Raw genomic sequence first — 53,473 nt, 5'->3', positions numbered from 1 at the left:
CGGGCAACTCGTCCGCGAGCACGCTGTCTTCCGAGAGGCCTTCGGACTTATCTGATTCAGATGAGGGGATGCTTCAGCACCATGGCCCCCTCTTCTCTCGACTGGCAGTGGAAGCGATTCAGCGAGCTCACGCTCGAGGAGCTGTACCGGATGCTCGCGCTGCGCTCCGAAGTCTTCGTGGTGGAGCAGAAGAGCCTCTATCTCGATGCGGACGGCCTGGACGCCGAGTGCTTCCACCTGCTCGCGGGCGTCCCGGGCACGGGGCAGTTGGGCGCCTACCTGCGCGCTCTGCCGCCCGGCCTCAAGTTCCCCGAGGCGAGCCTCGGCCGCGTCGTCACCGCGCCGGCGCTGCGCGGGCAGCGGCAGGGCCACGACCTGGTCGAGCGCGGCCTGCACTTCCTCGCCGAGCGCTTTCCGGGCGCGCCCGTGCGCATCGGGGCGCAGGCCTACCTGCAGCGCTTCTACGAGGGCTTCGGCTTCGTGGCCGTGAGCGACATCTACGACGAGGACGGCATCCCGCACCTCGACATGCGCAGGGGCTGACGAGGGAGCATCGGATGAACAGCGGAGTGCCGCACTGAACCGCGAGCCCCGGACACGACACCGGGCCTCGCGGGTGTTCAAGACCGCTCAGCTCTCGGCGGCCGGGGCCTGCTCCACTTCCGGATGGGCGGCGTCGCAGACTGGCGCGGTGTCCTCGGACCACTGGGCCTGCTCCGAGGAGACGGATGCAGTCTCCTGCGAAGGCTGCGCGGGCGAGGAGCAATACCCGCCCCACGCCTCACAGGTGGTGGGGATTGTCCTCACGAAACAAGATCCGGTGCAGTCGAACATGTAGCAGATGTCATAGCACTGCGGCGGATAGGCAAACGCGGCGGCGGGGACCATCGCGAAGATGACGGCGACAGCGTTCAGGGACTTCCTCAGCGCGTTCATCTGCACTCCTGGGGTGCGTGGGACGTGTCTGCGCGAAGCCAGGCACGCCCGGCAGCAGACGCCACCCCCTGGCCCAATGACAGACGTCCCAAGCCATCAGCGCCATCGACTGAACACTCACACCCGCCCCAGGTCCCTGGCCACAAGAGTCAATAGCGGACCGCCTCTCTCCAGCGCGACGCATGGGGCGAATAGAAGGCCTGACAGCGGCGAAAGGGACTCCCTCCCGGCCCGGTATTTGCGTACAGTGGCGGCGCACCTTTCCAGGATGCCTGCGCGCGGGCGTGGGGATGACTCCGGAAAAGGCCAACGCCGTCATCCGTTTGGGGAACGTCCATGCAGCGAGTGGGGAGCAGCAGGCTCTGGGTCCTGGCCGTCAGCCTTGTCATGGCGCTGACCGGGTGCGGCTCGGAGGAAGCCACGGGAAGCGCGCGGGCCGTGGTGTCACTGCCGCAGGCGTTGGGTGCAGGCGACGTCGCGCGGGTGGAGTTGACGGTCAGCGGGCCCGGGATGGCCTTGCGCACCCAGGCGCTGGTGAAGACAGGCCCGCAATGGGGCGGAGAGGTCCAGAACCTGGTCGCGGGCACCGGCCGCACCTTCGCGGCCCAGGGCTTCGATGCGTCCAATGTCTTGCGTTACGCGGGCCAGGTGACCGGCATCACCATCACCGCGGGGCAGGTGACGGCGGTGACGCTGGTGTTGCAACAGGTGGATGCCCCCGTTCCCTTTGACAACGCGGCTCCCGTCATCACGTCGTTGGTGGCGAGTCCCAGCATGGTCTTTCCGGGCGAGGTCGTGACGCTGCAGGCCGCCGCGGAGGACCCCAACGTCGGGGACACGCTCACGGTCGCCTGGACGGCCGCGTCTGGCAGCTTCAGCGCGGCGTCGAGCCTCTCCACGACCTGGACGGCCCCCGCGACGCTGGGACCGGCGGTGCTCACCTTGAAGGTGACGGATTCGAAGGGGGCCAGCGCGACCCTGGACGCCACGGTGACCGTGAGAAGCGCAACGGGCGGCGCCGTGGTCAACGGCTCCTTCAACACCTGGCCGCAGGTGAGCGGAATCATGGCGACGCGCACTTCGGTCGCGGTGGGCGAGTCCACCACCGTCACGGCCAGTGCCAGCGACGCGGATGGGGACAGCCTCCGCTATCAGTGGACTTCCTCGTGCCTGGGGACGTGGGCCAATGCGAACACGGCGAGCGCCAGCTTCACCCCCACCGCCCAGCCTCCCGCGGGCATCCCGTGCGCGAGCTGCGCGCTGAGCGTGGCGGTGACGGACGACCGGGGTGGGCAGACGACGGGAACGCTGAGCCTCTGCGTGGGGACGCCGACGTCGGTGCGCTTTCCTCCCGACGTGGTGGAGACCTTCCAGTCCCACACCGCCGTGCCCGCGGCGGGCAGCCCCGTCGCCTTCCGGGTGAAGGCCCAGGACGCGCAGGGCAGTGCGCTCACCTTCGCCTGGACCGCGAACGTGGGCACGCTGGGGACCGCCAGCACAGGCGCGGCGACGAGCGAAGTCCTCTGGACGGCGTCGGCCTGCGTGCCGGCCGGGATGACGCCGGGCGTGCAGGTGACGGTCACCAACGCGTTGGGTCTGTCCACCGTCAGGACCTTCAACCTGCAAGGCGGGGCCAGCTGCGCCGTGCCCTTCGCGGCGACGCTGGCTTCTGGCTACGGCTTCACCCTTTCCCTGAAGCAGGACGGCACCGTCTCCGCCTGGGGTAACAACCAGTACGGCCAGCTCGGGGATGGGACGACGACCAACCGGACCACCCCCGTGAAGGTGCAGGACCTGTCGGGGGTCGTGGCCATCGCCGCGGGCCGTGTCCATGGCCTTGCGCTGAAGGCGGACGGCAGCTTGTGGGTCTGGGGCACCAATAACTCGGGCCAGCTGGGTGACGGCACCTATACGAGCCGCCTCACTCCGGTACGGCTCCAGGGGGTCGGCAACGTCGCCGCCTTTGACTCCACCTATGAGCATACCCTGGTGTTGAAGCAGGACGGCACCGTGTGGGCCTGGGGCTACAACAAGAGCGGACAACTGGGTGACGGGACCACCGTCACCGACCGCAACGCTCCCGTGCAGGTCCAAGGGCTGACGGGCATCACGGCCATCGCCGCAGGTTACCACCACTCCCTGGCCTTGAAGCAGGACGGCACCGTGTGGGCCTGGGGCAATAACGCGGACGGCCAACTGGGTGACGGGACGAATACAAACCGCCTCGTCCCCGTGCAGGTCACCGGCCTGTCGGACATCCAGGCGGTCTCCACCAGTCTCTTTCACAGCCTGGCCCTCAAGAGGGACGGCACCGTCTGGGCCTGGGGAGAGAACTTCTATGGCCAGCTCGGGGATGGAACGAAACAACCGAGGACTCTGCCCGTGAAGGTGCTGTCGCTGACGGGGGTGACCTCGGTCTCCGCGGGGGAGCTGCACAGTCTTGCATTGAAGGCAGACGGCACCCTGTGGAGCTGGGGCTGGAATGCCTACAGTCAACACGGGGACGGGACAAGCCTCCCCACCATCCGCGACTCCCCCGGAAAGGTGCCAGGCCTGACAGGTGCCAAGGCCATTCTTGCCAGGCGCCACTCCAGCTTCGCGCTTCTGCCGGGGAATGAGGTCTGGGGGTGGGGGTACAACGAGAATGACCAGTTGGGCGTGGGGACGGCCTTTCCGATCAGGGTTCCGACGCGGATGACCTACTGAGCCGCGGGGGCGTCTTTCCCGGGACGGCGGTGGGCTTGAGGCCCGGAGCTAAAAGCCCTGCACCTTCACCGGCGTAGAGCGGTTCCTCGTCGTCACGTCGCCCGGCGGGCCGTAGTCGTTCCAGCCCCAGGCCCAGACGCTACCGTCCGACTGCAGCGCCACGGTGTGTTCGTCATCCGTGGCGATTTCAATGCCTCCACGCCGCGGCTGCCGGTGGTGGACGCAATGCTGCCTTTCCTGTGCGCTGTGTGGCCTGGCGCAGGACCTGGCGGACCGCCTCCGCGGCTGAGACGCGCTTCGCGCTGTTCGTGTGTGTGGTATCGAGCCTGCCGTGCACGAGCGAATCCCCACTCCGGCGCGTTACTGGGCGTCGCGGGTGCTGCTGCTGGCGTGCGCCAGCGTGGTGGCTACGTCGCGGGTCCGGTCCAGCGACGAGCTGTCTCCCGTCCTCTCTGGCACTCCTGTCCGGCTGACGATGAACAGTGCCAGGGTCATGCGCACACGGGTCGTCCGTGCGGAGGCGAAGGAGGGTTCGTCGGTTCCGGCGGTGGGAGAGCTGCGGCTGATGGCCAACGCGAAGTGGACGCCGAGCGACCCCACCCAGACGGCGCAGCCCCGGCTGTCGATCAACTCCTACGACGGCCAGACCGACCGGGGTCGAGCCATCGGCCGGGCTCCAAACCCAGGAGCCCGGCTTCCTGCTTCACGCTCAACCCGGGAACGTGCAGCGGCCCGCCACACGGACACCCGGCGCGTCACTGCACGGTGAAGCCCACCGTGTTGCTGGTGACCGTCTCCGTGCCCGCCGTGGCGGTGGCGGTGACGGCGTGCGCACCGGGCACGCGCGCCACGTAGCTCCATCCTGCCTTGCCCTTGGCATCCGTGGACACGGTGAGCGCGTCCATGAGGCCATCCGGACGGAGCAGACTGAATCGCACGCTTGCCTGCGCGGAGCCTGTTCCTCGCGTCACGAGGGTCGTGACGAGCACCAGACCGTTGCGCCTGTAGCTGAGCGCCGGCACCGACAGCGTGGCCTTCAGCGGCAGCGGGGTGACGTCCACCGTGAAGCTGCCCAGCGCCGCGCTCGCGCCCGGGTGCGAAGCCGTCCCGCTCACCGTGAAGCGACCGGACACCGTCTGCGGAGGAGTCACGGTGAGCGTCACCTGTCCGCTCGCGCCACGAGCCAGCGAGAGCGCCATCTGCGACAGGCTCGACGTCCAGCCCGACGGTGCCGAGGCGCCCAGCGAGAAGCTGCTCGCGGCGCACGCCGTACTGTCGTTGTTCGTCACCGCCATCGTCACGGTTAGCGGCTTGCCCGCCTCCACGGTGGCCGAGGCCGGCGTGAAGTCCACCGACGGCACACGGGGCACGCACACCACGCGCGCCTCCAACTGCGCGCCACCAACGGATACCCCGTCACGCAGCACGCCCAGCTCGAAGGAACGGCTGCCCGCGCCCGCGTTCGAAGGCGCGGTGACCGTCAGCGTCGCGGTGGCCGTGGCCCCGGGCGCCACCGTGAGCGACGGCGTGGAGAACACCGAGCCCCACGGGTCCGAATCCAGCGCCAGCGTGAACGTGGAAGCTCCACACGTCGCCGCATCGTGGTTGGTGACTGACAGCGTGTAGCTTCCCGTCCCTCCCGGCACCACGTCCACCGTCGACGGCAGCGCGCTGAGCGTCGGCGCCGAGCGCACGCAGGGATTCACCGTGACGGAGGCCGTGGCGGTGGTCTCCACCACATAGCCGTCCCGCAGAATCTGGAGGTCCACGGCGTAGGTTCCCTGCGCGTCCGTGGGCACCGTCTTGTACATCGTGAACTCGAACGAACCGCCGGGCTCGATGTCGAAGCCATACTGGTCATAGTCCGTGGCCCAGCCCGCGGGCAGCGTGGACGCGGGCTCGAAGTACCACCACCCGCACGCGCGCGAGTCGTGGTTGACGAGGGTGACGCCAAAGGCAGCCGTGTCCCCGGCGCTCACCGTCTGCGAGGCCCGGTCGAAGCGCACCTCGAGGGGCGCCTGCTGGCACGGCGCAATCACATCCAGTATGTCCTCCGCGGTGATGCTCGCGCCGTCACGCGCGACGGTGACATCCACCGTGTACGTGGCGTACTGCGTGCCCTGCGGCACCTCCTTGGTGAAGTAGAGGGAGCGCTGATTGCCGGGCTCCAGGGTGATGCTGGCGGGGAGGTTCGTGGTCGGCCAGCCCGCTGGCATCGACGTGGAGAGCGCGAAGGTGGAGGTAGGGCAGCCCACCGTGTCGTTGTTGGTGATGGAGAGGCCGCTGTCCACCTGCCAGCCCGGCGCGGCGTACTCGTACCAGGTGTCGAACGTCACCGTCGGCGGCGCGCGCACGCACGGCACGGGCTCATAGTGGACGCTCACCGTGATGCCCGCGGGCGTGGCGGCGTCCACCGACAGGCGCAGGTTGGTGTACGGGTCCGCCCACGTGCCGGGCAGGAAGGCCGGATCCCACCACGCGGACGTCTCCGGCGTGAAGTCCAGCAGGTGCGTGTAGCTGCCCGTGTACGTGTCCTCGTAGTGCACCAACGCGCCGTCGTACACCTGTGAGGGGAAGAAGCTGACGTCGTAGTCGCCCACCTGCCGGCGGGCCTCCAGCCACAGCCAGCCGTCGCCGTAGAAGCCACGGCGCACCTTCAGCGCCTGCAGGCCACTGCCCATGGGCGCGGACAGCGGGGACAGCGTGAAGGTGCCGTCCGTGCCGTCCACCGTGGCCACCGAGCTCGGCTCCAACCAACCGGCGCGCACCTTGTGCGGCGCCGCGTAGTGGCCCAGGTTCCAGTCGCCCATGGAGGTGAACTTGTCGCCGTACTCGGTGAGCGTGCCCCGCGAGCCCACGGGGCCCAGGGCCTCCGCCCCGAAGTCGCGCGCGCTGCCGTGGTGCAGGGTGAGACTGTGGCCACCCTCGTGCGTCACCAACTCCACGCCCAGGTCATTGGGGCTCATGTACTCGGCGCGCAGCCACGCGGTGGAGGCGGTGATGGAGCCGTCCTGCGTCTGCTGCGTGTAGCACGCCAGCGTGCCCAGGCCGCCGTAGGAGCAGTTGGTGTCCGTCGCCTCCGGGTGGACGATGAAGATGCGGTCATACTGCCGGAAGTCCACGTCCGCGTCGGCCGCGGCGATGGCGGCCACGCGCATGGCGTCCGACTCGGCGCACGAGTAACCCCGGTTCAGCGTGTACCAGCCCACCACGTCGCCGCTGGCGCTGGTGCGGCCCTGGGACACCTCCTGCCAGTAGCGCGTCAGCGAGCGCTGCGTGGTGGAGAAGAACACCTCGCGCACCTGCTCCGCGGTGAGCGTCTGCGGCTGCCCCGGGAAGGTGGCGAGGATGACCAGCGAGCGCTGGTCCCCCGTGGTGCGGCACGCGGACGTGGCGGAGAGCGCCTGACGCACCGGCACCACCTGCGTGTCCTCCGCAGCCAGCCGCGCGGCCAGCTTCAGGCCCCGCACGCGCACGCGCAGGCCGCTGCGCAAATCCCCGGATGGAGTATTCGAGAAGCGCACCTGGAGCCGCTCGCCCTTCACGCGCAGGAAGTGCTCCGTGCGCGCCTCCGTCCGCGCCGGGTTGTCCGCGACGAGCACCTCCAACTCCCCCTCGAAGTCCCCGCGCGCCTCCAGCAGCGGCGCCGCGTCCGGCTGCTTCCGGGCGAGGTTCGCGCGCACGGACTCGGGAAGCGCCAGCGCCAGCGCGGCGCCCGCATCCACGTCCATCAGTGAGCCCAGCGCCTCGGCGCGCTCACGCAACAGTGGCGTCAGTCCCGCCTTCTCGCCCCGGCGCAGCCGGGCGTTGAGCTGCGACACCTTCTCCTTCAACGGCGCGGACTCGGCCCCTGCGAGGGCCGGGGGCGCGGTGGGAGCCGGCGTGGGCTCCTCCTGCGTGGCGCAGCCCAGGGTCAGCGCCAGCGTGACGGTCAACAACGTGCGAAACATACCCTCTCCCGGTGAGCGGCGGCCCTGGCACGGGAAGCGCGCTTTTCGGGCCGCCGCGCGCGCCTTCTGCCCCGGGCTGCTGGATGTTTTCAACATCACTCCAGAACTCCGTGCGCGATGACGCCTCCGTCACGCCGAGTTGTCCCCGATGTCACTCCGCCATGTTGCCGTGCCATCCGCGGCGAAGGCGCTCAGCGGTACCGGGAGGCCTGTAGCTCGTACATCGTCGCGTAGCGCCCCCCGACGGCGACCAACTGCTCGTGGGGGCCCTCCTCGACGACCTTCCCGTTCTCCAGGACGAGGATGCGGTCCGCCATCTTGACCGTCGAGAACCGGTGCGAGATGAGCAGCGCCATCTTCCCGCTCGACAGCTCACCGAACCGGTTGAAGACGTCCAGCTCCGCACGGGCATCGAGCGCCGCGGTCGGTTCGTCCAGGACGAGGATCTGCGCGTCGCGCAGGTACGCCCGGGCGAGCGCGATCCGCTGCCACTCGCCTCCGGACAGGTCGAGTCCGCCGTCGAAGCGGCGTCCCAGCATCTGCGCGTACCGGCCCGGCAACCGGTCGATCACCGCGTCGGCCTGGCTCTTGCGCGCGGCCTCCAGGATGCGCGCCGGATCCTCGTGCTGCTCGATACGGCCCACCGCGATGTTGTGATGGGCCGTCATCTCGTAGCGCGCGAAGTCCTGGAAGATGACACCGACCTCGTGCCACAGGTCCTCCAGCCGGTAGTCCCGCAGGTCGACGCCATCGAGCAGGATCTGCCCCGAGCTCGGCTCGTAGAGCCGCATCATCAGCTTCACGATGGTCGTCTTCCCCTGCCCGTTCTCCCCGATGAGCGCGATGCGCTCCCCCGGAGCCATGTGGAAGCTCACACCCCGGAGGACAGGCTCGGGTCTGCCGGGATACGTGAAGGTCACATCGCGGAACTCCAATCCCTTGCGGATGGGTTTGGGGACCGGGACCGCGTTCGTCGACGAGCGGATGGACGGCTGGAGCGCGAAGAACGCCAGCATGTCGCGGATGTAGAGCGCCTGGTCCGCGATGCCCGCACCCGTCACGGAGAACTCCTGGAGCGTCCGGTTTGCTCCCGCGATGGCCCCCGCGAGGAACGTGAGCTCCCCCACGCTCAGGGACCCGCGCGCGGCCTGGTAGACGACGAAGGCATAGGCGCCGTAGTAGCCGAGTGAGCTGACCACCGAGAGCAGGGACAGGCCCGCGAGCGCGCGTCGCGACAGCTTCACGACCTCGTCCCGGAGCTCTCCCGACACGCTCTCGTAGCGGCTCATCAGGAAGGAGCTCAAGCCGAAGATCTTGAGCTCCTTCGCGCTCTCCCTGCTCGCGCCAAGCTGTCTCAAGTAGTCGAGCTCACGCCGCTTGGGCGTGTGCCGGAAGTTCAGCGCATACACTCGCGCCCCGAAGTACGCCTCGCCCAGTGCCGCGGGCACGAGGCAGACCACGATGTTCAGCAGGATCCACGGGGAGAAGACCACGATGCCCACGCACAGGCTCACGGTCGTCAGCCCCAGCTGCAGGAAGCGGGAGATCGCGGCGACCATCACCAGCCGGTCCGTGGCCTGGGCCCGGGCCCGCTCCAGGCGGTCATGGAACGCCGGGTCCTCGTAGGTCGCGAGGTCCAGCCGCGAAGCCTGCGCCATCAACCGCAAGCTCACCTGCCGCACGTAGTTCTCACGCAGCACCACGCCTACGTAGTCGATCCCCCTGGAGAGGACGGCGCCCAGGACCGCCAGCCCGAACTCCAGCGCGACAAATCCCCAGAGCCGGCTCGTCATCCCGAGCCCCGCGCTGGCGTTGGCCACGACGCCATCGACGATCCACCGGGCGACGACGAGGACCGCCAGGGGGATCAACGCCGCCAGCGTCCGGAGCACGAGGTGGGCGACCACCGTCCTCGGGCCCGACTCCCACACCATGCGGAGCACCGGCAGGATGTTTCGGAGCGAAGCCAACCGCCCCTCCTGGACGTTGTCGTTCGATTGCGTCCGCGCCGTGCCAATGACTGTCATGGTGCTTCCTTCGTCTCATAGACAAGGACGTCGATCCACGCGATCCGCCAGTGCCGGTGGAAGTGTTGGATCAGGATGTCGTCACACGCCAGGTTGGTCAGGGCCAGCAGGGTCAGTCCCAGCGACCGGGGGGACGCAAGGGACTCCGCCTCCAGCAGCGCCTGGAGACCGTCGACGGGACTGCCCGGATTGAACCGGAGCGCGAGTGCCTGGAGGTGCAGGGAGGCCTCGGGCCGGGACGCGGTCTCCACCGCGGGGCGCGCCGCGTCCTCCAGCAGCGTGGCGGGAGGAAACCAGAGGAACACGGACGGAGCCAGCTGCTCGACCGCCGCATGGGCATCCGGCGTCCCAGCCCCCCGCGTCTCCAGGTGCGACTCCAGCAGCCGTTGCCAATGGCGGAGGGGCAACTGCCCTTCCGCGATGGCGACGAAGCTCGCCAGGAGTCCCGCGTCGTCGAAGGCCGCCTGGAGCCGCGGGGCTGGCGTCCCCGACCCCACGTCATGGCCCTCGTGGAGAAGGCCGCTCGACGCGTCGTGAAGGAATGCGAAGTCCATGCCTTCACGCAGCGCCCGCGCGCGGGCCTCACATGCCTGGATGGAAGCGGAGGTCCCGCCCGCGCGGCGCATGCCCTCCAGGGCGCTCTCGAGGACGATGAGCGCGGAGGCCAGCATGCCGCTCTCCGAGGTGGACAGTCCTCGGAGCCCGCCTCCGGTGAGGGGATGTCCCCTGAATCGTTCGAGCCGCTCGACCGCGCCAAGCGCCTCGTCGAGCCTCGACAACAGGGCCGCTGACTCCAGACAGCCCAGGTGGTGCGCGCACAAGGGAGCCACGAGCCCCAGTGCCGCATCCACGGCGGTGGGCTTCGCGTCCGCATCGCGGCTGTCGCACGCCCGCGCGTAGAGCGTCCAGCAGCGCCGCGCCAACTCCGCGGGAGCCCCCTGCCCTTCCTCCAGAGGCGGGGCCGCCCGTTCCTTCCGCGCGAAGACGAGCAGGGGAACCCAGGCGACGAGCATGGGCGACGCCCAGGGCAGCGAACCCGGGTTCATGACGGCGAGCGCCCCCGCGATGACCAGCGCCAGCAGTGCGGCGCGCCAGAACTCCGGAAGCATCATGGACGAGATGGCGCGGAGCTTCTGGTTCGCCTGGGAATGCGTCGTCCAATCCAGGATGCGCGCGCGATCCACCCCCATCCGATAGAGCGCGCGAGCGATGGCGTCCATCATTACTCCCGCCAGTGGGAGCAGTACCGCCAGCTCCATCAAGGCATCCAGCAGCGTGCCGTAGGCAGTGGATAGCAGGAACCGCGGAACGTGACGCGGAGGGGGAAGCCGCCAGACGGTCCACGCGACGAACATGAGCGAACCGAGGACGGGACGGCGACAGAACCACCCCGCCACGCCCAGCGTCCAGGCCCACGCATCAGTGCTCCCCGGCGTCCACAACCATCCGTAGGTCACCACGAGCAGTGCCCATGGAGCGCTCAGGCTGCGGCGCATGTCCGTGAAGATCCGCCACCGGTCGATCACGCTCAACGGATTGACGACCCACCGGCCGCCGCGCGTGGGCACCCATGGCAGCAGCCAGGGCAACAACTGCCAGTCTCCTCGGGTCCAGCGGTGCCAGATGCGCGCGGTCCCGGCGATGTCCGTGACGCGTCCCTCGAACATCTGGATCTCGGGAACGTGCGCGACCCGCGAGAACATGCCCTCCAGCTTGTCGTGACTCAGGACGGCATTCTCGGGGATGCGCCCTTCCAGGCTCCGGGCGAAGGCCGCCACGTCGTAGATGCCCTTGCCGACGAACTCGTCGATGCCAAAAGCGCGTTGACTCAAGCTGGTGCGTTCGCGTGTCTTGCGCCGGAAGAGGGACGTCTTCACGCCTTGCATCGCAAGCCATGCCGACCGCGTGAGCTCTCCTCGCAGCCCGGGCTGGAGCATCGAATACCCGGACACCACGCGCTGACTGTCACCGTCGAACCGGGCCTGGTTCAGGGGGTGGTGGAGGACGGAGACCAACCGCGCCGCGGAGCCTGGGAGCAGGTGCGTGTCGGCATCCAGGGTAATGACATACCGGACGGTCCGAATGACGCCCGGTACGGGCCCCACGTAGCTCGTGTCGTCCGCCCCGAGCACCAGCCGGTTGAGCTCCTCCAGCTTGCCCCGCTTGCGCTCCCACCCCATCCAACAGCGCGCCACGGGATTCCACCGCCGTTCGCGATGAAGCAGGAAGAAGCGCGGCGCGTCCTGGGGGCAGTGCCGCGCGTTGAGCAGCCGGATCCCGTCCTCCAGGCGGAGCAGCATTGCCGCCTCCTCGGGGAGCTCCTTCTGACTGGCGTCAGGGAAGTCTGTCAGCAACGCGAAGAAGAGCTCCGGGGAGACATTGCCCTGGAAGTTGCGCTCCAGCCTCCGGAGCTGGGTTTCGATGTCGTCCAGGCTCGCCACCAGCAGGGGCGTGACGACCAGCGTCCGTGTCTCCTTGGACAAGACCCGCTCCGGGTCCATCCTGGGCATCGGTGGCGGCTCCCTGAAACACCGCGTGAAGACAGCGTCGACGCCCCCCTGCAAGAGCTCCAGGCACGGCAGCAGGAGCAGGACGACCAGAGGCCATCGGTCCGCGGCGTCGAGCCCGGACGCGGCCAGCGCGCGCTCCAGCCCCAGCAGCGTCAGCAGGGTCAAAAGACAGACAACCGCGACATAGAGGGGTGCCGCGTGACGAACCAGGACCCTGGTCAGGCGGGTACGCGCGGGCACCGCACACCCCAGATGGACCTCGAACTCCGGCCTGCCACGAGAGAGCAACGCATCTCCAACGTGACGGTCACGCGAATCGTTGCCCCCCCTCTCCGCGCTCCACGCTACGGCGGCGCGTGCGACGGACTCGGGTGTCTGTCTCGACCCGGAAGCCAACTCCTGACAGGCGGTCTGGTAGCGGGCACGGGTGCCCTCGTCCATGTCTGCGTATGCGCCCAACGGGTCACGTCGGAGGATCGCGTCGACGGGTTCGGGCTCCGTCGCATGGACCGACGCGGACGGCTCCTGCCGCTCACGGGGAGAGTGACTGGCGATGTTCATCTCCACCGGGAACTAACTGGAAAACCGAAAAACCTCCAGTTCCAATCAAGAGACAAAATTGAAGTTTCACCCTTGCGGCTCCGCCGTACTCTGTACGCAAGCGAACACGCCCAACGCGAAGCTCCTGCTTGAGCAGCCCGGCCCCATCCAGTTGCGGCGTGCGCTCCTGCCTCGCCGCTGCCCCGTTTGCGGGCCCTGTTTTACCCGGGCAATATTGACGTGGCATTTATACCCGGGTAGAAATGGCGTCATGACTGCATTCGATCTGAACCGCGGCGCGGTTGCTCCGGTCGCCGACGAGGTCGACCTCGTCGACCTGTCCGTCACCGGAGTCATCCCGCGCGAGCTCGACGGAACACTGCTGCGCAACGGTCCGAACCCACTGCGCGGCCGCTTCGAGGGCAACGGCGTGCTGTCGTGGTGGCCGGAAGCAGCGATGCTGCACGCGATCGCGTTCGAGGATGGCCGCGCGGCCAGCTACCGGAACCGCTGGGCGCGCACGCGCCGCTGGGCCGACGTGTACTCGCCCGCTCAGGCGCCGCACCTGCCCGACACCAATCCGAACGTGAACGTGTTGCTGCATGCGGGCGAATTGCTGGCGCTGGCGGAGGGTGCGGCGCCGTTCGCGATCACGGCCGAGCTCGATTCGCTCGGCGCGCCCCGACGGCACGCCGGGGTTGCCGGCGGGATGACCGCGCATCCGAAGGTCGATCCGCTGACGGGCGAGCTCATCGCGTTTCGCGCGGACTGGCGCGCGCCGTGGCTGCGCTACGGTGTCGCGGACGCGCAGGGTGTGCAGCGCGCCGACGTCGTTGTCGACGTGCCGGCGCCGTCGATGATGCACGACCTCGCGATCACCGCGACCCGCAGCCTGCTGCTCGACCTGAACGTCGGGTACGACTTCTCGCTGCTGAAGCAGGGCCACCGGATGCCGCTGCGCTGGCACGATGACCGGCAGGCGCGCATCGGCGTGATCCCACGGTACGGCGGAAACGTGCGCTGGTTCGGCATCGAGCCTTGCTTCATCCAGCACGTCGTCAACGCGTATGACCGCGACGAAGCATGCGTCGTGCTCGATGCGGTCCGCTATCCGTGGTTCTTGCGGCTCGACGCGAGCACGGGCAGGTTCGCCGACAACCCCGTTGGCATGCTGTGGCGCTATGTGATCGACACGGCGAGCGGCCGGGTCGACGAAGGGCCGCTCAGCGACGGCGGGATCGAGCTGCCGCGCATCAACGAGGGCCGGACGGGGCGCCCCTACCGTTACCTGTATGCGACCGAGCAGCCGACCCCCGTCGAAATGCGCGGCGTGGTCCGCTTCGATCACGAGCGAGGCGCGACGAAGCGCTACGCGCTGCCGCCCGGCGACCAGAACAGCGAGCCTGTGTTCGTGCCGTGCCCGGGAGGCGTCGACGAGGACGACGGCTGGCTGATGGTGATGGTCTATCGTGCGGCGACGGACTCCAGCGACCTCGTGATTCTCGACGCACGCGAGATCGACGCGGAGCCCGTCGCGACCGTTCACCTGCCGCGCCGGGTGCCCGCCGGGTTTCATGGCGCGTGGGTGCCGCGGACGCGCTGAGCGGCGTGTGCCCGGGGTAGAGAGCGAGACGGAGCCCATGAGCCAGTGGAACGACCCGCAGCTTTGGCAGGCCCTTCTGGACGGCGCTGGCTGTCTCATCCGCACACGCGGTGTGCCGCTTCACGTCATCGCCCGGCAGGAAAGTGAGGCGCCCCTCTCACCGGAATGAGCGTCCGCACGACATGCTGCACATACTCGGTCCGGGCACGGCTCGTGCCCAGCGACTCAGGGCTGGCGATGGACAGGTGCAGCAGGCCCACATAGGTGGAGTACGCCTGGAGCGCCCACCTGCGAGCATCACGCGCCGGCAGCCCCAGCGCCCTGTAGAGCCTGGTGACGTAGTCGATGCGCAGCTGGGACACCCGCGCAAGCACCGGCTGGATGCGAGGGTCCGAAGAAGCACCAGCGACCAGGGCGACCTCGATTCTTCCATGCGCGCCCTGCTCGAAGGTCAGCTCCAGCAGCTGGCGCAAGCGCGCCCTGGGGTCCGGCAACGCCTCCAGGCGCTGAATGACCCGGGTGGTCGCCCATTCCTCCCACCGTGAGAGCGCGGCCTGGAGCACGTCCGACCGATCCTTGTAGTGCCAGTAGAAGCCGCCCTTCGTCACCCCCAGGCTGCGCGCCAGCCGCTCCACGGACAGCGAATCCACGCCATTCTCCAGGCTCCACAGCGCGGCATCCGCCCAATCCTCCGCCGACAACCCGGCCTCCCGAGGGGCCCTGCGGATGTCCTCGATGCTCCGGAAGGACGCCGGTTCGGGAACTCGGGAAGTAGTGCGGCTCATCGTCCAATCCAGTCTGGAGGCCCGGGCTTCCAGCACCTCGATACGCTACCGTATCGCGATACGGTAGCGTATCGGATGGACAATGGGAGGCTCCACATGCGGGTGACGAGCAGGTCGCTGCCGGACGTTCTGCGCCCCTTCGCACAGGGTGCGGACCACGTGGACGTGAAAACGGTGGAATCCCAGGCCACGTTGCGCCAGTTCCTGGCAGGCCTCATGTCCTACCAGCCCGTGTGGGTGAGCGCGCTGTACCGGGTTCGCGCCGTGTTCGTGCGGCTGCTCGGGATGCGGCAGCACGGCATCCCCCAGCAGCGCCTGTCGCGGCCCGTGGACATTCCGATGACGCCGGGCAGCGCGGCCTCATTCTTCACCGTGCGCCATGCCGAGGAAGAGCACGTGTGGGTGGTGTCGGCCAAGGACACGCACCTGGAGGCCACGCTGGCGGTGGTGGTGGAGCCCGCGGAAGGCCCCCGTCGGCGCTTCCACGTGGTGACGCTGGTGCATTACCGGAACTGGGCCGGACCCGTGTACTTCAACGTCATCCGGCCCTTCCACCATCTCGTCGTTGCCCGCATGGCCCGCCACGGAGCGAGCGCCGGATGAAGCCGGCTCGCTCAAGAAATCGACGAACACGCGCGTCTTCATCGCCGGATGGGCGTCACGTCGCGACACAGTAACGCCACGCTGAAGAACCTCGGGCGCGTCCCCATGCCGCACGGCGCACATCACATCGAGGTGCGCTGAACCGCGCCCGCGCTGGCACGCCGCAGCTTCTCCGGGGTGGGCGGCCCTGCGCTCATCCCCAGAGAAGATCAAGCCTCGGCGATCGCGTCAAACGACCCCCAAGTCAGGCTCACCCGACGCCTCGGTCGATTTAACAGATGGTTGCCTGGGGCAAGTACTTTCCGGGGGCCCTGGAAAATACAGACGTAGATTGGTTATGGCTTTGCATTCCATGGCCCTTCCCTCCCGTTGGCTGTTGCTCGCAGCCTCCCTGGTCCTGGGTGGCTGCCCCTCCTCCTCCGGCGATGACGCCGGGACGCCGGGCGGCCTCAAACGGTCGTCGCAACAGCTGACGCGAATACTTCGGCAGGCGTTCGCCATGCAAGTGTTTGCCGCGGGCGCCCGTTGAGTTCATGCGCGATGGCGTCGAGTTGCTTGCCAGAGAGGGCGCTCAGGTCCACGCCCTTTGGGAAGTATTGGCGCAGCAGCCCGTTGGTGTTTTCATTGCTGCCGCGCTGCCAGGGGCTGTGCGGGTCGCAGAAGTAGACTTGTACCTGGGTGTCGATGGTGAAGCGTGCGTGCTCGGCCATCTCCTTGCCCTGGTCCCACGTCAGCGAGCGGCGCAGGTGTTCGGGCAGCCGCTGAATCTGCGCTGTCAGCGCCTCGCGGACGCGCTCTGCCGTCCGGCCGTGCGGCAGCTCGAGCAACATCACATAGCGGCTGTGGCGCTCCACGAGGGTGCCGACAGCGGACTTGCCTGCCTTGCCGATGACGAGGTCGCCCTCCCAGTGGCCCGCGACGGCGCGGTCCTCAGCTTCCGGTGGCCACTGGCTGAGCATCACCCTGTCGCGCAGCTGGCCGCCCATGTCGTTGCGCTTGCTGGGCCGGCGCTGGGTCCGGCCTGTACGCAGGCAGGCGGCGAGCTCTTTGCGGAGCGCGCCTCGTGCCTGCACGAAGAGCGAGCGGTAAATGGTTTCGTGAGACACGCGCATGTGGGGCTGCTCGGGGAAGTCCGAGCGCAGTCTGGCGGCAATCTGCTGGGGGCTCCAGCGCCGTGCCAGGCACTGCTCCACCTCGTCCCTCAGCGGGCTGCTTTCGGCGAGTTTGCGGTGCTTGGGACGACGCGCCCTGCGCTCAGCGCCTTCCTCGGCACGCCACGCCCGGTACTTCCTCCTGCCACCCGTCGCGGCCACGTCGCGCGACACGGTGGACGCGGAGCGTCCCAAACGACGCGCGATGGCGCGCATCGACTCGCCCGCATGTACGCCGCGCGAGACTTCCTCGCGCTCCTGCAGCGATAGGCGCAAGGGCGAGCGCGGGCGCGCGCGCGGCGCGACTCCGCCCGTCTTCACCAGGAGCCGCTGAATGGATTTCTTCGAGCAGCCGATGGCCAGCGCCGCTTGCTCAAAGTTCTCGCCAGCGATGACACGCCGACGAATCTCCAGCCTGTCCTCACCTGTCAGCCTTGCTGCTTTCCCACTGCCTCGCACCCAGTGCCGTCAAGCAGGGTGCCATGGTGAGCACCCACGTGGTGCGTTCACCGCTTGAGACCGCCCAGCGTTCCAGGGAGCCACCATCTCGCCAAGGCCATACGAGTTCATCTCTCCAGAGTTCACCAACTCCTCGGCAGGGCAGCCAATGACACCCGCGGAGAGGTCCGCATACTGCTGCTTGCTAATCGTCGTGGACATCCTTCGGTCACCTCATCTCGGGAGTCCACAAAACCCGGGAAGGCGCACAGGGCGCGGCGCTTGGCCATGCAACAGCTTGACGCAAGTCGTCAGCCCGGGCGACTGAATCTTGACTCGCATGAGTCACCCAAAACCCCAGTCTGCGGGTGGGATTAGCGTATGAGCTCATACGTCCGGATGATCAGCAGTGCGATTGTATTCTTCACGCCAAGTGAGGCACCCTGGCCTTCGAAGGCCAGTCAACGGGGGGCGTGGAGACAGCCTCCATTCATGGGGATGTCATGCAAGCAATGAGAGCCGGCCGGGCTCTGCTGTTGGGTTTTTTCTGTGTTGTCGTCGGCTGTAGCAAGCCGCCCGAAGAGAAGACGCTGACTCGCAACGCGTCCCCTCTCGTGGAGGGGTGGAATGCCACGGCCGACATGGCGGAGGCGCGCAAGTACCACGCGGCGGTGGCGCTGAGCTCAGGCAAGGTGCTGGTCGCGGGTGGGTACAACGCTGGCGGGTACCTGTCCTCCGCGGCCCTTTACGACCCGGGCACGGGCACCTGGACGGCCGCGGGCCCCATGCCGGAGCCCCGGCAGGTCCTCACCGCGACGCTGCTGCCCTCGGGCAAGGTGCTGGTGGCGGGCGGCGAGAACGCGACGGGCCGTCTGGCTTCCACGGCCCTCTACGACCCGGCCTCCAATGCCTGGACTTCCGCTGGCAGCTTCGCCACCGGGGTGGCACGAGACTCCCTGACGGCGACGCTGCTGCCCTCGGGGCGGGTGCTGGTGGCGGGCGGCGGAAACGGTTCGGGACCGCAAGGCAAGGTGGATGTGTATGACCCGGCCTCCGGTACATGGAGCGCGGGGGCGAGTCTGGCGATGCCGCGACGCAACCATACGGCGACGCTGCTGCCCTCGGGCCAGGTGCTGGTGGTGGGCGGAAGAGCGAGCACCAGCCTGACGAGCGCGGAGCTGTACACGCCCTCCAGCAATACGTGGATGGCGACGGGAAGCCTGTCGACCGCGCGCCACAACCACACGGCGACGCTGCTGCCTTCCGGCAAGGTGCTGGTGGTGGGCGGGCGCAATAGCAGCACCGGGCTGGTGGCGACGGCGGAGGAATACGACCCGAGCACGGGCCTGTGGAGCGCGCCGGGTGCGCTGGGCACCGCGCGCGAGTTGCACACGGCGGTGCTGCTGAGCTCGGGACAGGTGCTGGTGGCCGGAGGCATGTACGGCAGCGCGGCGACGAACGCGCTGGGCAGTGCGGAGGTGTATGCCCCGGACACCCGGCTGTGGAGTGCGACGACCGCGATGGGGAGCGCGCGGTACGTGCACGTGGCGGTGCCGCTGGAGGGGCGGGGGAAGGTGCTGGTGGTGGGCGGAATCGGCGTCAGCGGCGCGAGCCTGAAGACGGCGGAGACGTATGTGTATGACGCGTGCGCGGGGGTGAGCTGCGACAGCTCCCCGGGGCCTTGCTACGAGGCAACCGGGACGTGCGGCAACGGGGTGTGCAGCTACGCGCCAAAGGCTTCGGGCGTCAGCTGTGATGACGGGGATGCGTGCACCGGTGAGGACGCGTGCAACGGCGCGGGCGTGTGCACGGGAAGCGCCACCCAATGCGGCAGCCCGCCCGGGCAGTGCTATGAGGCGGCGGGCACGTGCGGCGACGAAGGGGCATGCTCCTACGCGTACAAGGCGTCGGGCGCGGCGTGTGATGATGGCGACGCGTGCACGGTGGAGGAGACGTGCAACGGGGCTGGTGGGTGCGCGGGGACGCCGGTGAGCTGCACCAGCCCGCCCGGGCAGTGCTTCGAGGCAGCGGGCACGTGCAGCGAAGGTGCGTGCAGCTACGCTCCGAAGGCCGCGGGCACCGCGTGTGACGATGGCAACGGAGGAACCCTCCACGACGTGTGCAGCGGGGCGGGAGTCTGCGCGGGAGTGCCGGCCTGTACGACGCCTCCGGACGCCTGCCATGACTCCCCGGGCACGTATAGCAACGGCGCGTGCACCTATCCGCCCAAGAGCGCGGGGACCCTCTGCGACGATGGAAACAGCTGCACCACGGGCGACGTGTGCAACGGCGCCGGGACGTGTGGTGGCGCAGCGCTGAGCTGCAACAGCCCGCCCAGCCAGTGCTACCAGGCGGCGGGCACCTGCTCCAACGGGACGTGCAGCTATGTCCCGAAGGCTTCGGGGGCGAGCTGCGACGATGGCAACAGCTGCACCACGGGCGACGTGTGCAACGGCGCGGGCACGTGCGGCGGCGCGGCGCTGAGCTGCAACAGCCCGCCCAGCCAGTGCCACCAGGCGGCGGGCACCTGCTCCAACGGGACGTGCAGCTACGCACCGAAGTCCTCGGGGACGAGCTGCAATGACGGCAACGCGTGCACCACGGGCGACGTCTGCAACGGAGCCGGTACGTGCGGCGGCGCGGCGCTGAGCTGCAACAGCCCGCCCAGCCAGTGCTACCAGGCGGCGGGCACCTGCTCCAACGGGACGTGCAGCTACGTGCCGAAGGCCTCGGGGACGAGCTGCAATGATAGCGACAGCTGCACCACGGGCGACGTCTGCAATGGCGCCGGTTCATGCGGTGGCGCGCCCCTGAGCTGCTCCACCGCGAGCACCACCTACTGCAGCGGTGACGTCGTCCGCAGAACCACCGGCACCGGAACGTGCAGCGGCGGCGCCTGTACCTCCACCGACACCGCCGTCCAGACCTGTCAGACGGGGACCAGCGGGGCCTACTGCAGCGGCAACGGCGCCTACCAGACCGTCTACCAGGGCTGCATCAACGGCGCCTGCGGGTCCACCCAGCAACTCATCGAATCGTGCTCCACCTCGAGCAGCACCTATTGCAGTGGCAACACCGTCCGCAGGAGCACGGGCACCGGCTGCAGCGGCGGCTCCTGTGGCTCCAGCGACACCATCATCCAGACGTGCTCCACCTCGAGCAGCACCTATTGCAGTGGCAACGATGTCCGCAGGAGCACGGGCACCGGCTGCAGCGGTGGCTCCTGTGACTCCAGCGACAACTTCGTCCAGACGTGTCAGACGGGTGTCGGCAGTTCCTACTGCAGCGGCAATACCGTCTACAGAACGGTCAACAGCGGCTGCCTCAGTGGCTCCTGCGTGTCCGCCCAGCAACTTGTCGAGACGTGTCAAACGGGTGTCGGCAGCTCCTACTGCAGCGGCAATACCGTCTACAGAACGGTCAACAGCGGCTGCCTCAGTGGCTCCTGCGTGTCCGCCCAGCAACTTGTCGAGACGTGTCAAACGGGTGTCGGCAGCTCCTACTGCAGCGGCAATACCGTCTACAGAACGGTCAACAGCGGCTGCCTCAGTGGCTCCTGCGTGTCCGCCCAGCAACTTGTCCAGACGTGCTCCACCGCGAGCAGCACCTACTGCAGCGGCAACGATATCCGCAGGAGCACGGGCACCGGCTGCAGTGGTGGGGCTTGTGGTTCCTCGGATTCATTTGTCCAGACATGCTCCACCGCGAGCACGACCTACTGCAGCGGCAATACCGTCCGGAGGACCACCGGCACCGGTTGCGTCAGCGGCGGCACGTGTGGATCCACCGACACCCTGGTCCAGACCTGTTCCTCAGGACAGACGTGCAGCAATGGAGCATGCGTCACCGTCGGTGGAACATGGCGCAGGGATACAAACGGCAACGAGGGGTTCTGCGACGAACTCTGCGGGGTTTTGTATTGCAACGGCTCCTGCCCGCCTCAAAGGTGCGCCTCCGCCAACCCGGAGGGTCAGCCATGCTCGACGCTCGGCTCGAGTTGCAACGCGGTCCCCTCCCCCAAAGTGTATATCCAATACAATTGCGAGTAGGCGCCGCCCCACTCGCTCATTGTTGAGTCCAGAGTGGACGACTCCGCGCCCCAAGCACGGAGTCGTGGCCTGAACGGGCGATCGCCTGTACCGCGCCGGACTCTTGAGACACCCGGTTGCATCCAGGCGGATGACTCCGTGCCCCAGCACGGAATCATCCGCCGGACGCGGCGAGCCTCCTCGGCCGAGGGAAACCCGCCCCCCATCCGGGGACGGCCCTCCTTGGGAACCGGATGCTCGGCATCACGCCCGGGAGGGCCGGGCCAGCCCGTCTCCCTGAGCGTGAAGGGAGATGGGCGGGCCCCTGCTCAGAATGACTGGGGATCGCGAAGGACGAGGTCCGTCCCCCAGTCGAGGGCCCAGAGCGCCTCCTGCCGGAGTGACCACATCCTGGGAACGGTCGCGGTGTCGTTCTCCGCGATGGCCTGAAGCTTGGGACGGATCCTCGGGTCCTTGTGTCCGGCCAGCGCGTAGATGGACCAGAACCGGATCGCGGGCTCTGGGTCATCGAGCCCGCGTACCAGCAAATCGATGACACGGCGGTAGCGGCGCTGCCAGATGTGCCGGTAGTTCGAGTAGTGAGAGCCCAGCGCCTCCGCGGCCTGTGAGCGGACGCCCGGTGCCTCGTGCGGATTCGCGTAGATGCGCCGCAGGAGCACGAGGTGCTCTGGAGCAAGGTGTGCGAACACGAATCCGTAGACGGCGGCCTCGCGAAGCGTGGGGTCTCCCGGCGATGAGAGGATTCGGGTCAGCAGTCTCAGCCCCTCACGGTACCTGGCGAGTTTATCGGCGGCCACGTGGGGGACCATGTCGGGGTCTTCGCCCCTCAAGGCGCATTCGAGCTTCGCCAGCCCTACCGCATCCCCCTTGAGGAGCCGCTTCCGGGACCTCGCCATTCGCATGCGCTCCTTCGCCGGGTGTCCGTCGCCCGAACAGGAGCGCGTGACGGCCCACCGCGCGTTCCCTGACGCGGCGGCGGAATGAAGGTTCATTCCACGGCGGCCGGCTCCCGGCGGGACGGAACGGGTGGGTGCTAGAACCCCGTCCCATGCAACCTCTCCTCTACAGCGAGCTGGTGCCCTGGTACTCCCTGGTCGACCCTCCCGAGGACCATGAAGACGAGGCCGTCTGCTTCCAGTCGGCGTTCGAGCACATCATCTCCCCGCGGCCGCAAACGTTGCTGGAGCTCGGAGCGGGCGCCGGAAACACCGCGCTGCACCTGAAGCGCCGCTTCACCTGCACACTCACGGACCTCTCCCCGGGCATGCAGCAGCTCAGCCGCGAGCAGAACCCGGACTGCGAGCACGTCCTCGGAGACATGCGCACCCTGCGCCTGGGCCGGACGTTCGACGCGGTGCTGGTCCACGACGCCATCTGCTACATGCTGACGGAGGAGGACCTGCTCGCCGCGGCCCGGACGGCGTTCGAGCACACGCGGCCCGGCGGCGCCGCCATCTTCGCGCCGGACACCCTGCGGGAGACCTTCCAGGACACCACGGAGACGCTGGAGGAGGACCGCGGAGGCCGCTCGATGCGCGGCCTCATGTGGACGTGGGATCCCCACCCCGAGGACAGCACCTACCAGGTCGACTTCGCGTTCCTGCTGCGCGACGGGGACACCGTCCAGGCCGTCCACGACCGGCACGTCGAGGGGCTCTTCACCCGGGACACCTGGGATCGCGTGCTCACCCAGGCCGGCTTCCGCGTCGAGCCCCTGAAGCGGCCCCTCGGAGACGGCGCCTTCGACGACATCTTCCTGTGCCGGCGCTGATGCGCGGCGGAGGACCGCCCGTGTTTCCGGGCGGCCTGCGCCGGAGCCACCGGGCCCGCTACATCATCGGGCCGTGCTGGGACACGGCGGTCCACCGCCCGGCGGCCCGGTGTGCCTTGCCGTTCGTGGGCCGGTACATCTTCCGGATGAAGGACTTGTCCCGGGCCGACAACCGCGTGTTGCTCGGCGTTCCGCTGCGCAGCAGCGACGGCGGCCCCTTGATGAGCTCCTTCGGGAAGCCGTAGAGCATGATGGAGTTCTGGTCGAACCGCGTCGCGTTGAGCTGATCGAGCGAGTACTTGTCGATGACGTTGAAGCGGATCTCCTCCTCGGACCAGTTGTTGGGCGGGCCGCTGAAGGCCGCGATGACCGCGGGCACGTTCCACTGGATGCCGCCCTTCGGGTTCTGGTGCTCATGGATGCAGCCGAGCGCGTGACCGAACTCGTGCACGACGACGCGGCGGTACTCGACGTCGTCCGTGTCGTCCTCGAGCCAGCCGAAGTTCATGGTCGGCTCGTTCTTCGGGAAGTACCGCGTGATGAGGCAGTCCGTGCCCACGGCGGACCACGAGCCCGCATCGGCCGAAAACGAGACGCGGATCTCCGCACCCGGACCGCCCTTCCAGTCGAACCGGATGTTCGCGAACTGCATCCACTGGTCCGCCATCTCCACGACGCGCCGGCGCTGCGTCGGGCTGCCGTCGAGGAACCGGATGCGCAGCGTCTGCCCAGGCTTCCAGCGTTTGCCCGTCTCGAGCGCCAGCTTGAGCGGATGCCACGAAGAGCCCGCGCGCTTCACCCGGGCCAGCACGGGCGCCGGATCGTTCTCTGGGTTCACCTCGATGGCGCGCGCCGCGGCCTCCCGCTTCAGTTCGATGGGTACGACGCGATCGACACACAGCCGACACTCAGCCGCCGTGAGAAGCTTCCGAGCCATGGTCACCCCCGCCTACGAACCGCGAGGATCTCCCGCGGGCCAGCTCCTGGATGGAGCGCGCGCGGGAGCATGGCCACCGCCTCGCGACGAGCCTCCTGCCCTGAAGGGCCGGTGTCGGCTTTGCGCCAGAAGCGGGGAGTGCCGCACGTTGTGCACGGACGCAAGTGCACGTCGTGAATTGCATGAGCGCGTAGAGGCTCGTGCGCAAGCCTTCATGCCCAGAACAACCGTTGCATCCAGGTTCTCAGCTTGAGGGCCCGCGTCCATTCCTGCTTAGGTCCCGGGCAACAGCGCACACTTCGCGTGTGGCTGCCTTCACCCCACGCATCCCCCTCTCCCCCGAGGCCCCATGTCCCACCGGACGTTTCCTGCCCCCCGACTGCGCAATGCGGCGGCGATGCTCTTCCTCGCGCTGCTCGCGACCTCCCCCGCTGCGGCCCGTGGGCGCTACTACAACCACTCCGGCGGCATCGAAACGAGTCATCCCGACTGGTTGAGCTGGATGCCCGGCTCGGCGAGCCTCGCTTCCCTGTCGCTGCCGGGCACCCATGACTCCATGGCGTTCACCTCGACGGGCGGTGCCCTCACCCAGACCCAATCCCTGAGCCTGAGAGCTCAGCTGGACGCGGGTCTTCGTGCCTTGGACATCCGGTGTCGCCACATTGGCGACCGGTTCGCCATCCACCATGGCGTCGTCTACCTGAACGCCAACTTCGACGACGTTTTGGCAACCACCACCCAGTTCCTACGCGACCATCCCGGCGAAACCATTCTCATGCGGGTGAAGGAGGAACACACCCCGGACGGCAATAGCCGGAGCTTCCAACAGACCTTCGAGTGGTATCGCAGCCAGCCCGCCTACAGCCCCTATGTCTGGCGAGGCACCCATGTGCCCACGCTCGGGGAGGTGCGTGGCAAGATTGTCATCCTGGACAACTTCGGCGGTGGAGCCTACGGCGTGAACTGGGGTTCGCTGGCCCTCCAGGATGACTGGACCGTGTCCACGATCTTCGACATCGACAACAAGTGGGACAAGGTCCGGGACCACCTGGGGCGGACGAACGCGGGGGCCCCTCCCACGCTGTATGTGAACTTCCTCAGTGGCTCCTCCGTGGCGGCCTTCCCCAACGTGGTGGCCGGAGGTGATGGGATGGCCATCCGAGGCGTCAATGACTACGCCATCGACCACCTGGTGGGCGGCAACGTCCAGCGCGCGGGCGTCGTGATGATGGACTTCCCCGGAGCGGGGCTGATTGACGCCATCCTGGCCCTCAACTACCGGCTGCTCCCCTCCGCCGGCCTCCTGCCTGGCGATTTCGGCACCGCCTTCCGGAACATCTCCTACACCCTGGGCGGCGACGCACAGGCCCGCTGGTATGGCCTCCACGCGTTTCTCCAGAATGCCGCCCCGGGGCGCATCTGGCATGCCCTGGCGTTGAAGGGAAGCTGGGCGGGTTGGATGCACACGGATGGAAGCTACGTCCAATCCGACACCATGGATGACTACACGCACCTCGCCTTCACCTCTCGGACGGTGACGAGCGCGGTGAGCAACGGATTCCTGGGCAGCTTCGTGAACTCACAGCTCGGGGCTCTCTCGGGAGGCACGAGTGACCGCGCCCTCCAACTGCATGGTCGGGTGAGCTCACGCTTCCCCTTCCAGCTCTGGAGCGTGGTGGTGAAGAAGGCACCCGGGGGACTCAGCAACTGGGCGTACTCTGACTATGGGACGGGCTACAAGGCCACGCAGGGGGATTACACGTATGCCATCCAGGCCTACTCGGCCGCGGATGGGGTGTACCTCTACGAGCACGGCCAGTTCGAAGGCAACATCCTGCATCTCACCTCCGGCGTCGGCTTCCTGGGCGACCTGGGCTTCGATGACATCCTGTCCTCCGTCAGGATCCTCGGCCCCTATCGCGCGACCCTCTGCGAACACCCCTCGCGGACGGGCAGGTGCCTCAGCACCACCCAGAGCGTGGGCGACATCAACTCCGTCGCGGGAGGCCCCTGGAACGACCAGATCTCCTCGGCGGGCATCGACTTCGTCGGAGTCCGCTGAGCCTTCCTCGAGTGTCCCAGCGCCGTGGGCAGCTCCGCGAGCCAGGACATCTTGATGTCGCCGGGCGCACCTGGGGTGCTGCGTTCCGTGGGGACTCGGCTGCGTCGAGTCGCGACGCAGGGCCGGCCGCCCCGCACGCGGCACTACGCGCGGCGCCCGGCCACGTAGTGGTTGTCACCGACGTGGAGGATGTCGATGGTGATGGCCGCTCCCGGTACGTTCGAGCCGAAGTACTGTGCCGAGAGTTCCCTGAAGTCATACGTGTCGACCCGGTGACCGTGGTGGTCGCGGATGCCCCGCTCCGAGGTATCGACGTAGTGGATCCGCAGGTTCACCCGGGCGGAGAGCACGAGGCCGCGGAAGTCGAGGTCCCCGGCCCACTGCCGGCGGCGGCGCTGGCCCGACTCATAGGCATCGGCGATCACGCGGAGCGATTCGCTCAGCTCGACGTTCCGGCGGACGGCTTCCATGACGAAGGTCTCCGCGAGGGCGACATGCTCCGCGTAGCGGGGATCGGTGTCCCGGAACGCGTAGTCGACCCGCAGCCCGCGTCGCAGCCGGACGCTCGCCCAGGCGTCGAGCCGGATCCGATCCAGGGCCGTGCTCGCGTTGTCGAGCCGGCGCAGGACATCCTGGGACGGCCGCATGTCCCGGAACATCACCGGGGAGATTCCCACGCCACGGCGGATGAGGTTCGCGGTCATCGCGGCGGCGCTCTCGCGATACAGCATCGCCTCCTCCAGCCGGTCGCCCTCGGGGAGCTGTGCGACGGATTGCGGAGTGCGGCGCTTCACCCCATCCGAGAACGCGTAGTACAGGCAGTCGCCGCCGCCCGGGTTGTCGGTGATGACGAAGTTCTGCTGCACGTACATGTCGAAGAGCGCTGTCGCCCGCTGCAGCCGGGACTCGGCCTCGGAGCGGATCCGGCTTTCAGCCTGCTTGGACCAATGCTCCATCTCCTTCAGCAGGTTGTTCTTCGTGCCACCCTTGTCGAGGCTCACGAGAGGTCGCTGACGTGAGCCCCGACCCCTGCCGGAACCCGTCAAGGCGCCGGACCCCAGGAGCTTCTGCTGCCCGAAGAGCGGACGGTCCAGCGCGATCACCTCGGGGTCGAGCAGGCCGAGCAGGTGATACATCGAGCGGATGCGGCCAATCTTGGTCTCCACGACTTCGCTGTAGGCGCGATCGTCGAGGTTGTTGTTCTTCACCAGGGCCAGCCCGTTGTTTCCGGAGAGCGTCTTTCGCGTCGACACCGTGATGGGATTGGAGTCGTCGAAGGCATCGAACCCCTGCTTGGGTGACAACACTTTCGACGGCTCGTTCTGGGTGGCGCGGGTGAACTCCGTCACCCAGTCTCCCGTCTCCACGCTCTTTTCCACCTGGCCTGTGTTGCGGCTCAGGCTGCGGAAACCCAGCTCCACGGCGGCGCACCAGGGACAGGTCTCCTTCGGCCGGTTGCGTTGCTTGCCGGTGTCCTGGAACCCCTCGTAGGGAAAGCACACCAGCACGTCGGCGCCGTCACAGAAGTAGGACGAAGCGGTCATGAGCGCCGCGGGCTCTGCGCAGTTGAGCGAATGCCAGCCGCAGATCCACAGGTCGACGCCGAGCGCGCGCCCCTGGAGGCCAGAGACCGGGTGCGCTTCGATCCGCAGCTTGTCGTGGGTCTTGTTCTGCCGGAACGACACGTAGCTGAGCAGGGCCTGCCGCGCGGGCCTGCGCAACTGGAGCAGGTCCCGGGCGCGATACTCGAGCGCCGCGGTGTTCGTGCGGCCGATCATCACGTCGTAGTTGGTCCAGAGCCCCTTCTTGAACTCCTCCTCCTCGTGGGCTTCTGCCTGGCGCCGCCGGGCGTAGAAGTCCAGCAACTCCAGCTCGGCCTGACGCCGCTCGTGGGTGTCCAGTTGGGACTGCTGGTCCTCGTCGAGCACGATCTTGTTCTTCCCCTTCCAACGCTTCTTCAGGAAGTCGCTGGACTCTTCCTTCAGCTCCTTGCGGAGCTTCTCGATCTCCTCGGGGGACTTGTACTTGTCGGGATCCTTCTTGGGGACCTCCTGGTCCGTCTTCCAGGTGGGGAGCGCGAGGTGCCGGCAGTACTTGCCGAAGTACTTCTCATCCGGCTCTTCCTGGACGACGCCGGAGAGCCCGAGGACGGGCACGTACACCGTCTTGCCCCCTTCCTGGTGCCGCGTCCACGACACGCACAGACACCCCACGGTGGACACGAAGGCCGTGCAGACCGTCCTCCAGTTCTTCTTGAACTCCTCGCTGAGGGGGTGATCCACCGGCGGCTTGAGCAGGCGGGTGAGCGCGCTCGAATCGTCGCCGAGCAGGTGGTAGTTCTGGACCAGCGCGTCGGTCCGCTCCTTCACCTTTTCCCAGAACTGCGACTCCAGCGGGAGGTCGCGGACCCAGTCGCTCGCGGGGAACACCGCGCCAAGCGGGGTGCCGGCCGGGGAGACGACGAAGCCGAGGCTCATCAGCCGGAGCCGCACGGGTTCGTAGTACTGGAACTTGGCCCGGCTCTTCCCCTGGTCCTTCTTCAAGTCTTCGACGGTCACCGACTTGAGCGCCTTCTGGAGGCGACCGGAGGAGACCCTGCCACTCTTGTCCCCCCTTGAGGTGTGCCAGTCGAGCTGCTCGTACAGCGAGGCGCGGCACTCATCGAGGTAGTCCCACTCCTCGTCCAGCATCGATTCGACCACCCGGGCGACGTCGTCATGGAGCGCCTGGGCCTCCTCGGTCTTCGGGAAGACCTTCACGCCCAGCATCTTGCGCACCAGTTCGGGCGACACCTTCTGCTCACCCAGGCGCGCCTCGTAGGCGTCCAGGTTCTTCAGCGCGACCTTGATGCTCAGCCGGACCTGGAGGAACCGCACGAGGTCCAACAGGAACTGCACGAACTCGTCCTGCCGGTAGATCCGGTCCTGAGTGACCAGGAAGAGATCCAGGCCATCCTCGTCGACGAAGTCCGGCAACTGGCTGCCCGTTTCGCGGGACCACCTCAGCGCGACCTCGGACGTCAGTTCGACCAGGCCCGTATTCAATGCGAGCAGCATCGGCATTGCCCGAGTAGAACCGACGGCTCGGCCCACGCCAAGGACCTGACAGGCGTCCGCCCCCTCCAGGTCCGAGTGGATAGGGTCCAACGCTTCTGTTGCCGCAGCCGGGGATTGGGGGCACGAACCGCGCTCGTGCTCGTCCGTCCCCGCCCTGGCTTCTTCCGGCCGCGGCGGCTCATCGAGGACGGTCGCTTCGACTCCGTAGAGGGCCTCTTCTGCTCAAGGTGCGCCCAAGGCCTGGACGACCAGGACATCCATCTCGATGACATCGCATGGGACACCTTCGGCGCCAGTCACCTCCACGGAGACCCGCTCCGTTCCTGCCGGAGCCGTCAGCTCGCGAGCGGTCCGAACCCACTGCCCGGAGAGCACGACGCGCTGGGCAGCGTGGTGCGGATGCCCACGCGCACCGGCACGCGCTTGTTGGGCGACTCCCCCTCCGGCGCCCTGCGCTCCATCTCCGAACTCAACGGCACCGCCACCTTCCGCTACGGCGCGCTGGGGGCAAGACGCTCATCGACTTCTTCATCCTCCGGACGTTCTGAGCTCGCCTGGCGCGGGCTGCCCGGCTTCCATCACCAGGCGGCCCGCGGGTCGACGTGCGCGTGAGGGGGAGATGAGGCGTCCTGACGCATCAGGCCATCGTCTGTCTTTTGACAAGGCCGTCAGGCGGGTGCTACCCGTAGCTGAAACATGAATCGGGCTTCATCTCCCCCCGTGCGCCCGAACGAGGAGTCACCCCCCATGAAGAAGACGCTTTCGTCCGCGATGCTGCTGTGCGCGTTGAGCCTCACGGGTTGTGGGGAAGAGGCGACGCAGGATCCCGTGGACAGCGCGCCCAAGCTGGACAGCCAGTCGAACATCCTGGCCTTCCTGGAGGGCAAGACGCTGGTGATGGAGGGGGACAACATCCCCAGCCACCCGCTGTCGCTGGACGAGGACATCAACTGGGGTTCGGCCAGCCAGTGCTTCCAGAAGGTCTCCATTGGCGTGGGCGGCAACAACTTCCACGTCACCAGCACCCCCGGCACCATCCTCAACTCTACCGGTGTCGGCCAGGCCGGCAGCACGTGTGATCACGCCGCCGCGCAGAACGCGCTGGTGTTCGACTCCAAGGCGGTCACGCTCTCCAACATCACCGCAGGCGGCAGCTGCTTCGAGATCCTGGTGGACTACGGCAGCTTCAAGCAGGAAGGCCGCGTGAGCATCTCCTCGGACATGAAGAAGATCTCCATGGAGCTCTACTTCGAGGCGAAGGCCACGGGTTGGCACTGCGCCGACGGCGCGGTGGGCGCCAAGACGGTCAGCGTCTCCGGGCAGGCCTTCACCGGCAACGCGGTGCAGGTCTACACCATCAGCGGCTAGTCGCACGGCGGACGGTGGGCGCGAACCGCCCTCACGGCAATCCATCTGGGTGAGGTGTCTATATGTCGGGAGGGTGGTTGGGCGCGGCGCGCCTGGGCGCGGTGGCGCTCGTGCTGGGGCTGGCGCTGCCGGCGGCGGGGGCAGGCACCACGGTGCCGGGCCTCTATTTCGGCGACTGGCTGGATGAGAAGGACCGCGAGGAGGACGCGAAGCCTCGCGAGTTCGTCCTCATCAACTACTTCTTCACCCGGCTGTCGGTGACCAACAGCGTGGGCGACCCGGCGGGCCTCAAGGGCGTGTCGCTGGGGCCCATCGGCTCGCTGTCCGGCAGCTCCGTCCGCGTGGAGCCGGGGCGTTCGGCGTTCTACGTGGAGCAGCGCTGGATCCCCGTGCTGGAGTACAGCCCGTCCTTCGCGGACGGGCTGGCGTCCTTCCGCGCCCAGTTCGAGGTGGACTACCTCTGGGGCCGCGCCGCCAATGCCTCGCAGCAGAACGAGGGCGGCGGCTTCAACGCGGACCAGGTCAACATCCAGACGAAGAACGTCAACGTCGCCGTCTACCCCACGCGCAACCCGGCCCGGCTCACGCTGCTCATCGGCACGCAGCCGGTCTACGACTCCATCTTCGACCCGACGCGCTCGCCGCTCAACGACATCGTCCGCACGGGTTACAAGCTGGCGTTCATTGGCAGCGACGCCACGGGCCTGTCGCTCTACAGCAACTACAAGGGGCTCTCCAAACTGAGCCTCCTGCCTCTGGGCAGCGCCCAGGCGGACAAGGCGACGCGGGACGACCCGCGCCTGAAGTTCGTCTACCTGCTCACCGCGGACTACGCCTACCCCGTGCAGCCCGGGACGAACATCGGCCTGTCCGCCTGGTACCTGCGCGATGACACGAAGGGGGACGCGTACGCCTTCGAAGGCATCGTGAAGAGCGGGCCTTCGTCCACGGGCCTCTACCCGTTCGTCGGCACCCCGCGCTTCAACATCGAGCGGCCCACGGGCAACGTCTTCTGGCTGGGCGCGAACTTCCACCACAACATCGACTTCCGCGCGGGGCGCCTCGCCGCTTCCGGATTCGTCATGTACAACGGTGGCAGCTACACGAGCGACCGCGCGGACACCACGTTCAACAAGAAGGTGGACATCTCCGGCCTGTCCGCGAACCTGGAGGTGCTCTACCAGTGGGGCCGCGGCCCGGCGGACCTGGTCACGCTGGAGGGCATGTTCACCACCGGCGACAGCAACCTGGATGACGGCCGCTACACGGGCGCCTTCACGCTCAACCAGTACGGCCTGCCCGGCTCGGTGTGGTTCAACCACAAGATGCTGCTGCTGTTCCCCTTCACCAGCACCGTGAACAACTACACGGGCGCGGTGACGGACATCTCCAACCAGGGCTACGGCCTGCGCACCGGCATCGCGAGCGCGGCGTGGGACATCATCCCCAACACGCTCAACCTCAAGCTGGCCACGGGCCTTGCCAACGCGGGGGCGAGCCCGCCGCGCTGGGATCCGGCCGTGCGGCGAGGGCGGTTCATTGGCGCCGAGGTGAACGCGGAGGTGCGCTACACCATCCGCTACCTCATGACGGTGGGCCTGCACGCCGGCTACCTGTTCCGCGGCGCCTTCTATGACGGCTCCACGACGGTGAAGAACAACCCCTTCGCCGCCTTCACCACCTTCACCTGGTACGCGTTCTGACCATGAGCCCCTTCCGCGCCCTCAAGGCCCTGCTGCTCGTGGCGGGGCTGGGTTCCTCCACCGGCTGCGTGCGCTCGTACGCCAGCGCGCCGCCGCTGGCGTTCCAGGACCTGGACTACGCGTCGCCCGGGGCGAAGGAGCCCTGGCCGCTGAAGCGGGTGGCCCTGCCCGAGACGGCGGCCACCTACGGCATGGCGCGCGTGCCGCAGATGGCCTACGTGGAGCTGCCCGCCGCGCCCGGCGCGCGCACCGTGGTGCTCATCCATGGCCTGGGCAGCTACCTGAAGTTCTGGAGCGCGCAGCTCGACGCGCTCCAGCGTGCGGGCTACCACGTCGTCGCAGTGGACCTGCCCGGGTATGGCAAGTCCGACAAGCCCGGCTCCTTTCCGTACACCATGGAGGCCATGGCGGACGCGGTGCGTGAGCTGACGCGGAGCCTGGGCGTCGAGCATCCCATCCTGGTGGGCCACTCCATGGGAGGGCAGACGGCGCTGTCGTACGCCATCCGCTACCCGGACGAGCCGTCGGGGGTGGTGCTGGTGTCGCCCGCGGGCTTCGAGAAGTTCTCCCAGAAGGAGAAGGACTGGTTCGCGCGGGTGATGAGCACGGAGTTCATCAAGTCCGCACCCGAGTACGGCATCCGGGGCAGCGTGCGGCAGGCCAACTTCCAGCACTGGCGACCGGAGCTGGAGTGGCTCATCGAGGAGCGCGTGCGGCTGGCGAAGTCGCCCGAGTTCGACGCGTATGCCTATGCCAACGTGCGCTCGGTGCGGGGGCTCGCCAACGACGACTTCGTGCGCGACAACCTCCACCGCATCACCGCCCCCAGCATCATCATCTTCGGGGAGGCGGACCGACTGATTCCCAACCCGTTCCTGCACGGTGGCTTCCCGCGGGACATCTTCGAATACGGCCACGCGCGCATCCCGGGCTCGAAGCTGGTGGGACTTGAAGGGTGTGGCCACACGGTACAGCTCGACTGCCCGGTGCCGTTCAACGCGGCGCTGGAGGCGTTCCTCAAGAGCTTGCCGGCGGCCGGGTCACCCGACCCCTAGATGAAAGATGAACGATGAACTCGGCCGCCCACCCTCCTCCCCCGTGGCGGCCAGGGAGGCACCATGCACGGTCGAGGCATTCGTCGTCTTGGGTGGTTCACGCACGTCCCCTGGTTTCGCGTCGCGGCGTTGGCCATCGCGGCGACCGCCGGCTGCGGCCCGCTGGGAGCCGAAGCGCCGGACACCGTCGTCCCCCAGGTCGAGCAGGTGGAGCAGGGGCTGACGCAGGTGACGGGCTTCGGGTCCAACCCTGGCAACCTCCAGATGTTCCGGCAGGTGCCCGCGGGCGTGCCGGCCAATGCACCGCTGGTGGTGGTGTTGCACGGGTGCACGCAGAATGCCGCGGGCGTGGAGCCCGGTGGGTGGACCGCGGCGTCGAACGTCTACAAGTTCTACGTCGTCTACGCGCAGCAGCCGAGCAGCAACAACCCCACCAGCTGCTTCAACTGGTTCGAGCCGGGGGACATCGCGCGCGGCGCGGGTGAGGCGCTGTCCATCAAGCAGATGGTGGACGCCATGAAGGCCGCCTACTCCATCGACCCGGCGCGGGTGTTCGTCACGGGCTTCTCCGCGGGAGGCTTCATGGTTCCCGCCATGTTGGCCACCTACCCGGACGTCTTCGCGGCGGGCGCCATCAACTCGGGCGGTCCGTACCGGTGCGCCAACTCCATGACTGAGGGCTTCAGCTGCATGAGCCCCGGCATCAGCAAGACGCCCGCGGCGTGGGCGGACCTCGTGCGCAACGCATACCCGGGCTACACGGGTCCCCGGCCGCGCGTCTCCATCTGGCATGGCACGAATGACTTCACGGTGAGGCCCGCCAACCTCACCGAGTCCATGAAGCAGTGGACCCAGGTGCACGGCATCGACCAGACGCCGGACACGACGGACACCGTGGGGGGCTTCCCGCACAAGGTGTACCGGGACAGCGCGGGCACGGCGCTGGTGGAGACCTATGAGCTCACCGGCATGGGTCACGCCGTCCCGGTGGATCCGCAGTACAGCTTTCCTGGGAGCAGCACCGCCTGTGGCGCGACGGGCGCGTACCAGTCCGACGTGAACCTCTGTGGCGTGTATCACCAGGCGCTCTTCTTCGGGCTCACGGAGACCAGCACTCCGCCGGATGACACCACCGCGCCCACGGTGAACGTGACGGCGCCCGTCTCCGGCGCCACGGTGAGTGGCACCGTGACGGTGACCGCGAGCGCTTCCGACAATGTCGGCGTCGCGCGGGTGGACTTCTACGTGGATGGGAACCTCGTGGGCACGGCCAGCACGGCGCCCCATGTGTTCAGCTGGAACACCACGACGGTCGCCAACGGCTCGCATGTGCTGGGGGCCCGGGCGTTCGATGCGGCGGGGAACTCCGCGCTGGACGCGGACACGTCCGTCACGGTGAGCAACGGCGGGACGACGCCGACGACGGTCAGCTTCACCAGCATCGCGGCGGAGGATGGCTACGTGAAGGCGAACGCGGACGGGAGCGCGGCGGAGCTCGGGACGCTCACGGGCCTGGCGCTCGGACGGGGGGTGGACGGCAAGCACAACCGCCCCCTGCTGTCATTCGACACGTCCAGCCTGCCGGACACCGCCAGCATCACCCAGGCGTTCCTGACCCTCTCCTATTCGTCCGGCTCCGGAGACCCCTGGGCCAGCCCCGCGGGCAACACGCTCGTCATCGACGTGGCCACGGGCACCTTCAACGCGGCCGCGACGGAGACGGGCGACTGGGGCGCCTCCGCGACCGCGAGCGCCGTGGCGGGCGTCGCGAAGTTCACCTCGGGCACCATCCGCTCCACGGACTTCGCGGGGGCGGGGGCGTCCGCAGTCAACACGCGGGGCCGGACGCAGCTGCGCCTGCGCTTCGCCCAGAATCCCGCGGCGACGGCCTACCTCTTCGTGAAGGACGGTGCGAACGCCACGCTCACCGTCGTCTACTCCCCGTAGTCCACGCACGCCGCCCCGGAGGGACATCCGGGGCGGCGTCAGGAGAGGGATTGAACGCATCAAGGCGAAATCAGCCCGGCCGCAAGGCGACCTCGGCGCACCCGGAGGGGCTCGGGTCCTCGCTGATGCATACCGTCCGCGTCTGGCAGGTTGCTCCGGTCCACACCCGATGGACCGCCGTGCTACCCGTCCGGGCAGGACGCGAGGAGAAGGCGCGGCGATTGGTGACCGAGGCGCTGGCGCGGAACCCGGACATGGGAGGGGGACCGCCGCGCAACGCAATCGGGTTGTTCGAGCCGGGGGCCGGCCGTCGTGGGCTGCGCTTCCTCCCGAGTGACAGCGCCCCGCGGCTGCCTGCCGCGCTCTACCTCGAGTTCATGCCGGCCGGCGCTGACATGGTGTACGCGCAGTACGAACTGGCGCATCGCATCCTCGAGAGTGCCGCGCCGCTGCTCGAGGATGCGCGCTGGTACGCCATCCTGACGCAGTGCGAGGACATTCTCGACTGCTGGGAGCTCGCGGCGGGTCGGCTGCGCTACGAGCGGCACCTGACGGAGGAAGAGCAGGCCCGAGAGATGCTGCAACAGCTCGAGCCATCGCTCAGGGGCCGTCTGGACTGACCGCGCAGTTCAGATGGGCTGAGGCACTCCGGCCTTGAAACCACGAGGCCCGGACGCGATGCCGGGCCTCGTGGACGCTCAAGACCGCTCAGCTCTCAGCCTGCTCCGCGCCCGGATGCTCGGCGTCGCAAACCGGCGCGGTGTCGTCGGAGCGCTGGCTCTGCTCGGAGGAGACCGAAGCGTTCTCCTGCGAAGGCTGCGCGGGCTGGAAGCAGTAGCCCGCCGCGCCACAGGTGGTGAGGCGGATCCCCAGGAAACAGGGGTCGTCGCAAATACCCTCGCAGGTATCATAGCACTGTAGTGGAAGAGCAAAGGCGGACGCGGGGGCCACGGCGAGGACAGCGGCGACGGCGAGAAGGGACTTCTTCAGCGCGTTCATCGGCACTCCTGGGTGTGGGAATGTGCCTGCGCGAAGGACAGGCACGCCTCGAAGCAGAAGCGCGTACCGGGAGACAATGACAGACGCCCTACGTCAAAACTGTTTCCGGCCTGACGCTTACACCAGCCCAAGATCCATCCCAGCAAGTTCGGACTCGCAGAGCCCGGCCCCGCGCCACAGAGGCACTCGCTGCGTTGGAGGTCCGCGGTGTCGGCGTACTCGGCGCTGTCCTCTACCCACTGGACCGCGCCACAGCCCTTGCAGGTCCTCCTCGCGACGCCCTCGTCGTCGTCCTGCTCCAGAGTGAAGGTGGGTGCCCCACAGGGGCAGCGCGCTTCGTGGAACCGGGTCGCCGGGTAGCCGTTGAGCTGGCTGAACCGTCCCACCTCCAGGTGATTTCAAAGGCTGGATTGACGCAGGAAGGCACGTCCCTGCTGCTTGCTTCAAGACCTGTCCACCGGGAGACTCCGGGATTGCCGTCCATCCCACGAGGAAGTTCTCCATGTCCCTGAAGCATGTGTTCGCGGTCGTGACCCTGCTGTCGACGTCCGCCTTCGCCGAAGAAGACCTCAAGCCCGCCCAGGAAGAAGCCAAGGCCAAGTTGGAGGAAGAGATCGAGGACGACCTGAAGGCGACCAACGACAAGTGCGGCACCAAGCTCGAGGTGAAGACCGACTTCCAGAACTTCAAGACCGACGATTGGTCGGGCACGAGCTTCAGCTCGTACTGTGAGGCGGTCATCCAGGAGATCGGGTCCATGTGTGAAAACCGCCCCGCGTACAAGAAGGTCATCGCCAAGAAGGTGACCGGCGTTGCGTGCCTGTTCGGCGGCGTGAAGCCCGTGGAGAAGAAGGACGGCTCCAACGACGCGACGCTGCGCAACATGTCGCTCGACAAGGGCGTGTTCACGTACCACATGTCCTCCAAGGGCCACGCGAACCTCGGCGACAACACCAAGGCCACGCTCGAGAAGGCGTTCAACTGAGCATGCCCCGGACCCTTGCTCCCGCGCTCATGCTGGCGGCGATCCTCGCGACGACGGCGGCGCACTCCCTGGAAGCGGTGGCGGGCAAGGTCTACCGGGGCACCGACGGCCAGAGCGTGGAGGTCGTCACGTTGGAGCCGCGCACGGCATCCGAAGTCTTGATCCGCGTGCGCGGCACCGACTCCGAAGAGGACGGCATCGCGCTGCGCGCCACCCTGAAGAGACACTCACGAGGCGCCGACTATGTGACCCGCCACCGGGGAGGCGACTACGTCATCCTCCTCCAGCGCGACGGGCGCTATGAGGCAGTCCTGCCCGGAGTGCAGGCGTTCCCCGTCAAGTTCAACCAGGACGCGACGGACGAGGCCTCCACCGCGGAGGTGCTCACCGCGCACCAGCAGCAACTGGAGTCGGGGCGGATCGCCGCCTTCCAGAAGAAGGCCTGGCCCCACCTGGAGAAGAAATACACGGCCCGCGCGGGTGAAGCCGTCGCCGCGTTGAACAAGGCCTGCGGCACTTCCTCCACCTTCACCTTCGAATGGAAGAGCTTCAGCGACGAGGTGATGGCGGAGTTGGACGTGTGGGCCGCCTGTGCTCCGCTCGCAAGCCGCGCCCAGGCCCACTGCGCCTCGGTGAAGACCGTCACGTCGCTGGTCTGCCGCTTCGGTCCGACGCTCGGGCTGGAGCGCGGCAAAGACACGCTCACCTTCACCACCACCCCGAAGGGCGCGGCCGAAGGGCCCGCGGTCCTGGACAGGAACCTCTCCCGATGATCCGTCGACTCGTGGTGGCCGCCTGTCTCTTCGCGGCGGACGCGGTGGCCCGGGAGCCGGTGACGCTGGAGGACCTCCAGACCCTGGCCTCGCAGAAGGCCTGGGCGGAGCTGCTGGAGCGCGCGGAGGACCTCCCCGCGCCCAAGCGCACCGACGCGTGGCGGGCCCTGGTCACCGACGCGGCGGCGGCCGACGTGGAGACCCTCGCCCCCAGCGACAAGGAGCCGTTCGCCGCCACACAGCGGGCGCGCGCGCTGGGCCGGCGGTATGCCTTCCTCCCCAAGGCACCGCGCTTCGCCACCGCCCGCGATCAGGGCGCGAGCAAGGACCTCCAGCGATGCCTCGAACGCGACCGGCGCGGTTGCATCGACACCTTCCTGGAGCTCACGCCGGACCTGGGGCCCGAAGCGGCGCTCCAGGCCGCGCACCTCGTGAAGCAGGGGCACTTCGCCTACGTGGCGATGCCGCTCTTCGCGTTGGCGGTGGGAGGCGGCAAGGACGTCAGCGCCTGCAAGGACGCGGCGCTCGCCGAGACGGTCATCGCGGCGCTCGGCCTTCCCAAGGAGGACCCTCGCGCGGTCCAGGCGACGAAGGTGGCCTTCGAGCGCTGCTGGTCCGCGCTGGGCCCGAAGCTCAAGGCGGCGACCGTGGGCGCTTCGTCGTACTTCCTGGCGAACACCTGCCAGCCCATGCGCGCCCGGAAGGCGCTGAGCGAGCTACAGGACGACCTCTGCAAGGACGAGGAGCTGTAGTTCGGGACGTGAGCGGTTCCTGCCAGGGATACCTGACAGACCCTTGTCACTCCGGGTGGATAGGTCCTCCCCCTCCACCCGTGCCATCCCAGAGGTTCGTCTTGAAGCTCTACTTCCACCCCCTGTCCGGAAACTCGCGCCGCGTGCTGCTCGTGGCCGCCCACCTCGACATTCCCCTCGAGCGCATCGTGGTGGACCTCACCACGGGCAAGCAGCGCGAGACGTCGTACCTGGGCATCAACCCCAACGGGCGCGTCCCCGTCCTGGACGACGGCGGCTTCGTGCTCTGGGAGTCGCGCGCCATCATGGTGTACCTCGCCGAGAAGACCCCGGGGCAGACCCTGCTCCCGACGGACGCGCAGGGCCGCGCCGACGTGAACCGCTGGCTGTTCTGGTGCTCGGCCCACATGGCCCCGGCGAACACCGTGCTCGTCCAGGAGAACTTCGTGAAGCAGCGCACCGGCCGCGGGCCGCCGGACCCCGCCGAGGTCGCGCGCGGCGAGGCCCTCTTCGCGCAGACCGCGCCCGTGCTGGACTCCCACCTGGCGGGCAGGACGTGGGTGACTCAGGAGCGCCTGACGCTCGCGGACCTCTCGCTCGCCGCGTCGTTCGCCCTCGCGGGCCCGGCGCGCCTGCCCCTCGAAGGCTACGCGAACCTCCGGGCCTGGCTGGGGCGCGTGCAGGAGCTGGAGGCGTGGCAGCGCACCGCGCCCCCCATGCCGCCGCCGGCCGCCCGGAGCTGAGCAGCCGCTCGCGGCGCTCCACCCCGCTGCGCCTCTTCATCGAAGCGGCGCACGAGTGGGCCCTCCGGGCCCTGTGAGCGCGGGTCCCTGCCCTGCGCCCGCCCTCCCCTCCAAGCCAGGCGGGAATGCGCACCCGGCACAGAGCCCATGGCGGGTGGCGGCGCGAGGAGCGCCAGCGCATGGGTGAGGACGGCGCCGCGCCTCAGCGCAGTTCCTGGGCGAACTGCTCACGATAGCGCCCCTGGAGCGTCTTCAGCGCCTCCGCCATCCCCACGGCGCGGTACTGCTCCGCCAGGAGTTGCCACGCCTGCTTGTGCAAGGGCTCCAGCGCCACGACACGCTCCAGGTGGGTACGCGCCTCCTCTCGGGGACCCGACTCGGAGGCCAACCATCCCAGGATGAAGTGCGCCTGCACCGCCTCCTCGTACGCGGCCACGGCCTGCCGACACGCCGCTTTCGCAGGCCCCGTCCTGCCAGCGCGCAGGTGGCCTTCGCAGTCCAACACGTGCAGCACCGCCGCGCGCGGGAACTCCCGCCTCAGCCAGGTGAGTCGTGCCTGCACCTTCGTCGCCGACCCCTTATCGAGGGAGTCCTCGACGTCCTTCGCCGCGCGGATGAACTCGCCCTCCCGCTCCACCGCGACACCGCTCACGGAGGCATCCACTGGCAGCGCCTTCCAGCGTCGAGCCTGCCGAGCCCAGGTCCGCAGTTGCTCGGTCCGAGAGTCATTGCCCGCCTTCTGGGTGGCCTGCTCCGCCCACGTGACCGAGGAGGTCTCCTTGAAGAAGGCCGCGAGATCTCCCCAGACTTCCGGCGGTGTTCCAGGGTTCGCTTCCATCCGTTGCCGCGCCCGCACGAGCTGGCCTTGCGCCTCCAGGTGCTGCCCCTGTTGGAGGGCCAGGGACGCAAGGAAGAACAAGGGGGCGGGCTCGGAGGGGAACTTCTCGGCGACGGCCTCGCACTTCTCCCGGGTCGCCGGCAACTTGGGGGCGACCCGCGTGTCCAGGTAGCAGGCCACCCTTTGGACGAAGAAGTCCTCCGGATAGCGTCGCGCGAGGGGCTCCATCTGCTGGGCGGCGACCTCCACGCGTCCCGCCTTCTCAAGCGCGAGGATCTCGTCGAGCCGGCGCCGGTCCTCTGGAGGAAGGGGGGCCTGGGGCTGGTGAACGACCAGCGGCGCCTTGCCCTCGCGGACCTTCGCGAGCCATTCGACGACAGCCTCCTTCTCCGGTCCCTCCCAGTCCGGCGAGGACGTCGAGGCCAGCAGTGCCCCCAGCTCGGTCGCCCAGGCCCGCGCGGCGGCGTCATCGCGACGACCCGCCGAGGCATGGCGAAGGCTGGTCTTGAGCAACGCCAGGGTCTGCGGTGTGAAGGCCGACTGACTCGGTGCGTAGCTCGGGAACATCATCCAGTGCGAGTTGCGCACGTGGAATGCCCCCAGCGTGTGCGCCCACTCGTGGAGGAAGATGGACGTCTCCTTGTGCATCTTCCGCTCCTCGTAGAGCGTCTGCCGCTCGTCCTGGGGCAGGTGGATCAGCCCCTCCATGATGGCGCGGACCTCCTCCGCGTTTCCCATCTCACGCAGCACGCAGTGGCGCCCGAACAGCCGGGCCATGCCCAGCTCATGCTGCGCGGAGGAGAAGAGCTTGAGCGCGGAGACGAAGCCGACCACCAGGTCCACGTCCTCGCCCGGGTCCCTCAGCTCCAGCGCGGTCAGAGAACCCTCCAACTCGCCCTCGACACCTCGATGCGCCCACTCGCGCGTCGACTCAAGCTCGAAGACAACGCCCAGTTGCCCCTGCATCACCGAGCTCGCGCGCTGCAACTGGGACACGACGCTGCTTCGCCAGCGCACCACCTGCTCCCGATAGTCCGAGTCCGCGTAGACCCGGACCCGAATCTTCCGGACCGGCCCCGTCGAGGGCTGCGACGAGGACTCCAACTTCGCTGGCGCGAGGGTTCGCGCCTGTTCCCGTGCGTAGTCCACGGGTCGCTTCACACACGACACGCCGAGGACACAGCCCCACACCGCCAGCAGGGCGACACGCGCCGCCAATCCCATGACACGACCTGTGCTCATGTCATGATGATAGCGTGAGATGTGTTGCTGAACGAGGATTTACAGAGGGCACCTGATGAAGAAGAGTCTGATGTCTCTGAGCGCCGTGTTCACGCTTTCGTTTGCCGCTCTCTCTTTCGCTTCTGAGCCGACCCCGAAGAGCAAGCGCCCCGACAGCCTCTGCGTTCTGCCGTCGGTGCCCGCGAGCGTGGCGAAGAAGTCACCGAATACCAGATATCCCCTGGGCGGAATCAAGGCCCCCGCCGTGTCGTGCCACGATAACAAGGGGAAACATGCGGCCGGGTACCACCTCAAGCTCTACGTCGGCAAAGGCACTGACTGGCCCGACGCCGTCGCCAGACTCGACTACCTACACAAGCCAGAGGAACTCACGGCAGCGTGCTGGAACGCCTGCATTGAGCAAAAGAAGTCGTGTTCCAGTGGGTTCGCGAAAGCCAATGCTGACCGCCAAAAGCTCTGCGAGAGTCAACTGCAGGCATGCAAGGGTGTCAACGACGTCAAAAAGAATCCAGCGGACATCAATAGTATTTCGAAGAAGTACTGCAAGACGGCTGCCCCTCCGTTCCCCCAGGTGTCACCTGCGCAGAAGGAACCTCCTGATAACGACGGTCATGAGGACCCTCCTGATGACGGTGGCTATTTCTAGTCGGACCGCCTGCTTCAACTGCATCAGCGACGCATACGCATCGGGCGAATAGAAGACCTGCTGCGGGGGGCGGGTGCAGAGGTGCCGAGGAGGGACGCTGACGGGCACCGCGAGCTGTGCGCCAGGCCGGTGGAGAAGACGCCTCCGCCTTCCTCGTGGCGGATCGCATCCGCGTGCCGCGGCTGCTCATCCTCGGCTGGACCGCCACCTCGCCCCGCCGCCTCCACGGCATGGCCCGTGAGACCACCCTTGGCCCCCGGGCCCTGTGATTCAGGCCCGCAGCGCCTCTGCAACGCCGGGGGTCAGCCTTGATACTCCGGAAGGACCTCCGCGAGCCGGGCGGCCCCCAGAGACAGGGCCAGCAGCCCGCTGACGACGAGGCCCACGCGTCGGGACCTGCCAATCCCCCGCAGGCTCAACGCGATGACGAGAGACAGCGCCGCCAGGCAGCTCGCGACCCCGGCCAGCCAGACCACCACGAACACCGCGTCGGCGCTCACCTGGGCTCTCAAATCGGGTGCTTCCGCCCAGTCATAGGGATGGATGGGAAGCAGGAGGCTAACGCTCTCCAGGCACAAGAAGGCCATCAGCGAAAGCAGTGCCGCGAGGCTCCACCCCGGAGCGGCCGGACGGCTCATCGCGCCAGGTCCGTGCGCCCTGACCGGCGTGTTCCGGGAAGTTTCATCAGAGGATGACATGGCAGCGTGCTCCTCGGACGCCACGAGCGCGGCGCCCCCAACATATCCCTCCAGCGAGGCCAAGAACGAAGCAAGACGCGATGCGGCGGCACCTCGAACCGACGCAAGCCTTCACCCCGGGTGAGGGGTCTTCTTGATTATCAGTAAAATTCAGAATAACTTGAAAATACCTACCCAGACGTACGGGCGGGCATTGGGCTGGGGAGGCACATCGCGCCCCAGGTGAACCTGTCGTCACATGAATGGGGAATGAATCAATGAAGCGATTTTTCGAGGGGGCGTCTTCAGCAGTGGTGGCTTTGGCCGCGGTCACGATGCTCGCCGGCTGCGGCGCCGCACCAGAAGAAGAGGGAGCGGAGTTCGACGTGGAGGTGGCGAAGTCGTCGCTCTCCTTCACGGGCTGGGTGGTCTACGACGCGGGGACGCGTTGCACCGTCGGTGGAAGCACCATGCATTGCTGCCCTACCGGCTACGCCATGATTGGCGCGCACCTCAGCAAGGACGTCTTCAAGTGCGCCCAGCTCTCCTCCACGAGCGGCTCCCGCTTCCTGGATGCGGGCGGCAGGCGCAACGCGATGCATGCCTGTCCCTACGGCAGCGTCATGGTCGGCCTGCACGTCAGCAATGACTACCTGGCCTGCCAGTACCCCGGAACGAGCGTCGTCTCCGAGTATGTGGATGGGAGCCCCGGCACGAACGACTCCTATCCCATGCACGTGTGCGGGACTGGCGGGTACGCGATGAGCGGCATCCACGTCAGCAACAACCTGTTCACCTGCGCCCGGTAGCACCGGGCACCGCGAGGACCGCTCGACGCGGAGCGGTTCTCGGCGGGGTGCGCGCCCTGCGTTAAAGGCGCGAGAGCGCCTTGTCATGCGGTCTTGACAGCAGGAGCAGCGCCGCGCACGCGCCGATGCCGGCCATGCCCATATCTTTTTGCGTGTCCCAGACATCGCCTTGCGTGCCGAGGAATTCATCCGCGCCCTGACCGAGCATGACGGCGGCGCCCCATTCGATCAGTTCGTATACCGCGCTGATGCCAAGACAGGAAAAGACAATCACGACCGCCATCCATTTGCCCGGCTTCAGATCCGACGTGCGAATCAGAAGCTCGCGCATGATCATGGCGGGGATGAATCCTTGCGCGAAATGACCGATCTTGTCGTAATTGTTGCGTCCTTCGCCCAGCCATTCAAAGCCCGGCACGCGCGCATACGTATAATGCCCGCCGACCATGAGGATGACCATGTGCACGGCTATCAAGACATAGAGCAGCGTCGTCAGTGGGAATTTCTTGTATGTGGCAAATAAAAGCGGCAAGGCGATGAGAGCGGGCGCGACCTCCATCCACCATGTGCTGCGTTCATAGGGTGCGATGGCGGACCATGCAAAAACGGCGATAACGATAGCAAGACAGGCAATGGGCGTTCTCATCAGCCAAGGCTAGCGCAGGCGCACAGTCGCGTGAAAACCGCTTTTCACGCTCTTGAGCGAGTCGAGAATCCGCTTGCTCATCCCCGGCCCGATGCGGCGGGCACGACGAGCGTGAACGGATCGGGGACGACGACGCGGATCGCTGCGGCCAGCTTGAGCTCAAGCCGCGACCGCTCGGTGTCCTCCATCCACCGCAAGGCGGAGTGCAGCATCTGGTAGAGATGAATGAAGTAGAACGGTGACCGACCATTGAAGTTCATGCCGGGGAGGCGGCGACTCATCGTGTGAGCCTCGTCCCGCATGGGCTCGAAGAACGACATCTCGGTCGCCAGCTCGATGCACTTCTCCACTTCGCGTCGGGGATGCACTGCGGCGAGCAGGAACAGCATCGCTACCGGATCGTCGCTCGCCAGCCAGGCGGCCGTGACCGTCATGCGATCGCAGCCCAGGTCCTGTGGCACTGACCAGTCGCGGGCGCTGCGGCCGGACACCTCGTTCATCAGATCAGTGAGCGTGCGCCGTGTCGTCATGCGACGATGATACGGCCCGGCGCGCGTTGAGTGCATCCTTCCGCCGTGCGGACTGGCCTGCAGGGAGAATTCCCCAGGAACACCCGCCGAGCAGGCTCCCACACGATTCCTCAGGGGCGCCGCGTGCGCTTCAGTGCTAGTCCATACCGCCATGTCCGGCGACTCACCCGTCCCCTCCCCCGGCGGCCTGCCCACCCTGCGCTTCCCCCCCGAGCTCCCCATCTCGAGCCGGGTGGAGGACATCACCGCGGCCATCTCCGCCCATCAGGTGGTCATCGTCGCGGGGGCCACCGGCTCGGGGAAGACGACGCAGCTGCCGAAGATCCTGCTCGCCATGGGGCGCGGCCGCCCGCGCCAGATTGGCGTCACCCAGCCCCGGCGTATCGCCGCGACGAGCGTGGCGGCGCGCGTGGCACGCGAGCTCGGCACGGAGCTGGGCACGGACGTCGGCTACCAGATCCGCTTCGAGGACCGCTCGTCCCGGCGGACGGCCGTGAAGTTCATGACCGACGGCGTCCTGCTCGCGCAGATCCACAGCGACCCGCTGCTGAGCCGCTACGACACCATCGTGCTCGACGAGGCCCACGAGCGCAGCCTCACCATCGACTTCCTGCTCGGGTGGCTCAAGCGCATCCTCCCCAGACGCCCCGACCTCAAGGTGGTGGTGAGCTCGGCCACCATCGAGACCGAGCGCTTCTCGCAGTTCTTCGGGGGCGCTCCCGTCATCCAGGTGGAGGGCCGTACCTTTCCCGTGGACGTGCTCTACGAGCCGCCCCCCGAGGACGCCGAGCTCGCCGACGCCGTCGCCGATTCGGTGGCGAACGTGCTCTCGCTCGACCCGGACGGGGACGTCCTCGTGTTCCTCCCTGGTGAGCGGGAAATCCGCGAGGCCGAGAATGCACTGAACGCGCGCGAGCTCCGCGGCACGGTGGTGCAGCCCCTGTATTCGCGCCTGTCGGCCTCCGAGCAGTCGCGCGTCTTCGCCACCATCCCCCAGCGACGGGTCATCCTCGCCACCAACGTCGCGGAGACGTCGATCACCATCCCGGGCATCGTGTACGTCGTGGACACGGGGGTGGCGCGCCTGTCGCGCTACGACCCACGCTCGGGCACCACGCGCCTGCAAATCGAGCCGGTCTCCCAGGCCAGCGCCGACCAGCGCAAGGGGCGCTGCGGACGCGTGCGCGAGGGCATCTGCGTGCGCCTCTATGACGAGGTGAGCTTCACCACGCGGCCCGGCTTCACCGACCCGGAGATCAAGCGCACCGGGCTCGCGGGGGTCATCCTGCGGATGAAGTCCCTCGGCCTCGGTGACGTCGAGGACTTCCCCTTCCTCGATCCGCCCCAGCCGAGGGCCATCGCCGAGGGCTGGCGGGTGCTCGAGGAGCTCGGGGCCATCGAGGGCAAGGAGCGCACCTTGACGCCGCTCGGGCACCAGCTCGCGCGCTTCCCGGTGGACCCGCGCATCGCGCGGATGATTCTCGCCGGCGCCGAGTACGGGTGCGTGGACGAGGTGCTCATCGTCGCCGCGGCGCTCAACCTGCAGGACCCGCGCGAGCGGCCACGGGAGCTCGCGCAGAAGGCGGACGAGCTGCACCGGCGCTTCCGTGACGAGCACTCGGACTTCACGGGGCTGCTCAAGCTGTGGGCGTTCGTGCGCGAGGCCGAGGAGCGCGGGACGTCCCATCTGCGGCGCGTGTGCCGGGACAACTTCCTGTCCTTCCTGCGGGTGCGCGAATGGCGAGACGTCCAGCGCCAGCTCGAGGAGACCGTCCGCGAGCTGCGCCTGCCTCGCAAGGGCCGCGGCGCACCGGCGCGCGGGGACGTCCTGCACCAGGCGCTCCTCACCGGGCTCTTGTCCCGCATCGGCCAGTGGAATCCGGAGCAGCGCCACTACACGGGCGCGAAGCAGACGCGCTTCATGGTTCATCCCTCGTCGGCGCTCTCGAAGAAGCCCCCTGCCTGGGCGATGGCGTTCGAGCTCGTGGAGACGACCCAGCTGTTCGCGCGCACGGTGGCGAAGCTCGAACCGGAGTGGCTCGCGTCGGCGGCCCCCCACCTGCTCAAGCGCAGCTACTCCGAACCGCACTGGTCGGAGAAGTCCGCGCGCGCCATCGTGAAGGAGAACGCGACCCTCTTCGGGCTTCAGGTCTTCAAGGAGCGCCCCGTGTCCCTGTCCAGCATGGACCCCGCCCGGGCACGGCTGATGTTCCTCGAGCATGCCCTGGTGCGCGGCGAGTACCGCACCCGGGGGGCGTTCCAGGAGGAGAACCGCGAGGTGCTCGAGCGCGTGGCGCGCCTGCGGGACAAGGCCCGGCGCAGCGAGCTGCTCGACAGCGAGGCGCTGCTGACGTTCTTCGACCAGCGCGTCCCGGCGGACGTGACGGACGGAGCGGGCTTCGAGGCCTGGCGCCGCAAGGCCGAGGCGGCCGACCCCGACGTGCTCATCCTCTCGATGGAGGATGCCCTCTCGCACGACCCGGGCCTGTCCCCGGCGCACTACCCGGACGCCATCACCCTGCACGGCGCGTCCGTACCGGTGACGTACACCTTCGACCCCTCGGCCGAGGACGACGGCATCACCCTGAGCGTGCCGCTGCTGCTGCTCGCCCAGCTCGTCCCCGGTGAGCTCGACTGGACCATCCCCGGGTGGCAGCGGGAGAAACTCACCGCCCTGCTCGAGCAGATCCCCCGCGCCCAGCGCAAACAGCTGGGGCCGGTGCCGGACCTGGTCGACCGTCTCCAGAAGGAACTGGTGCCCTTCCGCGGGCCGCTGCTTCCAGCGCTCGCGCGTGCAGTGTCCCGGCTGTGCGGCGTGGACGTGCCCGAGGAGTCCCTCCGGGCGGATGCCGTGCCACCGTACCTGCGCATCACGCTCCGGGTGATCGACGAGCGGGGAAAGGAGCTCGCACGCAGCCGCGACGCCGACGCGCTGCTCGAGCAGCACGGGGGACATGCACGAGCGGTGCTGCGCAGCGCGGCACCGACTTCGGACTGGGAGCGCAAGGGGCTGACGGCGTGGACCTTCGGCGAGCTGCCCCCCTTTGTTACCCGGCGGATCGGCGGGCTCGAGGTCCGCAGCTATCCCGCGCTCGTCGACCGGGGCGCTGCCGTGGACCTGGTGCTGCTCGAGACCTCCGCCGCCGCCGACGCGGCCACGCGCACGGGGGTCCGCCGGCTCCTGATGCTCGCCGCGCGCGGACACGTGGCCGTCAGCGCCGCGCGCATGCCGCTCCCCTTCCCGACCCTGGACGGCGCGCCGCCCGCGCGGGGCAAGGCTGACGCCTTCAAGGCGCTCGTCCTCGCACGCAGCGTCGACGATGCGTTCAAGCTCGCACCGGGTGCGCCACTGCCCCGCACGAAAGCAGCCTTCGAGGCGCTGGTCCAAGAGGGCTCACCGCGCATCGAGCGTGAGGCCCGGGACTGGGCGAACGCCGTCGTCGTCACCTCCTCGGAGCTCGCTGCGACGCTCGCCGCACTCAAGGCGGCCTCCAAGGGGCCGAGCGGCGCGGCGGCCGTGCGGGACATCCGCTCGCAGCTCGGGCAGTTGTTCCCCGCGAACCTCATCGAGTGGATTCCCCTCGTACGACTGCTGCACTACCCGCGCTACCTCCGCGCGGCCCAGGCACGGCTGGCGCGTGCGGTGGCGAACCCCGCCAAGGACGCAGGCAAGGCCGCGCCCTTCCTCCCCCTGTGGGAGACCTTCCTCGCCAGGTCCACCACCGCGCGTGACCAGGAGGCGGCGCAGGAGCTGCGGTGGGCCTTCGAGGAGCTCCGCGTGGCCATCTTCGCTCCGGAGGTGACGACGCCCGTGTCGGTGACGGTGGCGAAGGTCGGCGCGGCCCTCGCGGCGCTGCGCTAGAAGCGAGTGGCGGCCCGTCCGCGACTCACGGTTGGGGCTGGATGCAATTGCCCGCGCGCCTTCGCTCCGTCTGCCCGGCAGGCTACGTTCACCGCCCATGTCCAAGGCCCGGAGCGACAAAATCGATGCCCTCAGCGCGGACGAGGTCGGTCGATGGCTACGTCCGTTGATTCGCCAGCGCACGATGCTGGTGCCGGGAGCGTCCTCCCGCGACGACTCGCTGCTTGCCACGCGCTTCGGTGGCGTGCCCACGGGGCGCGGTGGCGAACGGTGGCCCATCTGTGACCGCGGCCATCTCCTGAGCTTCGTTGCGCAGGTGAACCATGTACGAGACGCTCGGCACTCGCCCACGCTCGGCATCGCCTTCTTCACGTTCTTCTACTGCTGGGACTGCGGCCCGCTGCGCCCCAAAAAGCCGCGGGACGGAATCAAGGAGCGGGAAGGATTTCGGGTGATGGCGTACCCGTCGCTCTCGCCTTCCCAGGCATGCGAACTCCGACTGGAGCCGGATGCCTCCAAAGGCTACCGCTGGCAAGAGTTCGAGCCTCGATTCGTGACCCCACGACTCGAACAATCGCTCCCTGATGACGTTGGGTTCGAGGTGCACTGTCCCCCGCTCTGGGACCGAGTCCCCGGAAACTCCGGTGCTCGGCAGGCGTGGGAGAACTGGCACGTGGTGGCTCGAGTCGCCAGTGAGCTAACCCACGCCCGCGAGAAACCCCACTCACGCAACAGAGGGGTCGTGCTCGGCGGATATCCCAATTGGGTGAACGGCCCAGACCAGACACCACGATGCACCGTTTGTGGGGAGCTGATGGAGCTGCTGCTGCAGCTCTCTCCCTCTGATGTGACGGATGCCAGTTGGGGCGATGTGTGGACGGCCTATCTCTTCATGTGCCGAACACACCTGAAGGAAGTCGCGCTTCGATTCCAGGGCACGTGACCCGACTCCCGCTCGCTTGTTCCTGACGGTTTGGGAGCGCTGTTGGTAGGCGTCCGGCCAGCGATGTAATGTCCTCTCTGGGCAGCGAAAACGTGACGGTCAATGGCCACGCTGCCGAGTGAGCGAGTGGACGAGCAGGGCGATGCCAGCCAGCACCTGCAGGCCGAGGATGATGCGCGTGGGCTCCACGACAGGCAGCCACGACACCCTGTCTCCGCGGATGACGAAGGCGCCGGCCGGACGCGCGCTCAGCCCAAAGCCCGTGCCCTCCCCATGTCCCATGCCCTTCCTTGAGTTGGCCTCAGGTACCGGGCCCTCGCCCCCACCGCCGCCTCCACCGCCCATCACGCGCGCGACGGGAATCACGGTGACCTCCCCCTGCTGGATGGGTTGGCCGAAGACGCTGCGCGCGGAGATGCTGTCGCGGGTCCGGTCGATGAGGTCGATGATGTCCATGGCGGATTCCCCTTCGAATGCTCCCGCCAGAGATAGGCACGGTGGGAGCGCGAGCCATCACACCAAGGCACCAGCCCGGGGCCCGGCTCGCCGCTGAGACGCGCCACCCATGCGCGTCGAGCGTCCGCAAGAAGGCCCCCGATGCCACCAAGGTCCGGGCGCCCTGTCGCGGGCGAGAACCGGGCCGGCATATCGTCCGGGTTGAAAGTCCTTGCGCAGTGGAGGGCTTCTTCCGAAGCCTGGCACCCTTCCGGTATGCCCCCTCCGAAATGTCGTTCCTCCAGCGCAGCGGGCGGCGCGATGCCGCCCCAACGCACTGGAGTGATTCGATGCTTGGACGGACGTGGTCTTCGCGGCGCCGCTGGCTGGGCGCCGCGTCGCTGGTGGTGATGTTGACGAGCGGCGGCTGTGACACCGGCGGGCCCGTGACTGAGACGGAAGCCCCCGAAGCCTCGCTGGCCGTCAGCCTGGAGGACGCCTTCGTGGCGGTGCCCCGGGCCACGAGCACGGAGCAGCGCCAACAGGTGGAACAGCGCCTGTCCGGAATCGTGGAGGACGCGGGCACCCACTTCTACCTGGCCATCAAGCGCAGCGAGCTGAAGCAGAAGTGGTTCCTGTCCGCGTTCCTCAAGCAGCTCCATCCGGGAGGGGTGATCTTCGGCGCTGGCAGGTCCCTGGGCACGCGGGTGGTCTCCTTCCAGGAGCAGAACGGCCGGCTCTTCGTGGTGGATGTGGACGACCGCAAGAAGCTCAGCGACGTGTTCGACCCACAGGTGCTGGTGGAGGCCTACCCCGTCGTCACCGACTACGGCCCCTTCAACCGTCTGCGCAACGCCGACCAGTACGTGCTCATCGACCCGTCGGCGGGGCTCAACCGCTTCGGCGTGATGGGGGACTCATTGTCCGTCTCCACGCGATTCCAGACGGAGCTGAGCTTCGCGCAGCGCTTCCACCCCATCACCGACGGCATCGCCTTCGAGCAGGTCTTCACGGGCTACTCGGAGGTGTCCGATCCGTTCGCCGCGGACTACCTGGAGCCCAATGGCTACCGCGCCTCCGGCACGCTCGGCCTCGCCCTGCGCCGCTACAAGGAGGGGCCCGGCTACACGCCCACGGCCATGCCCGAGCAGACGCTCTACTTCGCGGGAGCGCCGAGCTTCATCACCAACGCCGGTGGCTGGCAGGACATCCCGGCGATGAAGTGGAACATCCACCCCGGGATGAAGCCCATCTCCTGGTTCATCACCCCCTCCGTGCTCTCGATCCAGGCCGACCCGCGCTTCCAGGACTATGACCTCGTGGGCGCCATCAAGCGCGGCGTGGAGGGTTGGAACCAGGCGTTCGGCTTCAAGGTCCTGGAGGCCACGGTGGGCGGCCCGGGGCTCGACTTCGCGGATGACGACAAGAACGTCCTCATCTTCGACCCGGACGAGGGCGTGCCCTACGCTTTCGCGAACTTCCGCATCAACCCCAACACCAGCGAGCTGCGCGGCGCCAGCGTCTACCTGCCGGCCATGTGGCTGGTGCTCGGGGACGAGACCTTCGAGAGCGACCCCGGTGCGTTCGCCGCCGCACGGGCGCGGACGCTCTCGCCCGTGAGCATGTCCTGGTCCGGGATGAAGGCGGAGCAGCTGTGCGACCTGAACGTCCTCGAGCGCTTCGGCGACCCGGAGGCTGGCCTCGCGTCGTCGCTGACGGCGGTCACTCCGCGGACGAAGAAGCAGAAGGTGGAGGCCTACCTCACGCACGTGGTGTTGCATGAGATTGGCCACACGCTGGGCCTGCGCCACAACTTCGCCGGATCGCTCGCTTACGACGGCACGCCCACGGGCCTGCGCAGCAGCTCCGTGATGGACTACGTCGCGAACGAGGACTCCGTCCTGGACAGCGCGCCGGGCCCCTACGACGTGCAGGCGGTGCGCTACCTCTATGGGCTGGACACCCAGCTGCCCACCTGGGAGTTCTGCACGGATCAAGACCGGTTCACCGACCCGCGCTGTGCCATGTACGACCGCACGAATGACACGTTCAGCTTCACGCTGGCGGACTTCAACGTCTACGCGCAGAGCTTCCTCACCACGGCCTCGGTCACCAACCGGCTCAACCTCACCCTCAGCACCCGCACCAACCAGGTCCTGGGCTTCGTGCGGGCCGGGACGGAGCAGGTGCGGGCGTACCAGGACATCCTGGCCCAGGTGCGGCCGCCGCTCGTCGTGCCTCCGGGCGCGCCCGCGGTCTACGCCTCCCGCGCGGATGAGCTCGCCCGCCGCGTCCTCACGCGCCTCTACCTGGACCCGGTGTCGTCGCGCGGCGGCATCTTCACCGCGAATGCGCCCACCACGCCGCAGTTCACGGCGCCGGTGATGGCGGACGTGCGCGGCATCCTGCTCAACGTGGACGGCGTGCGCGGCTACGCGGCCCGCCGCGCCATGGTGGACATCCTGAAGCAATTCCAGACACTGCCCGCGTACTCGGCGCTGCGCGAGGCCCGCGACACGCTCACCGCGCAGCTCCCGTCGCTCACGGGGGAGGAGCGGTTGCAGTCCGAGGATCTGCTGGCGCGCGTCTCCAGCGCGCTCTCGCCCTACTACCGCTGACGCGAAGCCTGGTCGCTCCACCCATGGGTTCGAAACCCGTCGGGGACACGGAAGGACCGGGGCCGGAAGCCGCTGTGCCCCAGCGGCTTCCGGCCTTGGTGTTTTCTGGCGCCTTCTCACGCTGGCCGAAGCGCTTCTCCACCCCATTACGTGTGTTCCTTGAACGGCTTGAGCAGCTGCAGTGCAGCCACGGTCGTGAGCGATAGAACCGCCCCGAGCCCATAGAGCCGATAGGCGACAGCAGCCCCGACCGCGGCGGTAATCCAGATGCTCACGGCGGTCGCGATCCCCTGGATCTCTCCGCTGCCCTTGACGATGACACCGCCTCCAATGAAACCAATGCCGCTCAACACGGCCTGAAAGACATAGCCCTGAGCGCGCGCGTCGTCGGGGAAGGCATGCTGGCCGATGAGCAGGAATGCACACGCTCCCGTGCCGACGAGCGGAAACGTGCGCAATCCGGGCGAGAGCGCCCGGTGGTCTCGCTCCCAACCCACGGGCAGCCCCAGCGCGAATGCCACCGCGAGGCGAACCAACATGCTCAGATCCAGGCCGAGTCCTTCCACCGTGAAGCCTCAGTCCTGATGGAGCTGCTCCTCGAGCAGCTCCGCCATGCTGCGTGGCGCGGCCTCGCCGAGCTCGAATTCCACCCGGTCGATGCTTCCGTTGAAGCGGAAGGGCAACCGGTCGCGGTAGCCGGGCCAGACCGGGGAGAGCGTGTCCTCTCCGACGTCGAGCGTCTCACCGAGGCCGAAGTACCCTGGCACCTGCCTGGCAA

41 protein-coding genes (1 of these 41 only partly in view) are annotated in these 53,473 nt (G+C 68.0%); 23 read left to right on the top strand and 18 right to left on the bottom strand.

Annotation, left to right across the window (positions count from 1 at the left end; all coding sequences use genetic code 11):
• The first annotated feature begins 81 nt into the window (after window positions 1–81).
• Window positions 82–543 carry a GNAT family N-acetyltransferase gene (locus GTZ93_RS36965; RefSeq protein ID WP_139919079.1) on the top strand — a complete coding sequence of 154 codons (462 nt, stop codon included), beginning with the start codon at window positions 82–84 and terminating at the stop codon, window positions 541–543.
• Window positions 544–630: 87 nt separating this feature from the next.
• Here the strand turns inward: GTZ93_RS36965 and GTZ93_RS36960 are convergent, their stop codons facing one another.
• Window positions 631–936, bottom strand: a complete 306-nt coding sequence (locus GTZ93_RS36960; protein ID WP_139919078.1) for a hypothetical protein — start codon at window positions 934–936, stop codon at window positions 631–633.
• Between the two features lie 336 nt (window positions 937–1,272).
• Here GTZ93_RS36960 and GTZ93_RS36955 point away from each other — a divergent pair, with 336 nt between their 5' ends.
• Window positions 1,273–3,642 (top strand): RCC1 domain-containing protein, encoded by a 2,370-nt coding sequence (locus GTZ93_RS36955; protein ID WP_139919077.1) that lies wholly within the window; start codon window positions 1,273–1,275, stop codon window positions 3,640–3,642.
• Between the two features lie 48 nt (window positions 3,643–3,690).
• Here the strand turns inward: GTZ93_RS36955 and GTZ93_RS43340 are convergent, their stop codons facing one another.
• The gene (locus GTZ93_RS43340; RefSeq protein WP_139919076.1) at window positions 3,691–3,993 is read right to left on the bottom strand and encodes a hypothetical protein; all 303 of its coding nucleotides are present in this window, start codon (window positions 3,991–3,993) and stop codon (window positions 3,691–3,693) included.
• Here GTZ93_RS43340 and GTZ93_RS36945 point away from each other — a divergent pair.
• Window positions 3,974–4,411, top strand: coding sequence for a hypothetical protein (locus GTZ93_RS36945; RefSeq protein ID WP_139919075.1), 438 nt, complete (start codon window positions 3,974–3,976; stop codon window positions 4,409–4,411). The two genes, GTZ93_RS43340 and GTZ93_RS36945, sit on opposite strands and share 20 nt — an antisense overlap.
• Here GTZ93_RS36945 and GTZ93_RS36940 read toward each other — a convergent pair.
• From GTZ93_RS36940 to GTZ93_RS36930, 3 genes are all read right to left on the bottom strand, one after another.
• Window positions 4,398–7,592, bottom strand: a complete 3,195-nt coding sequence (locus GTZ93_RS36940) for an NEW3 domain-containing protein (protein WP_139919074.1) — start codon at window positions 7,590–7,592, stop codon at window positions 4,398–4,400. The genes GTZ93_RS36945 and GTZ93_RS36940 overlap by 14 nt on opposite strands.
• A gap of 191 nt (window positions 7,593–7,783) precedes the next feature.
• On the bottom strand, window positions 7,784–9,562 hold the full coding sequence (locus tag GTZ93_RS36935; RefSeq protein WP_219629077.1) for an ABC transporter ATP-binding protein: 1,779 nt from the start codon (window positions 9,560–9,562) through the stop codon (window positions 7,784–7,786).
• A gap of 53 nt (window positions 9,563–9,615) precedes the next feature.
• On the bottom strand, window positions 9,616–12,294 hold the full coding sequence (locus tag GTZ93_RS36930) for a hypothetical protein (protein WP_139919072.1): 2,679 nt from the start codon (window positions 12,292–12,294) through the stop codon (window positions 9,616–9,618).
• A 646-nt stretch (window positions 12,295–12,940) separates the two neighbouring features.
• Between GTZ93_RS36930 and GTZ93_RS36925 the strand changes: the two genes are divergently transcribed.
• A complete protein-coding gene (locus tag GTZ93_RS36925; protein WP_139919071.1) occupies window positions 12,941–14,272 on the top strand; it encodes a carotenoid oxygenase family protein in 1,332 nt (443 codons plus the stop codon).
• Window positions 14,273–14,397: 125 nt separating this feature from the next.
• On the opposite strand, the gene GTZ93_RS36920 is transcribed toward GTZ93_RS36925, so the two are convergent.
• Window positions 14,398–15,057, bottom strand: a complete 660-nt coding sequence (locus GTZ93_RS36920; RefSeq protein WP_257979224.1) for a TetR/AcrR family transcriptional regulator — start codon at window positions 15,055–15,057, stop codon at window positions 14,398–14,400.
• Window positions 15,058–15,153: 96 nt separating this feature from the next.
• Between GTZ93_RS36920 and GTZ93_RS36915 the strand changes: the two genes are divergently transcribed.
• Window positions 15,154–15,660, top strand: coding sequence for a DUF2867 domain-containing protein (locus tag GTZ93_RS36915; protein ID WP_161663286.1), 507 nt, complete (start codon window positions 15,154–15,156; stop codon window positions 15,658–15,660).
• Window positions 15,661–16,109: 449 nt separating this feature from the next.
• Here GTZ93_RS36915 and GTZ93_RS36910 read toward each other — a convergent pair whose 3' ends face one another.
• Window positions 16,110–17,270, bottom strand: coding sequence for an IS30 family transposase (locus GTZ93_RS36910; protein WP_257979223.1), 1,161 nt, complete (start codon window positions 17,268–17,270; stop codon window positions 16,110–16,112).
• Window positions 17,271–17,890: 620 nt separating this feature from the next.
• Between GTZ93_RS36910 and GTZ93_RS36905 the strand changes: the two genes are divergently transcribed.
• Window positions 17,891–21,298, top strand: coding sequence for a Kelch repeat-containing protein (locus GTZ93_RS36905; RefSeq protein ID WP_161663285.1), 3,408 nt, complete (start codon window positions 17,891–17,893; stop codon window positions 21,296–21,298).
• A 308-nt stretch (window positions 21,299–21,606) separates the two neighbouring features.
• Here the strand turns inward: GTZ93_RS36905 and GTZ93_RS36900 are convergent, their stop codons facing one another.
• Entirely contained in the window at window positions 21,607–22,194 is a 588-nt protein-coding gene (locus GTZ93_RS36900) for a HEAT repeat domain-containing protein (protein ID WP_161663284.1), read from the bottom strand.
• Between the two features lie 152 nt (window positions 22,195–22,346).
• On the opposite strand from GTZ93_RS36900, the gene GTZ93_RS36895 reads away from it, so the two are divergent.
• Complete coding sequence (locus tag GTZ93_RS36895) at window positions 22,347–23,069, top strand: class I SAM-dependent methyltransferase (protein ID WP_120581345.1); 723 nt, start codon at window positions 22,347–22,349, stop codon at window positions 23,067–23,069.
• A 58-nt stretch (window positions 23,070–23,127) separates the two neighbouring features.
• Here the strand turns inward: GTZ93_RS36895 and GTZ93_RS36890 are convergent, their stop codons facing one another.
• Entirely contained in the window at window positions 23,128–24,006 is an 879-nt protein-coding gene (locus GTZ93_RS36890) for a M12 family metallopeptidase (RefSeq protein ID WP_120581346.1), read from the bottom strand.
• A 349-nt stretch (window positions 24,007–24,355) separates the two neighbouring features.
• Here GTZ93_RS36890 and GTZ93_RS36885 point away from each other — a divergent pair, with 349 nt between their 5' ends.
• Window positions 24,356–26,068, top strand: a complete 1,713-nt coding sequence (locus GTZ93_RS36885) for a phosphatidylinositol-specific phospholipase C domain-containing protein (protein ID WP_139920667.1) — start codon at window positions 24,356–24,358, stop codon at window positions 26,066–26,068.
• A gap of 143 nt (window positions 26,069–26,211) precedes the next feature.
• Here GTZ93_RS36885 and GTZ93_RS36880 read toward each other — a convergent pair whose 3' ends face one another.
• Entirely contained in the window at window positions 26,212–29,124 is a 2,913-nt protein-coding gene (locus GTZ93_RS36880; RefSeq protein WP_139920657.1) for a hypothetical protein, read from the bottom strand.
• Window positions 29,125–29,259: 135 nt separating this feature from the next.
• Here GTZ93_RS36880 and GTZ93_RS36875 point away from each other — a divergent pair, with 135 nt between their 5' ends.
• The 6 genes from GTZ93_RS36875 (at window position 29,260) to GTZ93_RS36850 (ending at window position 35,817) form a co-directional block, all read left to right on the top strand.
• Window positions 29,260–29,736: a hypothetical protein gene (locus tag GTZ93_RS36875; protein ID WP_161663283.1), complete on the top strand. Its 477-nt coding sequence runs from the start codon at window positions 29,260–29,262 to the stop codon at window positions 29,734–29,736.
• Between the two features lie 135 nt (window positions 29,737–29,871).
• Window positions 29,872–30,492, top strand: a complete 621-nt coding sequence (locus GTZ93_RS36870; protein ID WP_139920658.1) for a hypothetical protein — start codon at window positions 29,872–29,874, stop codon at window positions 30,490–30,492.
• 62 nt (window positions 30,493–30,554) lie between these two features.
• Window positions 30,555–32,195 (top strand): hypothetical protein, encoded by a 1,641-nt coding sequence (locus GTZ93_RS36865; RefSeq protein ID WP_139920659.1) that lies wholly within the window; start codon window positions 30,555–30,557, stop codon window positions 32,193–32,195.
• 2 nt (window positions 32,196–32,197) lie between these two features.
• Entirely contained in the window at window positions 32,198–33,250 is a 1,053-nt protein-coding gene (locus GTZ93_RS36860) for an alpha/beta fold hydrolase (protein WP_139920660.1), read from the top strand.
• Between the two features lie 63 nt (window positions 33,251–33,313).
• Window positions 33,314–35,197 carry an extracellular catalytic domain type 1 short-chain-length polyhydroxyalkanoate depolymerase gene (locus GTZ93_RS36855; RefSeq protein WP_139920661.1) on the top strand — a complete coding sequence of 628 codons (1,884 nt, stop codon included), beginning with the start codon at window positions 33,314–33,316 and terminating at the stop codon, window positions 35,195–35,197.
• Between the two features lie 224 nt (window positions 35,198–35,421).
• Window positions 35,422–35,817: a hypothetical protein gene (locus GTZ93_RS36850; protein WP_139920662.1), complete on the top strand. Its 396-nt coding sequence runs from the start codon at window positions 35,422–35,424 to the stop codon at window positions 35,815–35,817.
• A gap of 88 nt (window positions 35,818–35,905) precedes the next feature.
• Here GTZ93_RS36850 and GTZ93_RS36845 read toward each other — a convergent pair whose 3' ends face one another.
• On the bottom strand, window positions 35,906–36,196 hold the full coding sequence (locus tag GTZ93_RS36845; RefSeq protein ID WP_139920664.1) for a hypothetical protein: 291 nt from the start codon (window positions 36,194–36,196) through the stop codon (window positions 35,906–35,908).
• 502 nt (window positions 36,197–36,698) lie between these two features.
• Here GTZ93_RS36845 and GTZ93_RS36840 point away from each other — a divergent pair.
• The 4 genes from GTZ93_RS36840 to GTZ93_RS36825 all read left to right on the top strand — a co-directional run bounded on the left by GTZ93_RS36840 (window position 36,699) and on the right by GTZ93_RS36825 (window position 39,449).
• A complete protein-coding gene (locus tag GTZ93_RS36840; RefSeq protein ID WP_120594571.1) occupies window positions 36,699–37,181 on the top strand; it encodes a hypothetical protein in 483 nt (160 codons plus the stop codon).
• Window positions 37,182–37,183: 2 nt separating this feature from the next.
• On the top strand, window positions 37,184–37,954 hold the full coding sequence (locus tag GTZ93_RS36835; protein ID WP_180946129.1) for a hypothetical protein: 771 nt from the start codon (window positions 37,184–37,186) through the stop codon (window positions 37,952–37,954).
• A complete protein-coding gene (locus tag GTZ93_RS36830; RefSeq protein ID WP_167548619.1) occupies window positions 37,951–38,706 on the top strand; it encodes a hypothetical protein in 756 nt (251 codons plus the stop codon). The genes GTZ93_RS36835 and GTZ93_RS36830 overlap by 4 nt, the downstream gene beginning before the upstream one ends.
• Window positions 38,707–38,807: 101 nt before the next feature.
• Window positions 38,808–39,449, top strand: coding sequence for a glutathione S-transferase family protein (locus tag GTZ93_RS36825; protein WP_139920665.1), 642 nt, complete (start codon window positions 38,808–38,810; stop codon window positions 39,447–39,449).
• A 202-nt stretch (window positions 39,450–39,651) separates the two neighbouring features.
• Here the strand turns inward: GTZ93_RS36825 and GTZ93_RS36820 are convergent, their stop codons facing one another.
• Window positions 39,652–41,529 (bottom strand): tetratricopeptide repeat protein, encoded by a 1,878-nt coding sequence (locus tag GTZ93_RS36820; RefSeq protein WP_161663282.1) that lies wholly within the window; start codon window positions 41,527–41,529, stop codon window positions 39,652–39,654.
• Window positions 41,530–41,584: 55 nt separating this feature from the next.
• Here GTZ93_RS36820 and GTZ93_RS36815 point away from each other — a divergent pair, with 55 nt between their 5' ends.
• Complete coding sequence (locus GTZ93_RS36815) at window positions 41,585–42,175, top strand: hypothetical protein (RefSeq protein WP_139924023.1); 591 nt, start codon at window positions 41,585–41,587, stop codon at window positions 42,173–42,175.
• A 302-nt stretch (window positions 42,176–42,477) separates the two neighbouring features.
• On the opposite strand, the gene GTZ93_RS36810 is transcribed toward GTZ93_RS36815, so the two are convergent.
• Window positions 42,478–42,813: a hypothetical protein gene (locus tag GTZ93_RS36810; protein ID WP_139924326.1), complete on the bottom strand. Its 336-nt coding sequence runs from the start codon at window positions 42,811–42,813 to the stop codon at window positions 42,478–42,480.
• 353 nt (window positions 42,814–43,166) lie between these two features.
• Here GTZ93_RS36810 and GTZ93_RS36805 point away from each other — a divergent pair, with 353 nt between their 5' ends.
• A complete protein-coding gene (locus tag GTZ93_RS36805) occupies window positions 43,167–43,661 on the top strand; it encodes a hypothetical protein (RefSeq protein ID WP_139924172.1) in 495 nt (164 codons plus the stop codon).
• A 61-nt stretch (window positions 43,662–43,722) separates the two neighbouring features.
• Here the strand turns inward: GTZ93_RS36805 and GTZ93_RS36800 are convergent, their stop codons facing one another.
• Both GTZ93_RS36800 and GTZ93_RS36795 read right to left on the bottom strand, forming a co-directional pair.
• Window positions 43,723–44,307, bottom strand: coding sequence for a DUF2238 domain-containing protein (locus GTZ93_RS36800; RefSeq protein ID WP_139924173.1), 585 nt, complete (start codon window positions 44,305–44,307; stop codon window positions 43,723–43,725).
• A gap of 77 nt (window positions 44,308–44,384) precedes the next feature.
• Complete coding sequence (locus tag GTZ93_RS36795; RefSeq protein ID WP_139924175.1) at window positions 44,385–44,837, bottom strand: hypothetical protein; 453 nt, start codon at window positions 44,835–44,837, stop codon at window positions 44,385–44,387.
• A gap of 151 nt (window positions 44,838–44,988) precedes the next feature.
• Here GTZ93_RS36795 and hrpA point away from each other — a divergent pair, with 151 nt between their 5' ends.
• Window positions 44,989–48,699 (top strand): ATP-dependent RNA helicase HrpA, encoded by a 3,711-nt coding sequence (gene hrpA, locus GTZ93_RS36790; RefSeq protein ID WP_161663281.1) that lies wholly within the window; start codon window positions 44,989–44,991, stop codon window positions 48,697–48,699.
• 97 nt (window positions 48,700–48,796) lie between these two features.
• Window positions 48,797–49,642: a DUF1963 domain-containing protein gene (locus tag GTZ93_RS36785; protein WP_139923648.1), complete on the top strand. Its 846-nt coding sequence runs from the start codon at window positions 48,797–48,799 to the stop codon at window positions 49,640–49,642.
• A gap of 99 nt (window positions 49,643–49,741) precedes the next feature.
• Here GTZ93_RS36785 and GTZ93_RS36780 read toward each other — a convergent pair whose 3' ends face one another.
• Window positions 49,742–50,098 (bottom strand): GerW family sporulation protein, encoded by a 357-nt coding sequence (locus GTZ93_RS36780; RefSeq protein ID WP_161663280.1) that lies wholly within the window; start codon window positions 50,096–50,098, stop codon window positions 49,742–49,744.
• Between the two features lie 329 nt (window positions 50,099–50,427).
• On the opposite strand from GTZ93_RS36780, the gene GTZ93_RS36775 reads away from it, so the two are divergent.
• Window positions 50,428–52,695 (top strand): zinc-dependent metalloprotease, encoded by a 2,268-nt coding sequence (locus GTZ93_RS36775; RefSeq protein ID WP_139923049.1) that lies wholly within the window; start codon window positions 50,428–50,430, stop codon window positions 52,693–52,695.
• Between the two features lie 146 nt (window positions 52,696–52,841).
• Here the strand turns inward: GTZ93_RS36775 and GTZ93_RS36770 are convergent, their stop codons facing one another.
• On the bottom strand, window positions 52,842–53,234 hold the full coding sequence (locus tag GTZ93_RS36770; protein ID WP_139923051.1) for an MgtC/SapB family protein: 393 nt from the start codon (window positions 53,232–53,234) through the stop codon (window positions 52,842–52,844).
• A 36-nt stretch (window positions 53,235–53,270) separates the two neighbouring features.
• Window positions 53,271–53,473, bottom strand: the 3' portion of a protein-coding gene (locus GTZ93_RS36765; protein WP_139923052.1) for an arylsulfatase. The gene runs 2,167 nt beyond the window's last position; the window shows 203 of its 2,370 coding nt (coding positions 2,168–2,370); its start codon lies beyond the right edge, outside the window; it ends in the stop codon at window positions 53,271–53,273.

The sequence above is a fragment of the Corallococcus exiguus genome (assembly GCF_009909105.1).
GTDB lineage: Bacteria > Myxococcota > Myxococcia > Myxococcales > Myxococcaceae > Corallococcus > Corallococcus exiguus.
The sequence above is the reverse complement of the archived record's forward strand: the minus strand, read 5'-3'. Positions and strand labels throughout refer to the sequence as shown.

Coding starts and splice junctions, on each gene's coding strand:
- GTZ93_RS36835 (WP_180946129.1), top strand. CDS start 37,184: ATGCCCCGGACCCTTGCTCCCGCGCTCATGCTGGCGGCGATCCTCGCG.
- GTZ93_RS36905 (WP_161663285.1), top strand. CDS start 17,891: ATGGCGGAGGCGCGCAAGTACCACGCGGCGGTGGCGCTGAGCTCAGGC.
- GTZ93_RS36785 (WP_139923648.1), top strand. CDS start 48,797: ATGTCCAAGGCCCGGAGCGACAAAATCGATGCCCTCAGCGCGGACGAG.
- GTZ93_RS36940 (WP_139919074.1), bottom strand. CDS start 7,592: ATGTTTCGCACGTTGTTGACCGTCACGCTGGCGCTGACCCTGGGCTGC.
- GTZ93_RS36840 (WP_120594571.1), top strand. CDS start 36,699: ATGTCCCTGAAGCATGTGTTCGCGGTCGTGACCCTGCTGTCGACGTCC.
- GTZ93_RS36815 (WP_139924023.1), top strand. CDS start 41,585: ATGAAGAAGAGTCTGATGTCTCTGAGCGCCGTGTTCACGCTTTCGTTT.
- GTZ93_RS36925 (WP_139919071.1), top strand. CDS start 12,941: ATGACTGCATTCGATCTGAACCGCGGCGCGGTTGCTCCGGTCGCCGAC.
- GTZ93_RS36775 (WP_139923049.1), top strand. CDS start 50,428: ATGCTTGGACGGACGTGGTCTTCGCGGCGCCGCTGGCTGGGCGCCGCG.
- GTZ93_RS36895 (WP_120581345.1), top strand. CDS start 22,347: ATGCAACCTCTCCTCTACAGCGAGCTGGTGCCCTGGTACTCCCTGGTC.
- GTZ93_RS36860 (WP_139920660.1), top strand. CDS start 32,198: ATGAGCCCCTTCCGCGCCCTCAAGGCCCTGCTGCTCGTGGCGGGGCTG.
- hrpA (WP_161663281.1), top strand. CDS start 44,989: ATGTCCGGCGACTCACCCGTCCCCTCCCCCGGCGGCCTGCCCACCCTG.
- GTZ93_RS36955 (WP_139919077.1), top strand. CDS start 1,273: ATGCAGCGAGTGGGGAGCAGCAGGCTCTGGGTCCTGGCCGTCAGCCTT.
- GTZ93_RS36820 (WP_161663282.1), bottom strand. CDS start 41,529: ATGAGCACAGGTCGTGTCATGGGATTGGCGGCGCGTGTCGCCCTGCTG.
- GTZ93_RS36920 (WP_257979224.1), bottom strand. CDS start 15,057: ATGAGCCGCACTACTTCCCGAGTTCCCGAACCGGCGTCCTTCCGGAGC.
- GTZ93_RS36880 (WP_139920657.1), bottom strand. CDS start 29,124: ATGCTGCTCGCATTGAATACGGGCCTGGTCGAACTGACGTCCGAGGTC.
- GTZ93_RS36915 (WP_161663286.1), top strand. CDS start 15,154: ATGCGGGTGACGAGCAGGTCGCTGCCGGACGTTCTGCGCCCCTTCGCA.
- GTZ93_RS36960 (WP_139919078.1), bottom strand. CDS start 936: ATGAACGCGCTGAGGAAGTCCCTGAACGCTGTCGCCGTCATCTTCGCG.
- GTZ93_RS36890 (WP_120581346.1), bottom strand. CDS start 24,006: ATGGCTCGGAAGCTTCTCACGGCGGCTGAGTGTCGGCTGTGTGTCGAT.
- GTZ93_RS36865 (WP_139920659.1), top strand. CDS start 30,555: ATGTCGGGAGGGTGGTTGGGCGCGGCGCGCCTGGGCGCGGTGGCGCTC.
- GTZ93_RS36770 (WP_139923051.1), bottom strand. CDS start 53,234: ATGTTGGTTCGCCTCGCGGTGGCATTCGCGCTGGGGCTGCCCGTGGGT.
- GTZ93_RS36795 (WP_139924175.1), bottom strand. CDS start 44,837: ATGACGACACGGCGCACGCTCACTGATCTGATGAACGAGGTGTCCGGC.
- GTZ93_RS36845 (WP_139920664.1), bottom strand. CDS start 36,196: ATGAACGCGCTGAAGAAGTCCCTTCTCGCCGTCGCCGCTGTCCTCGCC.
- GTZ93_RS36780 (WP_161663280.1), bottom strand. CDS start 50,098: ATGGACATCATCGACCTCATCGACCGGACCCGCGACAGCATCTCCGCG.
- GTZ93_RS36870 (WP_139920658.1), top strand. CDS start 29,872: ATGAAGAAGACGCTTTCGTCCGCGATGCTGCTGTGCGCGTTGAGCCTC.
- GTZ93_RS36855 (WP_139920661.1), top strand. CDS start 33,314: ATGCACGGTCGAGGCATTCGTCGTCTTGGGTGGTTCACGCACGTCCCC.
- GTZ93_RS36830 (WP_167548619.1), top strand. CDS start 37,951: ATGATCCGTCGACTCGTGGTGGCCGCCTGTCTCTTCGCGGCGGACGCG.
- GTZ93_RS36900 (WP_161663284.1), bottom strand. CDS start 22,194: ATGGCGAGGTCCCGGAAGCGGCTCCTCAAGGGGGATGCGGTAGGGCTG.
- GTZ93_RS36810 (WP_139924326.1), bottom strand. CDS start 42,813: ATGAGCCGTCCGGCCGCTCCGGGGTGGAGCCTCGCGGCACTGCTTTCG.
- GTZ93_RS36800 (WP_139924173.1), bottom strand. CDS start 44,307: ATGAGAACGCCCATTGCCTGTCTTGCTATCGTTATCGCCGTTTTTGCA.
- GTZ93_RS36965 (WP_139919079.1), top strand. CDS start 82: ATGGCCCCCTCTTCTCTCGACTGGCAGTGGAAGCGATTCAGCGAGCTC.
- GTZ93_RS36885 (WP_139920667.1), top strand. CDS start 24,356: ATGTCCCACCGGACGTTTCCTGCCCCCCGACTGCGCAATGCGGCGGCG.